Source organism: Streptomyces sp. SID12501 (genome assembly GCF_010550245.1).
Lineage (GTDB): Bacteria > Actinomycetota > Actinomycetes > Streptomycetales > Streptomycetaceae > Streptomyces.
Window position 1 is genome coordinate 113,146 of sequence record NZ_JAAGLU010000003.1, and the last position, 57,671, is coordinate 170,816.

At 70.3% G+C, this 57,671-nt stretch carries 46 protein-coding genes and 1 pseudogene (1 of these 47 running past the window's edge); 22 read left to right on the forward strand and 25 right to left on the reverse strand.

The genetic code is table 11. The annotated features are described in order from the left end of the window. Positions 1-75 precede the first annotated feature (75 nt). A complete protein-coding gene (locus tag G3I71_RS04020) occupies positions 76-681 on the reverse strand; it encodes a TetR/AcrR family transcriptional regulator (protein ID WP_164312514.1) in 606 nt (201 codons plus the stop codon). Between the two features lie 116 nt (positions 682-797). Between G3I71_RS04020 and G3I71_RS04025 the strand changes: the two genes are divergently transcribed. The 7 genes from G3I71_RS04025 (at position 798) to G3I71_RS52585 (ending at position 5,330) form a co-directional block, all read left to right on the forward strand. Further along, positions 798-1,859, forward strand: coding sequence for a zinc-binding dehydrogenase (locus tag G3I71_RS04025; RefSeq protein ID WP_164312515.1), 1,062 nt, complete (start codon positions 798-800; stop codon positions 1,857-1,859). Between the two features lie 61 nt (positions 1,860-1,920). Next, positions 1,921-2,439, forward strand: coding sequence for a nuclear transport factor 2 family protein (locus tag G3I71_RS04030; protein WP_164312516.1), 519 nt, complete (start codon positions 1,921-1,923; stop codon positions 2,437-2,439). Continuing rightward, positions 2,436-3,323: an NAD(P)-dependent oxidoreductase gene (locus G3I71_RS52580; protein ID WP_164312517.1), complete on the forward strand. Its 888-nt coding sequence runs from the start codon at positions 2,436-2,438 to the stop codon at positions 3,321-3,323. The genes G3I71_RS04030 and G3I71_RS52580 overlap by 4 nt, the downstream gene beginning before the upstream one ends. A 444-nt stretch (positions 3,324-3,767) precedes the next feature. Further along, positions 3,768-4,625, forward strand: coding sequence for an SDR family NAD(P)-dependent oxidoreductase (locus G3I71_RS04040; RefSeq protein WP_164312518.1), 858 nt, complete (start codon positions 3,768-3,770; stop codon positions 4,623-4,625). Beyond that, entirely contained in the window at positions 4,622-5,047 is a 426-nt protein-coding gene (locus tag G3I71_RS04045) for a nuclear transport factor 2 family protein (RefSeq protein ID WP_164312519.1), read from the forward strand. Before G3I71_RS04040 ends, G3I71_RS04045 begins: the two co-directional genes overlap by 4 nt. Then, on the forward strand, positions 5,044-5,205 hold the full coding sequence (locus G3I71_RS04050; protein ID WP_164312520.1) for a hypothetical protein: 162 nt from the start codon (positions 5,044-5,046) through the stop codon (positions 5,203-5,205). Before G3I71_RS04045 ends, G3I71_RS04050 begins: the two co-directional genes overlap by 4 nt. Next, positions 5,202-5,330: a hypothetical protein gene (locus G3I71_RS52585; protein WP_343242840.1), complete on the forward strand. Its 129-nt coding sequence runs from the start codon at positions 5,202-5,204 to the stop codon at positions 5,328-5,330. Before G3I71_RS04050 ends, G3I71_RS52585 begins: the two co-directional genes overlap by 4 nt. 458 nt (positions 5,331-5,788) lie before the next feature. On the opposite strand, the gene G3I71_RS04060 is transcribed toward G3I71_RS52585, so the two are convergent. Next, positions 5,789-7,240: a cell wall metabolism sensor histidine kinase WalK gene (locus G3I71_RS04060; protein ID WP_164312521.1), complete on the reverse strand. Its 1,452-nt coding sequence runs from the start codon at positions 7,238-7,240 to the stop codon at positions 5,789-5,791. After that, positions 7,237-7,965: a response regulator transcription factor gene (locus G3I71_RS04065; protein WP_164312522.1), complete on the reverse strand. Its 729-nt coding sequence runs from the start codon at positions 7,963-7,965 to the stop codon at positions 7,237-7,239. Before G3I71_RS04065 ends, G3I71_RS04060 begins: the two co-directional genes overlap by 4 nt. A gap of 135 nt (positions 7,966-8,100) precedes the next feature. Here G3I71_RS04065 and G3I71_RS04070 point away from each other — a divergent pair, with 135 nt between their 5' ends. Both G3I71_RS04070 and G3I71_RS04075 read left to right on the forward strand, forming a co-directional pair. Continuing rightward, positions 8,101-9,258, forward strand: a complete 1,158-nt coding sequence (locus tag G3I71_RS04070) for a DUF3500 domain-containing protein (protein ID WP_164312523.1) — start codon at positions 8,101-8,103, stop codon at positions 9,256-9,258. 44 nt (positions 9,259-9,302) lie between these two features. Next, positions 9,303-10,589, forward strand: a complete 1,287-nt coding sequence (locus G3I71_RS04075) for a HupE/UreJ family protein (protein ID WP_164312524.1) — start codon at positions 9,303-9,305, stop codon at positions 10,587-10,589. Between the two features lie 194 nt (positions 10,590-10,783). Here G3I71_RS04075 and G3I71_RS04080 read toward each other — a convergent pair whose 3' ends face one another. The 4 genes and pseudogenes from G3I71_RS04080 to G3I71_RS04095 all read right to left on the reverse strand — a co-directional run bounded on the left by G3I71_RS04080 (position 10,784) and on the right by G3I71_RS04095 (position 16,488). Then, positions 10,784-12,217: a glycoside hydrolase family 43 protein gene (locus tag G3I71_RS04080; RefSeq protein ID WP_164312693.1), complete on the reverse strand. Its 1,434-nt coding sequence runs from the start codon at positions 12,215-12,217 to the stop codon at positions 10,784-10,786. Between the two features lie 125 nt (positions 12,218-12,342). After that, positions 12,343-12,480: a hypothetical protein gene (locus G3I71_RS04085; protein ID WP_164312413.1), complete on the reverse strand. Its 138-nt coding sequence runs from the start codon at positions 12,478-12,480 to the stop codon at positions 12,343-12,345. Positions 12,481-12,682: 202 nt separating this feature from the next. Beyond that, positions 12,683-12,947: pseudogene (locus G3I71_RS04090) on the reverse strand (alpha/beta hydrolase); the annotation flags it as partial. A 91-nt stretch (positions 12,948-13,038) separates the two neighbouring features. After that, on the reverse strand, positions 13,039-16,488 hold the full coding sequence (locus G3I71_RS04095; protein ID WP_239148877.1) for a S8 family serine peptidase: 3,450 nt from the start codon (positions 16,486-16,488) through the stop codon (positions 13,039-13,041). Positions 16,489-17,177: 689 nt separating this feature from the next. On the opposite strand from G3I71_RS04095, the gene G3I71_RS04100 reads away from it, so the two are divergent. Both G3I71_RS04100 and G3I71_RS04105 read left to right on the forward strand, forming a co-directional pair. After that, positions 17,178-20,912 (forward strand): hypothetical protein, encoded by a 3,735-nt coding sequence (locus G3I71_RS04100; protein ID WP_164312525.1) that lies wholly within the window; start codon positions 17,178-17,180, stop codon positions 20,910-20,912. A 105-nt stretch (positions 20,913-21,017) separates the two neighbouring features. Further along, on the forward strand, positions 21,018-22,454 hold the full coding sequence (locus G3I71_RS04105; RefSeq protein ID WP_164312526.1) for a polysaccharide deacetylase family protein: 1,437 nt from the start codon (positions 21,018-21,020) through the stop codon (positions 22,452-22,454). Positions 22,455-22,674: 220 nt separating this feature from the next. Here the strand turns inward: G3I71_RS04105 and G3I71_RS04110 are convergent, their stop codons facing one another. Beyond that, the gene (locus G3I71_RS04110; protein WP_239148879.1) at positions 22,675-23,028 is read right to left on the reverse strand and encodes a hypothetical protein; all 354 of its coding nucleotides are present in this window, start codon (positions 23,026-23,028) and stop codon (positions 22,675-22,677) included. Between the two features lie 93 nt (positions 23,029-23,121). On the opposite strand from G3I71_RS04110, the gene G3I71_RS04115 reads away from it, so the two are divergent. Both G3I71_RS04115 and G3I71_RS04120 read left to right on the forward strand, forming a co-directional pair. Then, on the forward strand, positions 23,122-23,445 hold the full coding sequence (locus G3I71_RS04115; RefSeq protein WP_164312527.1) for an esterase family protein: 324 nt from the start codon (positions 23,122-23,124) through the stop codon (positions 23,443-23,445). Between the two features lie 42 nt (positions 23,446-23,487). Continuing rightward, positions 23,488-23,982: an Ig-like domain repeat protein gene (locus G3I71_RS04120; RefSeq protein WP_203729276.1), complete on the forward strand. Its 495-nt coding sequence runs from the start codon at positions 23,488-23,490 to the stop codon at positions 23,980-23,982. Positions 23,983-24,045: 63 nt separating this feature from the next. Here G3I71_RS04120 and G3I71_RS04125 read toward each other — a convergent pair whose 3' ends face one another. Together G3I71_RS04125 and G3I71_RS04130 are read right to left on the reverse strand one after the other, a co-directional pair. Further along, a complete protein-coding gene (locus G3I71_RS04125; protein ID WP_343242841.1) occupies positions 24,046-25,479 on the reverse strand; it encodes a hypothetical protein in 1,434 nt (477 codons plus the stop codon). 422 nt (positions 25,480-25,901) lie between these two features. Next, positions 25,902-27,071 (reverse strand): CdaR family transcriptional regulator, encoded by a 1,170-nt coding sequence (locus tag G3I71_RS04130; RefSeq protein ID WP_164312528.1) that lies wholly within the window; start codon positions 27,069-27,071, stop codon positions 25,902-25,904. Positions 27,072-27,186: 115 nt separating this feature from the next. On the opposite strand from G3I71_RS04130, the gene G3I71_RS04135 reads away from it, so the two are divergent. Both G3I71_RS04135 and G3I71_RS04140 read left to right on the forward strand, forming a co-directional pair. Then, positions 27,187-30,717 carry an indolepyruvate ferredoxin oxidoreductase family protein gene (locus tag G3I71_RS04135; RefSeq protein ID WP_164312529.1) on the forward strand — a complete coding sequence of 1,177 codons (3,531 nt, stop codon included), beginning with the start codon at positions 27,187-27,189 and terminating at the stop codon, positions 30,715-30,717. A 30-nt stretch (positions 30,718-30,747) separates the two neighbouring features. Then, positions 30,748-31,605, forward strand: coding sequence for an NAD(P)-dependent oxidoreductase (locus tag G3I71_RS04140; RefSeq protein ID WP_164312530.1), 858 nt, complete (start codon positions 30,748-30,750; stop codon positions 31,603-31,605). Positions 31,606-31,609: 4 nt separating this feature from the next. Here G3I71_RS04140 and leuD read toward each other — a convergent pair whose 3' ends face one another. The 6 genes from leuD to G3I71_RS04170 form a co-directional block, all read right to left on the reverse strand. Further along, a complete protein-coding gene (gene leuD, locus G3I71_RS04145; RefSeq protein ID WP_164312531.1) occupies positions 31,610-32,215 on the reverse strand; it encodes a 3-isopropylmalate dehydratase small subunit in 606 nt (201 codons plus the stop codon). Positions 32,216-32,220: 5 nt separating this feature from the next. Continuing rightward, positions 32,221-33,654, reverse strand: a complete 1,434-nt coding sequence (gene leuC / locus G3I71_RS04150; RefSeq protein ID WP_164312532.1) for a 3-isopropylmalate dehydratase large subunit — start codon at positions 33,652-33,654, stop codon at positions 32,221-32,223. Between the two features lie 3 nt (positions 33,655-33,657). After that, positions 33,658-34,095, reverse strand: a complete 438-nt coding sequence (locus G3I71_RS04155) for an SRPBCC family protein (protein ID WP_164312533.1) — start codon at positions 34,093-34,095, stop codon at positions 33,658-33,660. Then, positions 34,070-35,221 carry a 3-isopropylmalate dehydrogenase gene (gene leuB / locus G3I71_RS04160; RefSeq protein WP_164312534.1) on the reverse strand — a complete coding sequence of 384 codons (1,152 nt, stop codon included), beginning with the start codon at positions 35,219-35,221 and terminating at the stop codon, positions 34,070-34,072. Before leuB ends, G3I71_RS04155 begins: the two co-directional genes overlap by 26 nt. Positions 35,222-35,295: 74 nt before the next feature. Beyond that, positions 35,296-36,477, reverse strand: a complete 1,182-nt coding sequence (locus tag G3I71_RS04165; RefSeq protein WP_164312535.1) for a homogentisate 1,2-dioxygenase — start codon at positions 36,475-36,477, stop codon at positions 35,296-35,298. Between the two features lie 73 nt (positions 36,478-36,550). Beyond that, positions 36,551-37,861 (reverse strand): alpha/beta hydrolase, encoded by a 1,311-nt coding sequence (locus tag G3I71_RS04170; protein WP_164312536.1) that lies wholly within the window; start codon positions 37,859-37,861, stop codon positions 36,551-36,553. A 176-nt stretch (positions 37,862-38,037) separates the two neighbouring features. Here G3I71_RS04170 and G3I71_RS04175 point away from each other — a divergent pair, with 176 nt between their 5' ends. The 5 genes from G3I71_RS04175 (at position 38,038) to G3I71_RS04195 (ending at position 45,898) form a co-directional block, all read left to right on the forward strand. Further along, positions 38,038-38,826: a GntR family transcriptional regulator gene (locus tag G3I71_RS04175; RefSeq protein ID WP_164312537.1), complete on the forward strand. Its 789-nt coding sequence runs from the start codon at positions 38,038-38,040 to the stop codon at positions 38,824-38,826. A gap of 139 nt (positions 38,827-38,965) precedes the next feature. Continuing rightward, positions 38,966-40,996 (forward strand): acetoacetate--CoA ligase, encoded by a 2,031-nt coding sequence (locus G3I71_RS04180; RefSeq protein ID WP_239148880.1) that lies wholly within the window; start codon positions 38,966-38,968, stop codon positions 40,994-40,996. Positions 40,997-41,734: 738 nt separating this feature from the next. Further along, on the forward strand, positions 41,735-42,388 hold the full coding sequence (locus tag G3I71_RS04185) for a TetR/AcrR family transcriptional regulator (protein ID WP_164312538.1): 654 nt from the start codon (positions 41,735-41,737) through the stop codon (positions 42,386-42,388). 148 nt (positions 42,389-42,536) lie between these two features. Beyond that, positions 42,537-43,868, forward strand: a complete 1,332-nt coding sequence (locus tag G3I71_RS04190; protein ID WP_164312539.1) for a hypothetical protein — start codon at positions 42,537-42,539, stop codon at positions 43,866-43,868. A gap of 677 nt (positions 43,869-44,545) precedes the next feature. Further along, positions 44,546-45,898, forward strand: coding sequence for a hypothetical protein (locus G3I71_RS04195; protein WP_203729278.1), 1,353 nt, complete (start codon positions 44,546-44,548; stop codon positions 45,896-45,898). A gap of 533 nt (positions 45,899-46,431) precedes the next feature. Here G3I71_RS04195 and G3I71_RS04200 read toward each other — a convergent pair. Genes G3I71_RS04200 through G3I71_RS04220 form a run of 5 tightly spaced genes read right to left on the reverse strand, consistent with a single transcriptional unit; the run spans position 46,432 to position 50,881 of the window. Beyond that, complete coding sequence (locus G3I71_RS04200) at positions 46,432-47,217, reverse strand: GntR family transcriptional regulator (protein ID WP_164312540.1); 786 nt, start codon at positions 47,215-47,217, stop codon at positions 46,432-46,434. A gap of 37 nt (positions 47,218-47,254) precedes the next feature. After that, positions 47,255-47,686, reverse strand: a complete 432-nt coding sequence (locus tag G3I71_RS04205) for an acetyl-coenzyme A synthetase N-terminal domain-containing protein (protein ID WP_203729359.1) — start codon at positions 47,684-47,686, stop codon at positions 47,255-47,257. Between the two features lie 23 nt (positions 47,687-47,709). Further along, a complete protein-coding gene (locus tag G3I71_RS04210) occupies positions 47,710-48,336 on the reverse strand; it encodes a VOC family protein (RefSeq protein WP_164312542.1) in 627 nt (208 codons plus the stop codon). 2 nt (positions 48,337-48,338) lie between these two features. Further along, positions 48,339-50,024, reverse strand: a complete 1,686-nt coding sequence (locus G3I71_RS04215) for an FAD-dependent monooxygenase (protein WP_164312543.1) — start codon at positions 50,022-50,024, stop codon at positions 48,339-48,341. Further along, positions 50,021-50,881 carry a fumarylacetoacetate hydrolase family protein gene (locus G3I71_RS04220; RefSeq protein ID WP_164312544.1) on the reverse strand — a complete coding sequence of 287 codons (861 nt, stop codon included), beginning with the start codon at positions 50,879-50,881 and terminating at the stop codon, positions 50,021-50,023. The genes G3I71_RS04215 and G3I71_RS04220 overlap by 4 nt, the downstream gene beginning before the upstream one ends. Positions 50,882-51,345: 464 nt before the next feature. On the opposite strand from G3I71_RS04220, the gene G3I71_RS04225 reads away from it, so the two are divergent. Together G3I71_RS04225 and G3I71_RS04230 are read left to right on the forward strand one after the other, a co-directional pair. Next, on the forward strand, positions 51,346-51,804 hold the full coding sequence (locus tag G3I71_RS04225) for an MFS transporter (protein WP_164312545.1): 459 nt from the start codon (positions 51,346-51,348) through the stop codon (positions 51,802-51,804). A gap of 215 nt (positions 51,805-52,019) precedes the next feature. After that, on the forward strand, positions 52,020-53,660 hold the full coding sequence (locus G3I71_RS04230) for a subtype B tannase (RefSeq protein WP_239148881.1): 1,641 nt from the start codon (positions 52,020-52,022) through the stop codon (positions 53,658-53,660). Between the two features lie 74 nt (positions 53,661-53,734). Here the strand turns inward: G3I71_RS04230 and G3I71_RS04235 are convergent, their stop codons facing one another. From G3I71_RS04235 to G3I71_RS04250, 4 genes are all read right to left on the reverse strand, one after another. Then, on the reverse strand, positions 53,735-55,162 hold the full coding sequence (locus G3I71_RS04235; protein ID WP_164312546.1) for a GntP family transporter: 1,428 nt from the start codon (positions 55,160-55,162) through the stop codon (positions 53,735-53,737). Continuing rightward, entirely contained in the window at positions 55,159-56,100 is a 942-nt protein-coding gene (locus tag G3I71_RS04240; protein WP_164312547.1) for an NAD(P)-dependent oxidoreductase, read from the reverse strand. The genes G3I71_RS04235 and G3I71_RS04240 overlap by 4 nt, the downstream gene beginning before the upstream one ends. A gap of 237 nt (positions 56,101-56,337) precedes the next feature. After that, entirely contained in the window at positions 56,338-57,201 is an 864-nt protein-coding gene (locus G3I71_RS04245) for a class II fructose-bisphosphate aldolase (RefSeq protein WP_164312548.1), read from the reverse strand. Then, positions 57,201-57,671, reverse strand: partial view of a four-carbon acid sugar kinase family protein gene (locus G3I71_RS04250; protein ID WP_203729282.1) — the 3' end only. 978 nt of this gene lie beyond the right edge of the window; the window shows 471 of its 1,449 coding nt (coding positions 979-1,449); the start codon falls outside the window, past its right edge; it ends in the stop codon at positions 57,201-57,203. Before G3I71_RS04250 ends, G3I71_RS04245 begins: the two co-directional genes overlap by 1 nt.

The following is a 57,671-nucleotide window of genomic DNA, read 5'->3' on the forward strand; positions in this document are numbered from 1 at the left end:
TGATCGCCGCAGCCCAGAGGGGCCTTGCGGCGTCAGCACGGTCGCCACACCACAGGATCTCAACGGCATGTGCGGTCACAGGTCGGCGGTCGCGTCGCTGCCGGGGGGCCGTAGGAGTCGGAGGATCATCTCGACAGTGCGCTCGATGGGGCGGTTTCGCGCTGTGGCGGTGAACAGGAGGGTGCGGGTCAGTACGGCGCCGAGGAGCATGTCGAAGACATCGTCCGGGTCCACGGCGGGGTCCACGCTCCCGGGCGGCGCGGCTCGCAGGATGTCCTGGAACTGGGGCCGCGCCGACACGCGCAGCAGCATCTCCGGCGGGCGGGGGCGGCTCGATGTCTGGGTGTGCGCGAAGAGACCGGCCGCGGCCGCGCGTGCCGCGGGAGCGCTGAAGGCCGCCAGGTAGGCGCGGATGAACCGGCGGAGATCGCGGCGGAGATCGCCCGTCGGCCGGACGCTCAGCGGGCTGAGCCCGGGGAAAGTGGCTTCCTCGATCAGCTCGATCCGGGACGGCCAGCGGCGGTAGATGGCGGAGGCGTGCACGCCTGAGTGTTCCGCCACCGCTTGGATGGTCGTCGCGTCGAAGCCGCGCTGGACGAGGAGTTCGCGCGTTGCCGCGAGGGCCCGTTCGTTGATGCTCGTGTCGCGTGGACGGCCCGGGGCGCGGCGCGGTTCTGCCATGCCGGTGATTGTAGTGACGGGCCGGTCTTCGCTGAATTATAGGAGACGGTCTTCTGTAATTGTCCTCGTGTGGCTACAGTCCCAAGGAGGGGGGACGGACTGCGGAGGAGACGCTGATGCGTGCTGCTGTGCTGCGGGGCGGAACGGTCGAGGCACGGATCATCGACGATCCGGTTCCCGGACCGGGCCAGCTCCTCGTCCGCTCGCTCGCGTGCGGGATCTGCGCATCGGACCTGCACTTCATGGACCATCCGGAGGCGGGCGCCGACGACGACAGCGGGATGTCCACGTACGACCAGGACGTCGACATCGTGATGGGCCACGAGTACTGCGCCGAGGTCGTCGACCACGGCCCTGGCACCGAGCGACGCATCCCCGTCGGCACTCGTGTGAGTTCCCTGCCGGTGCTGTCCACACCGGCCGGGCGCCGGATCATCGGGCAGAACCCGGACTCGCCCGGCGGGTTCGGCGAGTACTTTCTGCTCACCGAGGCCACGACCCGGGTCGTGGCCTCCGACCTCCCCAGCGAGGTCGTCTGCGTCGCCGACGCGATCTCGGTGGGCTGGTCGACCGCCTCGCGCGCCCAGGTCACGGCCAAGGAAGTGCCGCTGGTCATCGGCTGCGGCGCGGTCGCCCTGTCGGTGATCGCGCGGCTGAGGCGCCTGGGCGTCGGCCCGATCCTGGCGGCCGACTTCGTGGCCTCGCGACGCAGGTCCGCGCTGGCCATGGGGGCCGACGTGGTCATCGATCCCGCCGAGGTCTCGCCGTACCTGGCCTGGCGTGACGTGGTGTACGGGCCCGCCGACTCGACGAAGGACATGATGACGGCGATGGCCGGCCGCCTGCCGGGCTGCGTCGTCTTCGAGTGCGTCGGTGTCCCCGGCGTCCTCGACTCGATCATCAAGGGGTGCGAACGCGGCACCCGGATCTTCTCCGCGGGCGGTCCGCCAGAGGGTGACCACCTGCACACCCTGACCGCCAAGCGGAAGGGCATCAACATCCAGTTCGGCGGCGGCCCGTTGCCGGCCCACTGGGACGAGGCGTTCGAGGCGGTCTGCTCGGGCGGCCTCGACGTCATGCCGATGCTCGGCCGGACCGTCGGCCTCGACGAGGTGCCCTCCGCGCTCCACGCCGCACGCGACGCCAACGGGCCGCCCCGCATCGTCGTCGTGCCCTGAGCCGAGTTCAGAACAGCGCAGTACGTCCCAACGACCGTACGTTCGGAAAGGGCCATGACGGATGAGGGAGACCGACGAACTCCGGACCGCGGTCGAGATGCTGGCGGCGAAGGTGCGCGTCCTTGAGGACCAGATCGAGATCATGCAGCTCGTCGCCCAGTACGGACCCGCCGTGGACAGTGGCTCGGGTGAGGCCACGGCGGCGCTCTGGACCGACGACGGTACGTTCGACGCTGCACCCCACCTGCGAATGCGGGGCCGGAACGACATCACCGGCATGGTCCACGGCGACGGCCACCAGAGTCTGATCCGCAACGGCTGCGGCCACGTCCTGACCGTGCCGCACATCGTGGTCGACGGCGACCGCGCGACCGGTCGCAGCCATGCGCTCAACATCCGCTGGGACGCGGACGCCGACCGGTTCTGGGTGGCCAGGGTCTCCGCGAACACCTGGCGCTGGGCGCGCACCCCGCAGGGCTGGCGCATCACCGAGCGGATCAACGCCAACCTCGACGGCACCGCCGAACACCGCGGCCTGCTGGCCCCGCCCGCCACTGACGGCCATCTGGAGGACAAGTGAAGATCGGATTCATCGGGCCGGGCCGCATGGGCCGACCGATGCTCGACCGCCTGGTGGCCGCAGGTCACGACGTCACGGTCCACGTACGGCGCCGGGAGGTCCCCGCGACTGCGCAGGTCCGCGGGCTGACCTGGGCCGACACGGTCGCCGCGACGGTGGGCGGCGCGGACGTGGTGTTTGTCGTCGTGCTGACGGACGAGCAGGTGCGGTCGGTGTGCCTCGGTCCGGACGGCGCGATCGCGGCCATGAAACCGGGGGCGACGCTCGTACAGCACACCACCTCCGATCCCGAGACCGCGCAGCTGCTTGTCGGGGTGGGTGCGGACCGTGGGATCAGGGTGCTGGACGCCGCGCTCTCGGGCGGCCCGCACGACATCGCGGCGGGCAGGCTCACGCTGTGGGTCGGCGGAGACGAATCCGTGTTGGAGGAGATGCGTCCCCTGCTGGAAACGTATGCGTCGCCGGTCATGTTCGTGGGCCCGGCCGGCAACGGTCAGCGGGTCAAGCTCGTCAACAACGCTCTGTTCGTGGCACAGGTGGGCCTCGCGATCGACGCGGTGCGTCTCGCGGGCTCGCTGGGGATCGAGGAGAGGACGATCCTGGCCGCCGTCCAGCACGGCAGCGGCACCAGCCGCGCCTTCGGCGTGGTCGCCGGGGGTGGGTCGGTCGACTCGCTCGCGGAACGTCTTGGGGACTTGATGCGCAAGGACATCGCCGTGGTGTGCGAGGTCGCGCGCAGCGCGGGGGCGGACCTCGGGATCATCGGAACGGTCCTGTCGTCGGACGCGGTCGAGAAGAAGGTGCTCCGTCCGGCCGGGCGCTCGACGGAACGTCATGACCGTGCGGGGCCGCCAGGCGCCGCGGATCCGGTTCCAGAGACGTAACCCGTTGTGAGGAGCGCGAGATGGCTGAAACTCTGACAGCCGAGTACGGGGCGTGGGGCATCGTTGCCGGCGGGTCCGACGGCGTCGGACCCGCGTTCGCCCACCGGATGGCCTCCCGGGGCATGAACATAGAGGGCCGCCGCCAGACCGTGCACGGTGGTGTGGTGGACGGGGCTTGCAGAAAACCTTGTTGAAAATCCAGGGCGTGGATCTTCGACAAGGAGCACGAGCCGGACCCTCTGACACAGCGCGGGTTGCGCCGTTCGGGGCGCGGCCAAACCTGCGGACGCCATTGAAGTGACGTTAATACGCGGCTACGCTCATCTCGCTCCACGACTCAGCATTAGACCAGTCGGTCGAAAAGTATCTGCACCTATTGGCGGGAGATTCCATGCACGGGCACGATGTCCGCTTAGGCGGGCCCACAGCTGTGCAGGCTGCATCATGAGCGCCGAGGGCACCGCGTTCGCCGACCGCTACGGCCCATGGGCGATCATCGCCGGGGCATCGGACGGGGTGGGCTCCGCCTTCGCCCACGCCATGGCCGAGCGCGGCCTCAACGTCGTCCTCCTCGCCCGTCGCCAGGCGCTGCTCGACGAGGTGGCCGAGGCCATCCGCCACAAGACGGGGGTAGAGACCCGGACGGCGGCAGTCGACCTGTCGCTCCCCGATGCCATGGCGAAGATCGCGTCGGCCACCGACGGCCTCGACGTGGGCATGGTGATCTACTGCGCGGGCGCCGACCCACTCTACGAGCCGTTCCTCGACCACCCCGTCGACATTCCCGTGGCCATGATCCAGCGCAACTGCGTCGTGCCGATGCGGATGTTCCACCACTTCGCGCAGCCGATGGTCGAGCGGGGCCGGGGCGGGCTCATGCTGCTCTCTTCCGGGGCCGGGTTGCGCGGCGGCGCCAACATGGTGGGCTACGCCGCCACCAAGGCGTTCGACATCGTGATGGCGGAGAGCCTCTGGGCGGAGCTCGAAAGCCGGGGCGTCGACGTGCTGTCACTCGTACTCGGTGGCACCGACACACCGTCGCTGCGCCGGGTACTGGCCCGTCACGGGCAGATCGCCGGTGAAGACGACCCCGTGCCGATCCCCGGTATCGCCACGCCTGAGCAGGTGGTGCAGGAGGGTCTGGCCAACCTGACCAACGGGCCGACGTGGCTCGTGAGTGAGGAACAGCGCGAACACGCCCGGCAGCTCGGCACGATGACTCGCAGCGAGGCTGTCAGGGCGATGCAGGAACGCGCTGCGGCGTTGATGGCCACCGCGCACAACCCTGAGGCGTCGTCGTGAACTCCTCACTGACCCAGGATGTGAGCGACGTGCTCGTCCGCTACGCCACCGGCATCGACCGACGCGACTGGGCCCTGTTCCGGACCTGTTTCACCGAGGACTGCGACGCCGACTACGGCGACATCGGCCGGTGGCACGGTGCCGACGCCATCACCGCGTGGATGGACGAGGCGCACCAGCGGTGGGGCGCCACCATGCACCGCATCACGAACCAGGCGGTCAGTGGCGAGGGCGATCGCGCCACCTCCCGCTCGTACGTCGACGCACTGTTGATAAGCCCGGACGGCCGCACGGGGACCCGGGCCGTCGGCTACTACGACGACAATCTGGTGCGCACCGACGAAAGCTGGAAGATAGCCTGGCGTCAATTCGTGTTGGTGTCCTTCCGTCGGGAGCCCGGCCTTACGGATGGCGCGCCGTGACCGCGGCCGAGAGGGCGGGCGCCAACGCTCCCTCGGCCGACGGGATGCTGCGGGCCGGCGTCGCGGGAATGCTCATCCCGCCGCTTCCCCCGCTGGCATTCACGCTGCCACCGGAGCTGTCGACGGCCTGGGCGTCCGAGGTAACCACCACGGGTTGAGGCGTCACTCCTGCATCGCCCTGCAGAAGGCCGCCGTCCAGGACCGCGGCATCCCTCTGCTCTCCCAGCGCTCGGCCTACGAGGACCTGGTGGTGGGCACCCTCCGGGTCCAGCTCCCCAAGTGACCGTCCCCGACCGCCCCTTGTACGCGATCTACGGCCCCGGTGCCGTGCCGCGAAGGATCGTCATCCTGCTCGAATTCACCACTCGGTGATTCAGGGAGAATCCGATCCCCGCGATCGGGACGTGAAAGGGCGCGGCCTGGCGGGCCCCCGGTGTGCTGAGGACAGGAAGCGGTGGTGATTCGTGCCCCACCCGGTCGGGGTGCGCGCGGTACCGGTCGCGGCAGTGACGGGCCACGGCTCGATGCCGTCGATGCCAGTGTGACCCGTGGAGTCCGGGCCCGGGCGCGCTAGCCGGCCTGCCGGGGAACGGGCAGGATCCAGGAGCCGTCGACTTCTGCCACGGTGAGGGGAACCAAACTGCTCGTACCGTTTCTCCGGTCCCCTTCTCCAGGGCGTGGGCGGCCATCGCGGCCAGGAAGGCGTGTGCCGGCACGGCGGTCCCTTGCCGCTTGGGCTCCTCATGTACCGCGCGGCTTCGCGCCCGGCGTTTCCGGCCCCCGGACCCGGGCCCTGTCCAGGGTGAACCCCACCTCCGCTCCCCCTCCCGGCCGGGTCCGCGCGAAGACGGTTCCCCCGTGGGCCTCGGCGACATCGCGGACGATGGCCAGGCCGAGCCCGGAACCGGGCAGAGATCGAGCGGTGTCGGCCCGGTAGAACCGGTCGAAGACGCGCTCGGCGTCGGCGGCGTCGATGCCCGGCCCGTGGTCGCGCACGGTGATCCGGCCCTGCCGGACGTGCACCTCGATGGGGTCATCGCCGTCGGGGTCGAACTTGACGGCGTTCTCCAACAGGTTGCCCACCGCCCGTTCGAGCCCTTGGCGGCGGCCCATGACGACGGAGTCGTCGACGTCGAGCAGGACGAAACACCCGGTGCGGCGATGTACGCGCTGTGCCGCGCGCCGGGCGAGCGCGGACAGCTCCACCGGCTCCTCGGGCTCCTCACGGTCCCGGGCCATGGCCAACTCGACGAGTTCGTCGACCAGTTGGCCGAGTTCGGCGGTCTCACCCTCGACGTCGTCCAGGAGCCGGTCACGGGCGTACGGGGAGAGCTCGGTGACCCGGCGCAGCACACTGGCGTTCGTGCGCAGGCTGGTCAGCGGGGTGCGCAGTTCGTGCGCGGCGTCCTGCACCAGCCGCTCCTGGGCCTCGCGTGCGGCTGCCAGCCGGTCGAGCATCCGACCGAACGACGCCGAGAGCCGCCCGACCTCGTCGCGTCCGTCGGCCAGGATCGCGCCGTCGGCCCGGCCGTCGACGCTGATCTTCTCGGCGACCCGGGCCAGGAGTTCCAGGCGCCGGGTGATGCGCCGGGCGAGCGCCCAGCCCACGCCCGCCGCCACGAGCATGACCGCGAGACTGGCACCGGCGATCTCCCGGGCCAAGCCGCCCAGCACACGATGGGTCTGGTCGATGTGTACAGCCGCCTGCAAGGCCCCGCGATCGCCCCCGAGCGCGGTGCTCAGCAGGCGGAACGTGCGAACGCCGACCTTCACCTCGGTGATGTCCGTCTGTCCGGTGGTGCCGGAGACGGCGAGGGTTCGCATGGTGTCGGACACGGGCAACCGCACGGTCGGGCCGCTCAGGTGGGTGGCCGTGCCGTCCTGGCCCACTGCACGCGTGATCACGGTCCGCACGCCCTCGTCACCAGGTCCTGGCTGGTCGGTGCCGGGGTACAGGTCCAGGGTCGGCGCAGGCGTCCCGGAGCCGGGCAGCGCCCGGTCCTGATCGCCGGCCGCGGCCACCGTGGCCGACCGGAGCGTATTGTCGATCTCCGCCATGATTCGGTCGGAGGCGGCGCAGTAGCTGAGTCGCCCGACAACCGTGGCGACCACGGCACCGACGACCGCGAAGGCGAGCGCGAACCGCAGACACAGACTCGGCTCGAAGCGCACCCGCAGACTCCTGAGCCTCATGGCCGCCGCACCGCGTAACCCACGCCACGCACGGTGTGGATGAGCTGAGGCGCACCGGCGTCTCCCAGCTTGCGCCGCAGATAACCGATGTACCCGGCCAGGTTCTTGGCGTCCACAGTGAGAGCGCTGCCCCATATCTCCCCGTAGACGGTGGCATGGTCGAGCACGATGCCCTCGTTGCGCACGAGCAGCTCCAGCAGGTCGAACTCGGTCTTGGACAGCCTCAGTTCGGCCTCGCCCCACAACGCCTGCCGCCCGGCGGGATCGATCCGCAGCGAGGCGATCCGCAGCTCGGCCCCGGGCTTTTCGGACGCCGCGGCGTCCATGGCGTCCGTGGCGTCCATGGCGTCCGGTGCCTGCCCGGCACGGCGCAGCAGGGCCCGCAGCCTCGCCAGCAGTTCGGGCACCGCGAACGGCTTGGGTAAATAGTCGTCGGCGCCCGCGTCCAGGCCGACGATCCGGTCCGGGGTCCCGGCCCGCGCGGTGAGCATCAGCACCGGAGTGCGGTCGCCGTCGGCGCGCAGCACCCGGCACACCCCGACGCCGTCGACGTGAGGCATCATCACGTCCACGACGAGCACGCTGAAGGAGTCCCGGCGCGCCCGAATCAGCGCCTCCACCCCGTCGACGGCGGTGACGACGTCGTACCCCTCCAACTCCAGGGCGCGTTCCAGGGATTCACGGATCGCACGGTCGTCGTCGGCTATGAGGACACGGTTACGCATGCGCTCATGATGACGCACGGACCGTCGACGAAATCGTTGTCGATTCTCATCCGACTCCCGAAAACCTCCCGCCAAGGTCTGAGGAAAGCCGTGCACGATGGGGAACTCCCGATCATCCGCCCCACAGGAGTCTCCATGCGCCGCACCATGACAGCTCTGGCCATATGCGTCAGCCTGGGCGTCACCGGTTGTTCCGCCACCGAAACCACGTCCTCGTCCTCCACCGCGGCCCTGACCACGGGCCGGAACGTGTCGAGCATCAAGGGCCCCGGAGGCGCGAACACCGCCCAGGTCGTGGCCGCCGCCAACGCGTTCCTCACGACGCTGTCCGACGAGCAGAAGGACACGGCTCTGTACGACTTCGGCGACGAGGTCAAGAAGAGCGGCTGGACCAACTTCCCGGACGGCGTCATCCAGCGCAACGGCCTCATGATGGGTGATCTCACCGACGAGCAGCAGACCGCGGCGATGAAGGTCATGGAGGCCGCACTCAGCAAGAAGGGCTACGAGGAGCTCGTCGAGATCCGCGAGGCGGACGACTACCTGGCCGCGGCCGAGGACTCCGGCGGCACCGCCTCCCCCAGGCCCACGCCCACCGGCATTCCCAGCGGCGGCCCCAGCGGCGGTCCCGGCGGCGGCACCGGGGGCGGTGCCGTCAACTTCGGCTCGCAGTACTACTACATCTCCTTCTTCGGACAGCCCAGCAAGAACGGGCAGTTCATGGTCCAGTTCGGCGGCCACCACGCCGCGTACAACATCACCTACGCCGGGAAGAACGTGAGCATCTCGCCCACCCTGACCGGTGTCGAGCCGATGCAGTTCAACTGGGAGGAGAAGTTCTACCAGCCACTGGAGGACAAGAGGACCTCGACCATGGCGGCCGTCCAGTCGCTGACCGCGAGCCAGCTGACCGCCGCCGAGATCGACGGCAGCTTCGACGACCTCCTGCTCGGCCCCGGCAACGACGGCCCCTTCCCCGCCGAGCCCGAGGGCGTCCTCGTCAGCAGCCTGAGCAAGAAGCAGCGGGCCAAGGTCACCGCGATGCTCGCTGCCTGGGTCGACGACCTGGACGAGAAGTCCGCCGCGCGGCTCCTCGCCAAGTACGTCTCCGAGTACAACAAGACGTACATCGGCTGGAGCGGCGGGACGACCATCAACGACGTCAACACGTATGTGCGCCTCGACGGCCCGTCCGCCTGGATCGAGTTCTCCAACCAGTCCGCGGACGAGGAGCCCGGCGTCCACCAGCACACGATCTTCCGCGACGAGACCGCCGACTACGGCTGGAACTGACGGAAGCAACGGGTGAGGAGGAACGCGAGAAGACCGGAAGGACCATGACCAAACCGACGTACCGTCTGCTGACCGCGTTCCTCCTCGCGGCCCTCCTGCTGGCCGGCGTTCTCGCGTCGCCGGCCGAGGCACACCCGATGGCCACCTCGGCGGTCCTGCTGGACATCGGCGACGAACGGGTGGACGGGGAGGTACAGCTGCCGCTGGACCGGCTGTCCATCGCGGTGAGCCGCGACCTGACCCGGGATGGCGTCCTGGGCGCCGACCGGGCGTTCCTGAAGAGCTACACGGCCCAGCACATCAGTGCCGTCGGCAAGGACGGCGAACCCTGGACGGTGGAACTCGGCACGGGAACGGTCAGGTCGATCGACGCGTCGCCCCACCTCGTCTACCCCCTGGAGATCCGTCCGCCCGACGGCGAGGTCACCGCCTTCGATCTGCGCTACGACGTCATCGTCGAGGAACTGCTCACGCACAAGGTCATCGTCACCGTCGGGTACGACTTCGACCGGGGCATCCTGAAGACGGACGACGCCGAGACCCTGGGCGTCTTCGACCACGCGACGAAGACCCTGTCGGTCCCCGCGGATGAGGGCTCCTGGCTGCGGGGCTTCGCCGCGACGGCCGGGGTCGGCATCGAGCACGTCGGCGAGGGCGCCGACCACCTCCTCTTCCTCCTCATGCTGCTGATCCCGGCCCCGCTGGTGGCGACAGGCGGCCGATGGCAGGTGGCGCCGTCACGCCGGCGGGCGATCACCCGGATCCTGCATGTGGTGACGGCGTTCGCGGTGGGTCACTCACTCACCCTGGCCCTGGCGGCGACGGGCATGATCGATCTCCCGACGCGGCCGGTGGAGACGCTGATCGCCCTGTCGATCGCGGTGTCGGCGATCCACGCGATCCGCCCCCTGGCAGCACGCGGCGAAGTCCTGATCGCCACCGGCTTCGGACTGATCCACGGCCTGGCCTTCGCCTCCCTGATCACGGACCTGGGCCTGGACCGAGGCTCCCTGCTGACGACACTGCTGGGCTTCAACCTGGGCATCGAACTGACCCAACTCCTGGTCGTGGCCCTGCTGATGCCGTCCCTGCTGGTTCTGGCCCGCACGCGCTTCTACCCTGCCTTCCGCGTCGCCCTGGCGGTCATCGGCCTGGTCTTCTCGGTGTCCTGGATGCTCGAACGCGCGGCTCTGACCTCCACCGACCCCTTCGAGAGCGTCCAGACCTGGCTGGTGGGGCACCCGCTGTGGGTGGCGGTGACGGTCGCGGGACTGGCTGCCGCCGCCCATGGAGTCGGGGCGCGGGCGCGTGAGGCGGCGGCCGAGCACTGACCGACCGACCGGGGTGCGGCCCACCGCACCCCGGTTCGGGAACGTGGTCCCTCGATTCATTTCGCAAGGAGGATCGTGCTCGGACGTCAGGGTTACCGGGATGGCTCGCCGGTCGGGATGCCGGCACCTTCCCCGCTGGAGGCGGGCGGCAGGCGGGAGGACACCCCCGTGAGGGTGCCGGCATCCCTGTCGGGTCAGCTCGTCACACGGAACGTGGCGTCGCTGCGCGCCGTCGCCGTGGAGATGGGGTCGAGCCTGAGTTCATACGCGTAGTGGCGGATGTACCGGTCGGGGTAGTTGTACGACTGGAACGACGACCATGTCGTGTCGGCGAGTCCGGCGACCTGGCGGAAGGTGGCGTCCTGGGCGAAGCCGGCGGTGCCGTCGTTGTAGGCCAGCTGGAAATCGAATGCGGAATGCCGCAGGAAGTACCCGGGGAAGTTCACCGACTCGAAGGAGACGGTGCCGGAGCCCACCAGGCCGGTTCTCATCCGGAACTGGGAGTCCTGGCTGGTACTGACGTTCTGGTCGATGCGCACGTCGAAGTTGGTGTGCCGCACGTACCGGTCCTGGAAGTTGTACGACTGGAGCCGGTTGGCGGTCGTGTTGGGCCAGCGTGCGAGCACGCGGCTCTCCTCGGCGGCCGTCATGTTCAGGATCCAGCCGTGGCGCTTCTTGTTGACGCCCATGTCGTAGCTTCCCGATGCCGGGACCTGGTAGGTGCTGGGATCGGACGGGTTCGTCGTCACGACCGGCATGTAACCGCCGTTCGAGGCGTACTGGTCGACGTAGACGGCCCACTTGTTGCTGCCGTTGAACTTCATCCACATCGGGCCCTCGACCATTGCGCCGGTGAGGCCGACGCCGGAGAGGTCGCCGAGGGTGGTCCACGTCCCCAGGATCGAGTTGCTGCCTTCGAGCGTGATCTGACCGTCGCCGGAGGCCCGCACGTAGCGGTAGTCGCCGACGCCGGACGGCACGTCGATGATCTGGGTGTCGATGATGCCCTGGGTACCGGGGCGGTCGATGTAGAGCTGGGGGGTGGTGATGGTCTGGAAGTCCGAGGTGCGGGCGTAGTAGATGCGGTGCTTCAGTACGCCGTTGAGCGTCGCGTTCGTCGCCCAGTACAGGACGTAGTCGTTGGTGGCCGGGTTCCAGATCGCCTCCGGCGCCCAGGCGTTGCGCCCGTCGGGAATCGCGCCGGCGACGTTGAGCAGCCGCGGCTGCGACCAGGTGGCGAGGTCCGTCGACTCCCACACCACGAGGTTGCGGCTGCCGTTGGAAATGGAGTCGCCCCACGACTGCCCGCAGCCGATGCACAGGTCGGTCGCGATGATCCAGTACTTACTGCCGTCGGGGGATCTCACCAGTGCGGGGTCGCGCACCCCCTTCGTGCCGACCGTGGAGCGCAGGACCATCCCTCCGCCGTTGAGGTCGTTCCAGTGCAGGCCGTCCGTGCTGTGCGAGAGGTACATCTGCTGATTGGTCGACCCCTCCCCGGTGAAGTGCACCATCAGGTAGCCCGGGTCGGCGGCAGCGGCCCGCTCGGGTGTGGTCAAGGCTTGGGACGTGAAGAGCAGGCAGGCGGCGACCAATATCGCCGCCAGCCGGGAGAGAAGCCTGGCCATGTACATCTCCTGTCTTACTGCGGGGTGCCGTGATCGGGTGAAGGCGGGGTCGAGGGTGAAGCCGGTCTCTGTGCCTGCGGGACAGGACCTGCTGTCGCGTGACGCGGAACGTCGCGTCGGGCCGGTCAACGGCCGAGGAGCCGGAGTTTTCGCCTGAGCGTGGCGGCGACCGGTGACGCCGCGGCGGCGGGCTGCGTGACGGGTGGAGAAGACAGGGCCGGCAGGGGAGCCACGAGAGTGAACCCGTAACGGGTGCGGTACACCGCTGTCTCCTTTGACGGCCATCAAGTTCGAAACTTCGAACATCGTGCGCACCTTCGACCGGAAGATAAGTTTCGGCCAGGAGCACGTCAATGGAACCGGCCAGTTTGCTGCCAAGTAAATTTGTGGGTGCCAAAGCACCGCGACCTGGAAAAGGCCCCGTCGGCCGGACTCAGAAAGTATGCGGACTACCCTCGGGCCCACCTCTGGGTGGCGTTGCCGGGCGTCGGCCTCGCCGCTGCCGCACGGCACTTGTGCCGTCGGACAGCTGATTCGCCAGGTACTCGTCCAGGCAGGTGTTCCCGCTCACCGTGATGGCGTGGTTCCCGCCGCCCTGCACTACCACCATGCTGGAGTGCTTGAGCAGGTGGTGGACGGTGCCGCCGCCCTCGTACAGGGTGACCGCGTCGTTCGTCGCCTGGAACAGCAGCACAGGCGGCAGCTTGGTGTTGGCGACGTTCACCGGCTTGTGGCGATGTCCTTCTGGGTGCCGTCGAGGACGGCGCCGGCGGGCGCCGGGCCCGGCGCCCTCGCCAGGTCCGGCACCCGCCGGCACTCGGTCACCCGACGGTTCGGTAGGCGTTCAGGTGGGTCTGGGTCACCGTGTTGCCCTGCCGGTCGACGAGGGTGGCCCTGAGGCTGACCTTGCCGGGCTTGGCCGGGTGGGTGAGCGTCACGTACCGCTTGCCGTTCGCGCCGGTGTGCACGGGGACGTTCTTCCAGGTGTGGCCGCCGTCGTACGACACCCTGACCGTCAGGGACTTCACGGCGCCCTTGGCGGCCGCCGGGCCCTGGATCCCGACCGGGACGGTGAGGCGGGTGCCCGCCTTCGCCGCGCCGCTGAGGCTGAGCCGGGGCGTGAAGCGGACCACGGACAGCGGCAGCCGGGCGAGCTGCGTGCCGGGCACGTAGTCGGTCGTGAAGGTCCACACCGCCGAGACGCTGTTGCCGTAGGTGAAGTCCTTGGCCGGGGTGCGGGTGGCGTCGATGCTGAGCCGGTAGGTGGCCCGGTGCTTGAGCAGCCCGTTCTGCGTGCTCAGGTAGCACGGGTCGTAGCGGAGGTCGGTGATCGTCGTGTGCCCGGAGGTCAGGCGCATGCGGACGTTCGCGTCGGAGACGTTGTCGTGGCCCGTGGCGTCGGCGAACATCGGGAGGCACAGCGTGTAGTACGTGCCCGAGTGTGCCGCGCCCGCCTCGCCGTAGCGGGTGCCGTTTCCGGTGATGGGGCCGAAGACGCCGGTGTTGAACGTCTCCCGGTAGCTGCGGCCGGGTTCGAAGCGGCGTGAGCGCGGCATGTCGAACATGTCCATGAGCGAGTGGGCGTCGGTGCCGACGTTCGCCACCAGTGACCAGCGCAGGCCGTTCTCGGTGGACATGTACTGCACGATCGAGGCGGACGGTACCGGGCGGTCGTCGGCGGTGCTGCCCCCGACCACCAGGTTCGGCCAGCCTGGCGTGATCGTGGTGGCCGTCGTCTGGACGAAGCTGCCCGGGGCGTTGGAGCCGACCGGGGTGACGAGCCTGGCGAGCCCCCGGGTGGTGTACGTGCGGGTCAGGCCGGTGAAGAAGGAGCCCTTCCGGGTGGCGACCAGGTTGTACACCGGCCCGGTGTCACCGTGCTGCCAGAGCCCACCGATCTGGGCGATGAAGTCCTTCGCCCCGGCCGCGGGCCCGATCTGGCCGAGGTAGACGTGGTCGTAGAGGTCGATGGCCTGCAGGCTGTTGTAGTAGTCGTGGGCGGTCTTGGCGCCGCGGGCCCCGAAGGAGAGTTGGCCGTCGGCCAGGTTGGCGCGCTTGTCGGGGGCGGTGATGTGGACGGGCTTCGCGGCACGGGCGTCGAGGGTCACCGTGGTGTCCTTGTCGACGACCAGGCCCGGCGCGACGAGCTGGGTCGCCTCTTCGGAGGTGTCCGTCTCCCGCTGGAACAAAGCGTCGACCAGGTAGCGGCCCCTGGGCACGCGGAGGGTGACCGTGGTCTTCGCGCCCTGGCTGTCGCCCCCGCCGGAGCTGTCGTAGGGGGCCCACTGCCGGTCGCTGTCCAGGGCGACGAGATTCGAGAGGTCGGGGACGGTCGGCTTCCCGTTCCGGCCGACGGCCTTGAGGGTCAGGTTGTACGACTCGGCCTCGCGGGTCACCCCGAAGGTGGTGCGGACACTCTGGCCGGTGGCCGTCGTCGCCACGACGGTGCCGCCGAACAGGCCGTCCGTGCTGCCGGCCCGGGTGTCGGTGGTGAGGATGTCCGTCGCGGTGCCGCCCGCGGGGACGGTCAGCCGGGTGGCGGAGAGGGTGAACATGCCGGCCGGGGCCGCCTTGCCGCCGGGGCCGGTCGCGGTCGCCGCCAGGTCGAGGGTGACGGGCTGGTCACCGGTGTTGCGGTAGGTGAGGGTCCGCTGCTCGGGCTTGTCGTCGGTGTGCGGCCAGCTCTGCGTCCCGAGGGAGAACGAGGGGGTGTCGACGACGACCGCCTGCTGGACGGCGCGGGCCACGTCGACGCGGCCCGTGCCCTGCTCGTACGGCGAGGACGTGCCGTTCAGCGGCACGGCGGAGGCCATCAGCGCGGCCTTGATCCGCTGCCCCGACCAGTCCGGGTGCTCCTCGGCGAGGATGGCCGCGGAACCGGAGACGTGCGGGGTCGCCATGGACGTACCCGACAGGCTGACGTAGCCGGCGGTGGCGACCGGGTCGCCCTCGACGCCGTGGGCGGCCTTGGCGGAGACGATGTCCACGCCGGGGGCGGAGATGTCCGGCTTGAGGTCGCCGTCCGCGTCCGGGCCACGGCTGGAGAAGTCGGCGAGGCGGTCCTTGGAGTCGACTGCCGCGACGCTGAGCGCGGCGGCGGCCGAGGCGGGCGAGTCGGTGGTCCCGGCGGCGGGGCCCTCGTTGCCCGCGGCGATGACGAACAGCGCTCCGGTGGAGGCCGACAGGTCGTTCACCGCCTTCTCCATAGGGTCGACGCCCTGTGTGTCGGTCGCGCCGAGGCTCATGTTGATCACCTTGGCGCCCTGCGCGGTGGCCCACTGCATCGCGGCGATGAGCGTCGAGTCCGACGTGGTGCCGTCCTCGGAGAACACCTGGCCGATCAGCAGTTTCGCCCCGGGTGCGACGCCCTTGTACCGGCCGCCGCTGTCGGCCCCCGAGCCGGCGATGGTGGCGGCGACATGGGTGCCGTGTCCGTCCGTGTCGTCGACGGAGCCCGACCCGGCGAAGTTCTTCGACCCCACGACGGCGCCCTCGAGGTCGGGGTGGGTGGCGTCGATGCCGGTGTCCAGCACGGCGACCTTGACGCCCTTGCCGTCGTACCCGGCCTTCCACGCCGTGGGCGCGCCGATCCGCGCCGTGCCCTGTGTCGGGTCCGGTGACTGGTCCTGTGCCTGCGGTGCCTGGACCTTGGCGTCGAGCCAGACCCGGTCGACACCGTGTTCGGCGGTGACGGCGTCTCCGGTCCCGGTGGGCCGGGTCAGCGCCTTCCACACCTCGGTGGCATCCGGTTTGCCGGTGGTGAGCGCCTGGCCGTGCACGGCGGGCAGCTGGCGCTCGACCTCGGCGTCCGCCGAGCGCAGCGCCGCCTTGGCGTCGTCCGTCGCGGTGCCCTTGTAGGAGACGATCAGCGGCAGGGTCGTGCGGTGGGTGTCGTCGTAGCCGTCCGCGATCAGCTGGGTGACGTCGAACAGCCGCCGGTCCAGGCGCCCGCTCGCCAGCAGGGACGCCGCGTCCAGGGGGACGACGTAGGTGTGACGGGCGTACCGCCGTACCGACATCGGGATGTCCGTACGGCCCTTGCCGTGGGCGACACCGACGACGTGGCCCGCTCGGTCGACGCCGACGGTGTCGCCGGTGATCAGCGTGACGCGGGTGGTGGCCCCGGCCAGGCGGCTCGGCGGCTGTTCGGCCGGGCTCGGCGTCGCGAGGGCGGTGAGGGCGGTGGCGGTGAGCCCGCCCACCGCCAGCAGCGCGGCCGCGCCGTAGGCCACCGGCCTGCCGCGCCGGTGCAGTCTGTGCTTGTTACGCAAAGGAAGATCCTCTTCCCCAGATCGATGGTGGGAGGTGGTCTGGGGGGAGTCTTCGGGGCGGAAGGGTTGTCCAGCAGGCCCCTTTCATCGGCTGTGGACAATTCCGAGACAGCAGATCGGTGCGGATTGCGACGTTTTGCGGGAAACGTGCCCACCTGCCGGTGGACGGCCCGGCGCACCCATCGCTCGTCGAGCGCGCCACCCCCACGCGGCGGCCGGAAAACGGCCGGGCCTCCCTGGCCGTCGAGCAGAGCGGTTCCGGATGCGAGAACACCTTCCAGCCGTCAGCCTCTGCAGCGCGTCGCACCTGCACCAGCCGGTCTTTCGGAGTGCCGCTTGCGATTGCCGTCCCGACTTGGCTGGGAAGCCTCCCGCCACCTACGAGAGTCCGGTCCTGGACGCTTTACCTGCCTTTAAACGGCTCGAAGGTATGCTCCAGGTCCTCGCCTTCCGACAAGTCGGCAGGAATCCGGCCTGATCCGCCGCGCACGCCCGCGTGACGCATCCCACCCCGACAGTCCGTCCTTCAATGGCACAGGACATCGCGGGTGGGGCCGACGAGCCGCCGCACCGACACCGTGACGCAGCAGCGGGTCGGCGTGGACCACAGCAGGTTTCGGCGGAAATGTAACGTGACCGCCCTCCCCTTGTGTTCGAACGTTGAAATGACTGTTGAAAGGTGCGCCCCGGTGGGACGACGCGAGAAGCCGGTGGACCCCGAGGCCGGTCCGGTCCAGCGGCTCGCGCACGATCTGCGTGTCCTGCGGGAGAAGGCGGGCAGTCCCACCTACCGGGAGATGGCCCGGCGGACCCACTACTCGTCGAGCGCGCTGTCCCACGCGGCGGGCGGGGAACAGCTGGCCTCGCTGGCCGTCGTAGTGGCGTACGCGACGGCGCTGGACGCCGACCCGGAGGAGTGGGAGGAGCGCTGGCGGGAGTCGAAGGGGGCCGTCGAGGCAGAGGCGGTGCGGGAGGTTGCCGCGGCGGACGAGGACACTTTGCCGCCCTACCGGGGGCTCGCCCGCTTCGAGCCCGGTGACAGCGACCTCTTCTTCGGCCGGGACCGGCTCCTCGGTGAGCTGCTGGAGCTGGTGCGGGAGCACCGCTTCGCGGCCGTGACCGGACCGTCCGGCAGCGGCAAGTCCTCTCTGCTGCGGGCCGGGCTGATCCCCGCGCTGCGAGGCGCCTCGGGCGACGGCCGTCCGGCGGTGATCCGGGTGCTGACGCCGGGCGAGCGGCCCGCGCACACCCATGCGGGGGCGCTGACCCCGCAGGACGGCGAGCAGGACACCTGGGTGATCGTCGACCAGTTCGAGGAGCTGTTCACCCTGTGCCAGGACCGCGCGGAGCGGGACCGCTTCCTCGGCCTGCTGCTCGCGGCCCGCAGGCCGGAGAGCCGGCTGCGGGTGGTCGTCGCCGTGCGCGGGGACTTCTACGGCCACTGCGCCGCCCACCGCGAGCTGGCCGAGGCGGTCGGCCGGGCGGGCCTGCTGGTCGGTCCGATGGGCCCGGACGAGCTGCGCGAGGTGATCACCAAACCGGCTGCGGCGGCCGGCCTGCTGGTGGAACGCGCGCTGACCGCTCGCATCATCGACGAGGTCGGCGACGAGCCGGGCGCACTACCGTTGCTGTCGCACGCCCTGCTGGAGACCTGGCGCCGGCGGCACGGCCGTACGCTGACCGCGGCCACGTACGAGGCGGCCGGCGGGGTGCACGGCGCGATCGCCGTCACCGCCGAGCATGCCTACGTCGGCCTGTCCGAGGACCGGGCCCGGGCGGTCCGCCGCGTCCTGCTGCGTCTGGTGGTGCCCGGCGAGGGCACCGCCGACACCCGCCGCCCGGCCGAGCGGAGCGAGCTGGACTCCGGCCCGGGCGCGGCCGGTGTGGTGGAACACCTCGCCGCGAACCGTCTCATCACCCTGGACGGCGCCACCGTGGAGCTCGCCCACGAGGCGCTCATCACGGGCTGGCCGCGGCTCGCCGCCTGGATCGAGGAGGACCGCGAACGGCTGCTCGCGCAGCGCCGGCTCGACGAGGGCGCCCGGCTCTGGGAGGAAGTGGACGGCGATCCGGGCGCCCTGTACCAGGGGACGAGGCTCGCCCGGGCCGAGGAGTTGTTCGGCGCCGACGAGCGGCCGGAGGACGATCTGACCGCGCGGGAGCGGGCCTTCCTCACCGCCTCCCGGTCCGCCCGCGACGCGGCGGCCAGAAAGGGGCGTGCCCTCGCCGCCGTGCTGTGCGCACTCCTCGTCCTCGCCCTGGCGGCCGGGCTGGTGGCCTGGCAACAGAACCGGACGAGCGATCAGGAGGCCGCCAAGGCCGCCGCCCGCCGGATCGCGGCGTCCGCGGCCGGTCTGCGCGCCGCCGACCCGCGTACATCCGGGCTGCTCGGCGTCGCCGCCTGGCGGGTCGCTCCCCTCACCGAGTCCCGGTCGGCACTGCTCGGAGCCCTGTTCCAGCCGGAGCGGGACGCCTTCACGGACACGCAGGACGGCCAGGACGTCCGGCGCTTCCTCACGGGCGGCGGCCGGACGCTGGTCAGCGTGGCCGGCCGCCGGGTGAGCCTGCGGGACGTGACCACGGGCCGCCGGACCGCCTCGTACACGCTGCCGGACGGCACGGACGTGATCGCCGTCAGCCAGGACGCGAGGACCTTCCATCTCAGCGGGCCGGACGGCGAGCGGCTGTGGCACCCGGCATCCGGCACGTCCTCGGCGGGTACATCCTCCGGCACGCTCGGCAGCGACGCGGCCGTGCTGGGCTTCACGGCCACCGCGGACGGCTACCTCGTCAGCCCGGACGACACGGGCTCCGTACAGCTGCGCCGCACGGCCGACGACAAGGTCCTCTTCACCACGAGCCTGCCGGACGCCCCCACGACGGCCGCCCTCGACGCCCACGGCCGCGTACTCGCCCTGTGCCCCGTCGGTGGAGCGCCCCAGCTGTGGGACACGGTCCGCCACACTCGGCTGTCCGGCGCCTGGGACAAGGACCAGACCATTTGCGGTACCGGGACCGGCGCCGACGGCGGCGACCGCGTCCTGAGCCTCAGCCGGGACGGCACGCGACTGGCCGCCGTCTCCGGCACAGCCCTGTACGCCTGGGACGTCCACAGCGGCCGCCGGCTCGTCGACACCGTCAGCCCCGGAGACGGCGGCTTCACCCAGGCCACCTTCACCCCCGACGGACGGTTCCTGGCCACGGCGGACAGCGAAGGCCTCGCGGTGTGGCGCCTGACCGACGGCGGCCTGCGGATCTTCCGGGCCGCGCTGACCGGCACACAGGCCCGGGAGCTGACCTGGGACCCGGGCAAGGACCGGGTGCTGCGCTTCCTCGACGGCACCACCGTCCGTTCGTACGACGTCACCTCCCGCCTCGCTCCCCGCTGGCAGAGCACACCGGCCGACGCGACCGTCCTCAGCCCGGACGGCGCCACCCTCGCCACCGCGTCCAGGTCCGGTGCTGCCTACCGCTTCGAACTGCGCTCCACCGGCACCGGCCGCGTCCTGGCCCACAGCACGCTCTCCGCCCTGCCCACGAACACCGGCAACGCACCGCTGCTCGTCTTCAGCCCGGACGGCCGGGCCCTCGTCACCAGTGACCTCGTGCGATCACACGGCTCCGAGCGGCAGCGGTTCACCGTGTGGGACGTGCCAGGGCACAAGGTCCGCACCTCCGCGGAGCTCGCGGTCACGGGCGGCGGCCCGCTGGCACCCGTCGTCCTCGGGCCCGACGGCCGGACACTGCTGCTCCCTGGCTTCGCCGGGAACGACGCCACCACGGAGGTCTGGGATCTAGGCACCGGCAACCCCCACCGGACGGCGACCCTGCCGGGGCTCACCGGGGACGTCGTGGCCGCGCGCCCCGACGGACACCTGCTCGTCGGATCCGACGGCCAGAGCGCGCGGCTGCCGTCCGGCCGGGTCACCGGCCGGGAACTCGCCGACGGCAGGACGGTCACCGCCTTGGCGTTCAGCCCCGACGGCAGCCGACTGGCGGTCGGTGACGAGTCCGGCCGGGTCACCCTGTGGGACGGCGACGCCGAGCACCGGACCGGCGTCCTGACTGCGTTCGCCGGTGCGGACGGCCAGGAGGCGGTGACCGCGCTCGCCTTCTCGTCCGACGGCCGCACCCTCGCGGTCGGCGGCGACGACAGCACCCTCCAGCTCTGGGACACCTCCTCCCAGCAGCTCCTGGGCACCGACCTGCCCACGTCCGGCGACGAGATCCGGTCGGTCGCGTTCGGCGGGGACGGCAACACGCTCTACGCCGCCTCCCCGCACACCCCGCTCCTGACCTACTCCCTCGCCCCGGGGCGGGCCGCCGAGGCCGTCTGCGCGCGCACGGGAGGCGGACTGACCAGGGCGCAGTGGCGAACCTACGTCCCCGACGCCCCGTACCGGGAGATCTGCGGCGGGACGTGATTGTCCAGAGGTGACGGCGGGGGTCGCTGGACAACCACCGGGCCCGTGAGGATCGGGGCGTGGCCGTCCGGCCCCTGGAAATCCCGTCGTTTAAGGCTCTCGTTCATGCGCACAGACACCTTCCTCCCCTCGCTCCTCCTGCTCGGCTCCCTCGCCCTGACGACGGCGTGCTCGTCCGGCGCGTCCGGCACCGAAACCGCGCCCGCCGGCCCCGGCGCGTCGTTCTCGGCGGCCGCCACCCGCGGTGTCGACCCGTCGAAGATCAAGGGCCTGGACATCGTCACCGACAGCAGCGAGCACAGCTCCTGCCCATACGCCGCCTCCTACCCGGCCGTCCCCGGCGCCGAGACGATGACGGCCGCGATGAAGAAGTACGTCGAGGCCCGCCTGACGGACTTCCGGTCGGGATCGTGCGCGGGCGACTCGGCGGCGGACAAGGCTCACGAGCTGAACATCAGCTACGAGTTCCTGGTCGCCTCCGGCGACGCCCTGGGCGTCCGCCTGACGACCCGCGACGCCACGTCGGCCGGCGACGGTCTGATGACGACGACGTACTGGTTCGACGGAAAGGACCGGGCGTACCGGACCGCCCTCGGGCTCGTCTCCGACGGCTCCCGGGACGCCTTCGTCGCCGCGCTGAAGAAGCAGCTCAGGGGACGGGAGGGCGTCGACCCCGCCTCGCTCGACGAGGCGTTCGCCGACCCGGCGAACCGCACCTCCGTCCTGGACGACATGGCCTTCACCGCCGACGGCGGACTGCGGGTGACCTTCGACCGGGGCGAGGTCGGCGTCCCCGCGGCCGGACGCAACACCGTGACCCTCTCCAAGGCGACGATCACCCCGTGGCTGTCCGGCTTCGGCAAGCGCGCCCAGCGGCAGACCGTGCACCCGGGCGGCGGACTGGACCTCGGCGCCACCCACACCCCGGCCCCCGCCGTCCCCACGCAGACGGCCTCGGGTACGGACACGACGGACTGCCGGAAGGTGAAGTGCGTCGCCCTCACCTTCGACGACGGGCCGGCCGTCCCCGAGACCGCGACGCTGTTGACGTACCTCGCGAAGTACCGGGCGCGCGTCACCTTCTTCACCGTCGGCCAGAACGTCGCCGCCCACCCCGAGCTCGTCCGCGCCGAGGCGCGTGCCGGGCACGAGATCGGCAACCACTCCTGGAACCACCCCGACCTCACCCGGCTCACCCCCGCGCAGATCAGCTCCCAGCTGACCCGTACCAGCGCGGCCATCAAGGCCGCCACCGGAAAGGCGCCCACCCTCTTCCGCCCGCCGTACGGCGCGGTCAACGCCACGGTGAAGGCGGCGACCACCCTCTCCCCCGTGCTGTGGGACGTGGACACCGAGGACTGGAAGTACCCCGACGCCGCCAAGGTGGCCCGGACCGTCATCACCAAGACCGGACGCAACGACGTCGTCCTGATGCACGACATCCACCCCACTTCGGTCGCCGCCGTCCCCGAGATCCTGCGGACGCTGACCGCCAGCGGCTACCACTTCGTGACGGTCAGCCACCTGCGGGCCACCATGTGACCGGCCTTCGCGTCCTGGGAACCCCCGGCCCGCGCCACCGGCCTGACGGCGTGGCCGATGGTCCGGCCGACGCGTGGACGACGCCCTCATCTGTCGGACGCCCGCAGTCGACGGCGTCCCGATCCTCGCTCCGAGCCCCAGCCCGCTCGCGCCACAACGACGGCACCCCGCGCAGGCGCCGAGGGCGTGCGCGGGGCCGGGCCGGCCGATGGCGGTCAGCTCACGCCTTGCCCTTGCTGACCACCCACTTGTCGTGGCCCCGGTTGCGGACCGTCTCGTAGCCGGAGCGGAAGGAGCCGAGCCAGTTCAGGGTCAGGTTCGCCTCCGCCGTGGATCGCACGGGGGTGTAGCTGCTCGCCTCGTCCGCCGGTCCTCCCGTGGTGTTCTCGGCGACGTACGGGAAGGGGTACGCGGGTCGGGTCGCGGTGGTCTTCCCGCTGCTGTCGACCGATGTGGTGAGCAGGCTGTCAGGTGCCTCGCCCTGGGCCCCGCCACCGACCGGGAACCGGGCGACTTCCCCCTCCAGTCGCCCAACCAGCCGGGCGAGGCATGGGCCCGTCGCGACGATGACCAAGAACGCCAGGACAGGTGTCTGGTTCTACACCGACTGCGCCTCCACCAGCGACCACCACTTTTCCGTCTACACCCCGCCCGGCTACGATCCGACGTGCTCGACGCCCTACCCGGTGTTCGTCCTCAGCCACGCGGCGGCGAGAACGAGATCGCCTGGTCCACCCGCGGCCGGCTGGAGCAGATCGTCGACAACCTGATCGCCGCCGGGCGGCTGCAGCCGGCCGTCGTCGTCATGCCCAACGGCTCCGGCCTCGCCACGGGCAGCTACACCACGGAGATCACCGACACCGTGCTGCCCTACGTCGAGCAGCACTACAACATCGGCACCGACACCGCCGACCGTGCCTTCGCCGGCACCAGCGCGTACGGAACCCAGGCGAACAACTTCCTCTTCAAGGACACCGACGCCTTCGGCTAGTACGGCGTCTGGTCCCCGGCCTCCGGTGCTCCCGCCGTCACGGTGACCGGCTCGGGCAACACGCCCGTCGATGACGCCTACAAGAACGCCGACCTCAAGAAGCTGCTCGGCATCCACCTCGCCATCGGCCAGGAGGATCTCGGTGGCAACGCGCCGATGATGACCGCCACCATCGAACGCGAGGGCCTCATCAACGCCGGCGTGCCCTTCACCTACTACTCCGTCGGCGGCGGCCACACCTGGGCCTTCTGGCAGCAGACCCTGTACGACTTCCTCACCCGGGTCGGCTTCCGCGCCACGTCCACCACGGTGACCACCAGCTCAGCGAAGCTGACGGCCACCGTCACCCCCGCGACCACCGAACCCGCCACACCCGCCGGCACCGTCCAGTTCAAGGCCGACGGCGTTGACCTCGGCAAGCCCGTCAGGGTCAGCGGCGGCAAGGCCGTCCTCACCGGGCGCTCCACCGCCTGGACCGGCAGGACCGTCACCGCCGTCTACAGCGGCGACCGCCTCTACAACAGCAGCACCGGCTGAGACCCGCAGGTGGGCCGGTCCGCACCTGCGGGCCGGCTCGCCTCGCTCACGGAATCGCCCGGCTCACTTCTTCTTCTGCTCGAAGAGCCAGTCCCGGATTCCCTCGATCGTGTAGGCGGCCCGCCAGGTGCAGACGTGGTTGTCGACGGAGTTCTCCGTCAGGCCGGGCCACACCACCGTGCCCTTCTTCAGCGCCACGAAGTTGACCGGGGTCTTCTTGGCCCGCATCTGGGCGGCGTGCGGAGCGAACTCACCCGGTGTCAGCTGCCCGTCCCAGACGGCGCGGCTGATCTTCGCGCCTTCCTTCTCGAGGGTGTCCATGATGCCGGTCATGCCGGGGTAGGCCTGCTCGTCGCCCTGCGACACCACGGCCCAGATCTTCTGCTTGGCCAGCGGCTTGACCTGGGAGAGGTCGTCCCACTGGCCGGCCACGAGGAAGGAGGCGGCGAAGAGGCCGGGATAGGTGAAGTCGAGCGCGATCGACGTGATCGTGCCACCGGACTGACCGGTGGTGTACAGGCGCTTCCTGTCGATGCTGTACTTGCCGGCCAGCGAGTCGATGAGCCCCTTGATGGTCTTCAGGGCCGGTGCGTTGCCGTCGCTGCCCTCGTCGTCTTCGCCGGTGAACTGCGGTGCGAGGACGAAGCACTCGTGCTTGGCCTGCTCCGACGGGCTGGCCCAGATGACGGCACCGAGCCCCTGGGTCAGCGTGATGAGCGGATTCGTACTCGCCGTGCCCCCGTCGTGCATGAACAGCACCAGGGGATACGACTTGGACTTGTCGTAGTTCTTCGGCACGAACAGGTTGTACTGCAGGGACCTGCCGGTGTCGGCGTCCGTGTACTTCAGCTGCTGGAAGTCATCGACGATCAGGTTGTCGACCTTGCTCGTCGTGATCGCCGTGCTGTTCGCGGCGTACGCGTCACCGCCGGTGGTGGTCACCGTGCCGACCTGGGTCACCTCGGCCGACGCCGTCTTCAGCGTGGGACTCTTCATGCCTCCGCCTCCGCCCGGGCCACCGGACGGAGAGCCCGACGGCGAGACGGTCGCGGACGACGACGGCGAAGCCGAGGCCGAGGCGGACGCGGAGGGCTGCTGCGAGGAGGACGACGAACCCGAGAAGCCGTCCTCGTACAGGCGGGCCGCCTCGTCCAGGGGCGAGAGCTCGATGATGACGTAGCGACCGTTGGTCCCGTGCCCCGCTGTCGCCGCGGCGGTGTTGGCGTAGACGTTGGTCACGGTCCTGTCGGTGACCTTGAACGTGGCCGGCGACAGCTTCGACGCGTCGATCTCCGTGTCGTACTCGAGGGCCACGGCGGTGAGCTTCTGCCCGTCCCCGAACACCTCGGTGATGGCCGTGCCCGCGACGATGTGACCAGAACTTGCGGCCAGTTGCACCCCGGCGACGCTGGTACGCGCCGCCCCGGAGGAACACCCGGCCACGGCGGGAACAGCGGTTGCGCCGACGATTCCGGCGAGCAGACTCCGGCGTTTCACTGATCTCTCTCCCTTGATAAACGACTCGATATGCCGACTCGCACAAGGAGTTCGGCTCGAAACCCCCACCTGCACACGCCACCGCGCCGATCGTCAGCCGTCGCCGACCGCACAGACCGGAACGTCCGCCCCGACGGTCACATCTCTTTCGCAGTGATTGAGACCCTAGGTCCGCTCCGGAAGAATCGTCAACAATATCGTCGACTACCTAGGAACGTCACAGCAGACACAGAGCGACCCACAGAAGCGCGGGCAAGTCGGCCGAACGCGCTACCGGGATTCAACGCGGCTCCGGTACGTCTTCAGGTTGCATCCGGAGGCCGGTCAGCGGATCGCGCCGGCGAAGGCGTTCGGGTGTGCTCGGTGTTCAACGACTGCGTGCGCGCCCGAGTCGACTTGATGCACATAGGTCCGAACAGGCCCTAACGCCGACCGTCGTCAACCAAGCGTGTCCTGGACGGCGCGCCAATGGCCGCCAGGGACTTGCGGAGACCGTGGAAGGTCCGGGGATGCCACCCGGTGAGTTTCCCCCACCGGTCGAGTCGGTAGCTCAGCGAGTTCGGGTGGAGATGCAGCTGCTCCGCGGCACGTGCGACCTGCATGTCGGCCCCGGCGAACGCGACCACGGCGTCGGCCAGGTGTCGGTGGTCGGTGGCCACCTGCCGTACGGGATCGAGGATCGCCGCCAGTCGGGCCGAGTCCTGGTGCATGCAGGCATCGGCCCAGACCTCTTCGAACCGGGCCATGGTGCGGTCCGCCCCGGGGAGACCGGCGCGAACGGCCGTCATGGCGAGGCGTGCGTCGCCGAGGGACGTGGCCGCACCGTGCAAGGCGTGGCGGACCAGTCCCACACCGCCGTGGCCGCGGTCCAGCGTCTGTGCCCCCAGGTGTTCCAGAGCCACGGGATCGACGCCCTGACACACCACCAGGCTCTCCTCGGCGAACTGACCGACGGCGAACAGGGCACCCATGGCCTCCAGTCGCCGGAGAAAACCGGCGGGCAGCACGGCGGTCGGGGCTCCCTCCCGCGTCCATGCCAGGGCAACGAAGTCACCCTCCGCGTCGAGGCCCAGTGTCCGCGCGTGTGCGCGGGCCTCGGTCTCCACGCTGCCGGCGAGCAGCAGCTCGATCAGCCTCTGGGATGCCGTGATCCGTCGTGTGTGCAGGGCCTGGCTCGCCTCTGCGTGGGCGGATGCCATCGTCGCGGCGAGCGCGGGGAGCGACGCGAACAGAAGGCTCGCCGCCTGCGGCAGCACGTCCTCGGTGTCCGCGTCGGCCGCCTGGGTGAGCGCTTCCCAGAGGGTCTCGTTGCCCAGGTGAAAGGCGCCGATGAGCACCTCGATGTCGATTCCCTGACGCGCTCGCCGGCCTGCCAGCACCGCGGCCGCGCCGAGTGCCTCTCCCGAGATCACCCGCCCCTCTGCGAGCGCGTCGAGCTGGTTGCGGTGCTGGAGCGCTACGGCCTGCGCGTGCTCGGCCGCGTCCACGAGGGCGTAGTCGGGCAGCTCGTGGCGGATCCGTGCCAGGGACCGGTCGGAGAGGGCTTCGGCGTCGACCTTCGTGCACAGGAGCGCGAGCCTGGCGTCCTTCATCTCCGCAACCCTTCCGTTCGTCTTCGTGGATTCCACGAAAAGGCTAGCGGCTATTGCCCGGTATCCCGGGATCACGTCAACTGATTTTCGTTGTGGCCACGGGGATACTCGATCCATGTCGACTCTCACCCATGGACATGCCTCCGACCCCGCATCTCCCCGGCAGGGGCCTCCCCGGCCCACCCGCCGGGAGGTGACGCTGACGGACCGGTACGAGAAGCGCGACGGTGTCGCGTATATGTCGGGTCTGCAGGCGCTGGTCCGGCTGCCCCTGGAGCAGCGCCGCGTCGATCGGGCGAACGGGCTCGACACCCGGACCCTGGTCTCGGGCTACGAGGGTTCTCCCCTGGCCGGGTACGACCTGGAGCTGCACCGCAGGGCCGCGCTGCTGGACGAACACGGTGTGGTGTTCCGCCCGGGTGTCAACGAGGAGTTGGGGGCGACCGCGGTGCTGGGCTCCCAGCTGGTCTCGGTGGTCGGCGAGGCGACCTGTGACGGTGTGGTCGGCATCTGGTACGGCAAGGCTCCCGGTCTCGACCGGGCGACCGACGCCTTCCGGCACGGCAATCTCGGCGGTGCCGCGCCGACGGGCGGGGTCCTGGCGCTGGTCGGTGACGATTCCGTCGCCAAGTCGTCCACGGTGCCGAGCAGTTCGGAGATGGCGATGGCCGAGATCGGCATGACCGTGCTGAGTCCCTGTGATGCCCAGGACATCCTCGAACTGGGCCTCCACGGCGTCGCGCTCTCCCGGTTCTGCGGACTGTGGACAGGACTGAAGCTCGCGACCAACGTGGTCGACGGCGGGATGACCGTCGATCTGCACGCGCTCCACGTCGAGCCGGTGGTTCCGGACAACATCGTGGGCGGGCGGCCCTACGTCCACGAAGTGTCCGCCGACTTCCTCCAGCCCACCCTCGCGGGTCTGGAGCGGTCCCTGATGGACACGAGGCCGGAGCTGGCCCGGAGGTATGCCCGTGCCAACGGCCTGAACCGGATCGTCGGCGACCCCGCCGCGGCCATCGGCTTCGTGGCGCACGGCGCGACGTACCTGGACACGCTCCGGGCCCTGCGCCGTCTCGGGATCGATGTGCACCGGCCCGGTTCGGGTGTCCGCGTCCTCAAGCTCGGCATGATCTCTCCGCTCGAACCCCACGTCGTCCAGGAGTTCGCGGACGGCCTCGACGAGATCGTCGTGGTGGAGGAGAAGCGGGCCTTCGTGGAGCTGGCACTCAAGGACCTGCTCTACGGGCGTCCTGGCGCACCGGCCGTGTTCGGCAAGCGCGGCCCGGACGGCGGGCACCTGCTGCGCGCTGACGCGGACCTGCCGCCGGAGGTCATCGCCGAGGCGGTCGCCGCCCGGCTGGAGACGCGTCTGAAGGGGTTTTTCGCGCCGAGGAGTTCTCAGCCGGACGCGCGTGCGCGGCGCATGTTGCCGTTGCTGGCTCGCCAGCCGTACTTCTGCTCCGGCTGCCCGCACAACCGCTCGACACGGGTCCCCGACGGGTCCCTCGTCGGTGGTGGTATCGGCTGCTCGGGCCTGATCGTCCGTATGGACGAGGACCGGACGGGCGACGTGATCGGCCTGTGCCAGATGGGCGGTGAGGGGGTCGCGTGGGTCGGCCTCGCTCCGTTCGTCCAGGAGGACCACATCTTCCAGAACCTCGGTGACGGCACCTACCACCACTCCGGAAGCCTCGCGGTGCGGGCCGCCGTCGCGGCCGGCGTGAACATCACGTACAAGCTGCTCTACAACAGCGCTGTCGCGATGACCGGAGGACAGCAGCCCGTCGGGGGCCTGTCCGTCCTGGACATGGTGCGAGAACTCCTCATCGAGGGGGTCGGGCGGGTCGTCATCACCACCGAAGCACCGGAGGGCTACCGCCGCGTACGGCTGCCCGCCGGTGTGGAGGTGCGGCATCGCGACCGGTTGATCGAGACGCAGGAGGAGTTGTCCCGCGTCGAGGGCGTGTCCGTGCTGATCCACGACCAGGAATGTGCCACCGAGCTGCGGCGCAAGCGGAAGCGACAGCAGGTGGCCGATCCGGCCACCCGCGTCTTCGTCAACGAGCGGGTGTGCGAAGGGTGCGGCGACTGCGGGGCCAAGTCCAACTGCCTCTCGGTCCAGCCGGTGGAGACGGAGTTCGGACGCAAGACGCAGATCCACCAGTCGTCGTGCAACAAGGACTACTCCTGCGTCGACGGCGACTGCCCCTCGTTCGTCGTGGTCCAGCCGGGCGAGGGCGGCGGACGCCGGAGCCCGGAGCCGCTGGCCGCCGACGTCTTTCCCGCGCCGCACGTCCAGGCACCCGTGGAGGGCTTCGGGCTGCGTATGACCGGTATCGGCGGCACCGGTGTCGTCACGACCGCACAGGTACTCGCCACGGCAGCGGTCATCGACGGCCACCACGTCCGTGGGCTCGACCAGTTGGGCATGGCGCAGAAGGGCGGCGCCGTGGTCTCCGACCTGCTCCTGTCGGAGAGCGGCGAACGGGGACCCAACAAGGTCGGGGCCGGTGAGTGCTCCCTGTACCTGGGCTGTGACCTGTTGGTCGCAGCGGCGGACAACAACCTCGCCATCACCTCCCCCGACCGCACGATCGCCGTCGTCTCCACCAGCGAGGTGCCGACGGGCGCCATGGTCACCCATGTGGAGGTGACGTTCCCGACCGCCGACCGGACCCTCGATGTCATCGCCCGCCGGACCCGCGACCTGGTGTGCGTCGACGCCCGGGAGATCTGTGGCCGGCTGTTCGGGGACGACCAGTACGCCAACACCTTCCTGGTGGGGGCGGCCACACAGGCCGGCGCCCTGCCGATCGCTCCGGAGAGCATCGAGAAAGCCCTGGCCCTGAACGGCACCGCGGTCGAGCGCAACATCCAGGCGTTCCGCCGCGGCCGCCAGGCGGTCGCCGACCCCGAGGCCCTGAACCGCGCCGTGGCAGCCCCCGAGGCGACATCATCCTCGCCGAGCGCGGCGGCCGCAGCGATCGCCGGCCGGATCGGCGCCGGAACGGACACGGCGTTGGGCGCCCTAGTGGCCCGCCGGGTGCACGAGCTCATCGGGTACCAGAACGAGTCCTACGCGCGGGACTACGCCCAGGTGGTCCGGAAGGTGCGCGCCCGTGAGGAACTGGTCCTCGGCGCGGCCGGGGAGATCACCGAGGGAGTGGCAACCTTCCTCTTCAAGCTGATGGCCTACAAGGACGAGTACGAGGTGGCCAGGCTGAGCCTCGCCCCGGAACTCGGTGAGGTGATCACGGACCGGTTCGGGGCCGGCGCCACCTGGGCGTACAAGTTCCATCCGCCGGTGCTCAAGGCGTGGGGGATGAAGAACAAGATGACCCTGGGCCGGTGGGCGAAACCCGCGCTCGTGACCTTGCGCCGCATGCGCGCCCTGCGCGGTACGAAGCTGGACCCCTTCGGTATGGCCAGGGTGCGGCGCGTCGAGCGTGCGCTGATCGCCGAATACGTGGCCGGTGTCGACCACGCGCTCGCGCGACTGACACCGGCGACCCGCGACGTGGTCCTGGAGCTGGTGAACCTCCCCGACCTGGTGCGCGGATACGAGGAGATCAAACTCGCCAACGTGGAGCTCTACCGCAGCCGCCTGACAACCCTCATGGCGTCCCTCGACGCCCAACCGTGAGCCATGTCCCGTACGAGAGAAAGAACCACCATGTCCACTGACATCGCACCGGGTGCCCTCAAAGGGCGAACCCTGCTCATCTCGGGCGGCAGCCGCGGCATCGGGCAGGCGATCGCGGTCGCCGCGGCCCGCCTGGGTGCCAACGTCACGGTTCTGGCCAAGACCGACCGCCCGCACCCGACCCTGCCGGGGACGGTCCACACCGCCGTCGAGGCGATAGAGGAGGCCGGCGGGCGCGGCCTCGCCGTCGTGGGTGACGTCCGGGACGAGGAATCGGTGGCCGAAGCGGTACGGCGAACGGTCGAGGTCTTCGGCGCGATCGACATCTGCGTGAACAACGCCAGTGCCCTGGCGCTCCAGAGCAGCGAGGATCTGCCGGTCAAGAAGTTCGACCTCATGCAGCAGATCCAGCTGCGCGGCACGTTCCTGCTCACCCGCGCCGCCCTTCCGTACCTGCGCCGGTCCGGCTCGGCCCACATCCTCAGCCTGGCACCGCCGCTCAACCTCTCCCCGAAGTGGCTCGGCGCGCACCCGGCCTACACGACCGCCAAATACGGCATGACCCTCCTGACGCTGGGCTGGGCGGCCGAATACGCGCAGGCCGGAGTCCGTGCCAACACCCTGTGGCCGGAGTCGACCATCGCGACCTCCGCGGTGCGCAACCTCCTGGGCGGTGAGGCGGCCATGCGCAAGGCGCGGGACCCGCAGATCATGGCCGACGCCGCGGTACGCGTCCTGACGGCCTCGCCCGCCCCGACCGGCAGGACGTTCCTCGACGTCGAGGTGCTGCGCGAGGCCGGTACGGCGGATCTCTCCGGGTACGGGGCCCCGGACGGGATCGAGTACGACATCTTCGTCGACGAGCCGACGAGCCGACGGGTTGACTGAACGACTACCTGGGTCCGACCGGAAGGGCGGTCGGCAGCCAGGCCGACCGCCGGGCCTCGTAGGCGTCGATGTCGGCGCGGTGGCGCTCGGTCAGACCGATGTCGTCGAGCCCGTTGAGGAGGCGCCAGCGGGTGTAGTCCTCCATCTGGAACGGCAGCGCCCTGTCCCCGTACCGGACCTCCCGCTCCGTGAGGTCGACGGTCACCGGCAGGGTGGGGTCGGCCTCGGTGGCTTCCCACAGCGCCTCGACCTCACGCTGGGGCAGGACGACGGCGAGCAGACCGGCCTTGGTGCAGTTGGTGCGGAAGATGTCCCCGAACCGGGCGCTGACGACCACGCGGAAGCCGCCGTCGAGCAGCGCCCACACGGCGTGCTCCCGGGAGGATCCGATGCCGAAGTCGGGCCCGGCGACGAGGATCGAGGCGGTGGCGTACCGCGGCTGGTTGAGTACGAAGTCCGGGTCGCTCCTGCGCCAGTCGACGAACAGCCCGTCCTCGAACCCGGTGCGGGTGATCCGCTTGAGGTACTCGGCCGGGATGATCTGGTCGGTGTCGACGTCGGAGTGGCGCAGCGGGGCCGCGGTGCCGGTGTGTGTGGTGAATGCTTCCATCGGGCTCACGCTCCGGGAGGGGTCGGGGTGCCGGCCAGGTCGGCCGGGGCGGCCGGGGCGGCCAGCCGTCCGGTCAGCGCCGTGGCGGCGGCGACCGCAGGGGACACCAGGTGGGTGCGTCCGCCCTTGCCCTGGCGGCCCCTGAAGTTGCGGTTGGTGGTGGAGGCCGCCCGCTCACCGGGCGCCAGCCGGTCGGCGTTCATGGCCAGGCACATGGAACATCCGGCACCCCGCCACTCGGCTCCCGCCTCGATGAACACCCGGTCGAGCCCCTCGGCCTCGGCCTGGAGCCCGACCTGCACGGATCCGGGAACGACCAGCATGCGCGTGTCCGGGTCGATCCTCCGTCCCCGCAACAGCTCGGCGGCCACCCGCAGATCCTCGATCCGCCCGTTGGTACACGACCCGAGGAAGACCGTGTCCACCTCGATGTCGCGCAGCGGGGTTCCGGCCGTCAGGCCCATGTACGCCAGCGCCGACTCGGCGGCCCGCCGCTCGCTCTCGTCGGCGAGGTCGGCCGGGTCCGGCACCGTTGCGGAGATCGGCAGGGCCTGACCGGGGTTGGTGCCCCAGGTGACGTACGGCGTCACGGACGAGGCGTCGATGTGCACCTCGCGGTCGAAGACGGCTCCCTCGTCGGTGCGCAGGGTCTTCCAGTACGCGAGGGCGGCGTCCCAGTCGGCGCCCCGCGGCGCGTGCGGTCGGCCCTTCACGTAGTCGAACGTGGTCCGGTCGGGGGCGATCATTCCGGCGCGGGCGCCGGCTTCGATCGACATGTTGCACACCGTCATCCGGGCTTCCATGGACAGTGCCTCGATCGCGGCGCCGCGGTATTCGATGATGTGCTCACGCCCTCCCGCGGTGCCGATCCGCGCGATGACGGCGAGGATCAGGTCCTTCGCCGAGGCGCCCGGCGGCAGTTCGCCGTCGACGGTCACCGCCATCTGCTTCGGCCGGTACTGCGGCAACGTCTGCGTGGCCAGCACGTGCTCGACCTCGCTGGTGCCGATGCCGAACGCGAGCGCCCCGAACGCGCCGTGCGTCGAGGTGTGGCTGTCGCCGCACACGATCGCCATGCCCGGCAGGGTGAGGCCCAGCTGTGGCCCGATGACATGCACGATGCCCTGGTCGCGGTCACCGAGCGGGGCCTCGCGGATGCCGAACGCGGCCGTGTTGCGCCGCAGCGCCTCCACCTGGGCCCGGCCCACGGGGTCGGCGATCGGTGCGAGGAGGTCCGTCGTCGGCACGTTGTGGTCCTCGGTCGCCATCGTCAGGTCCGGCCGGCGGACCGTGCGCCCCGCGGCGCGCAGACCGTCGAAGGCCTGCGCACTGGTCCCTTCGTGCACGAGGTGGAGATCGATGTAGAGCAGGTCGGGTTCACCGTCCGCGCTGCGCACGACATGGGCGTCGTAGACCTTCTCGGCGAGGGTCTTCGGCATGAGTCAGTCCCTTCTCCCGGCACGCACCGCCTGCTCCAGGCGGTGCGTGCGGTCCAGGGCACGTCCCGCGAGGGCCATCAGCGGTTCGGCGAGGTCGATACCGTTGTCGGAGGTTGCGGTCACGACCCACTCGACGGAGGTACGCCCGGCCGCCGACCCCGGCCGCAACCGGATCGTGCCGCTCAGGTTCTCGACCGGGACGGCGCTGCCACTCACGATGGTGTAAGCGATCACGTGGTCATGGTCGTCCAGAGCGTCGAGCCGCTCGCACACCACATGGCCGTCGGGGTAGGTGATGGTGCGGACGGCCCCGGAACCGTCGCCTTCGAGGGTGCAACCGATCTCGGGGATCCAACGGCCCAGGCCGCCGAAGTTTCCGACCAGGGACCATACGTCATCGATCTCGGCGCGGATCTCACGGGCCATTCGCAGAAGCTCCATTGGTTCTGCCTCCTTCGCTGTTCGTCGTCGTGCCCGGCGCACTGTCCGCGCGCAGGTTGGCCGCGATCGCCCGCACCATGTCGGCCGTGCCGAGGTCTCCCCCGATGTCGCGCGTGCGTGCTCCCGCGCCGAGTGCCGTCTCGACGGCCTTCTCCAGCTCGGACGCCAACGTGGGTGATGCCAGCGAGTACCGCAGTGCCAGCGCGAGGCTGAGCACCGTTCCGACGGGATTGGCGATGCCCTGGCCGGCGATGTCCGGGGCGGTGCCGGAGACCGACTCGTACAGGCCGGGCGCCGAGCCGTCGGCGGGCGGCCCGGCCAGCGTCGCGGATGCCAGCATGCCGATGGAGCCGACGACCATCGCGGCGCTGTCCGAGAGGATGTCACCGAAGGTGTTCTCCGTCAGGATCACGTCGAACTGGCCCGGGCGGCGGACCAGTTGCATCGCGCAGTTGTCCACGTACATGTGGGTGAGTTCCACGTCGGGGTACTGCCTGCCGAGGGAGGTCACCACGTCGCGCCACAGGCTGCCCGTCGCCAGGACGTTCGCCTTGTCGACGGAGCACAGGCGACTCCTGCGGCTCCGGGCTAGTTCGAACGCCACGAGGGCGATCCGTTCTATCTCGTCGCTGGTGTACACCAGGCTGTCGACCGCCCGCCGCCGGTCTCCGATGGTCTCGATGCCCTGCGGGCGACCGAAGTAGAGACCTCCGAGGAGTTCCCTGACGATGACCATGTCCACGTCGCGAACGACCTCCCGCTTGAGCGGCGAGAACTCCTCCAGTGCCGGATACGTGGCGACCGGTCTGAGGTTGGCGTAGCCGCCGAGGCCCTTGCGGAGCTTGAGCACACACGGCTCCGGCCGGTCCGCCCTGGGCAGTCGCGCGTACTCCTCGGTGCTCTCCGCGCCGAACAGGACCGCGCTGCTGGCAGCCGCGAGGGCCAGCGTCTCATCGCTGATCGTGGCTCCCTCGGCGGCGAAGGCCCGGTAGCCCGCGGGTCGTTCGCGGATCTCGATCCGCGGGTCCGTCCGCTCCGCCAGCCACGCGAAGATCGGCTCCATCGCGCCGAAGATCTCGGGCCCGATTCCGTCTCCGGGAAGCAGCAGCAGCGTTGGAGCGCTCATCCTCGTCCTCGTCCTCGTCCTCTGGTTTCCGTGTTCACACGCTCGGTACCGCGCCGTCCGGGTGTCCGGGCCGGTCAGGCACCACGCCACGAGCTGAGATAGGAGCCGTTCTCGCAGGCGAGCGCCGCCTCGCCCACCTCCAGGGGCTGGAAGGTGTCGATCATGACGGCCCACATGTCGCGCATCTCGATGACGCCCGGCTGGTAGGCCGCGACGGCCCTCTCCAGTTCCCCTGCGCGAGGGCCGTGCGTGAAGCCGCCGGGGTGCCAGGTGATCGCGCCGGCGTTGATGCCGTGACCGGATCGGGCTCCGCCCGCCGCTTCGGTCCAGAAGAGCAGTTCGTCGGAGTCCACGTTGGTGTGAGCACCCGGGACGGGCACGGCATCGGGGTGGTATTCGGTCGCGTGCGGCACCGCGGCGCACACGACGAAGCCCGGAGCCTCGAACGCCTGGAAGTTGGTCGGCGGCTGGTGGAGACGGTTGGTGTACGGCTGGAACTCCGCCATGTCGAAGGCGTAGGGGTAGAGACACCCGTCCCATCCGACGACGTCGAACGGGTGGTTGGCGTACGTGTATCGGGTGCCGCCGTGCCGGTGGCGGACGTACACGTCCACGTCGCCGCCCTCGTCCACGACGAAGGGCTCCGCGGGCGCCCGCAGGTCGCGTTCGTTGTAGGGCGAGTGCTCCAGGAACTGGCCCTGGTCCGAGAGATAGCGGCGCGGGGTACGAACGCTTCCCCGCGCCTCACTGATCAGCAGACGCAGGGGTTCCTCACCGACGGGCACCACCCGGTGGATGACAGCCCTGGGCATCACCACGAAGTCGAGTGCGCCGACCTCGAGAACGCCGAACACGGTCTCCACCCGCGCCTGCCCCGACTCCACGAAGTACAGCTCGTCACCCGAGACGTTGCGGTACAGCGGGCTGGGACGGTCGGCGACGACGTAGCTGACCCGCAGGTCGGAGTTGGCCGCCAGCAGGCGGCGGCTGAGGACCGCGTCGCCGCCCTGGTCGAGCTTGTGGGTGTACAGGAGCCGGGGCACGAGCGGGTTGTTCGGCCGGGACTCCTGGTCGGGCAGCTCCCACGTGTCGATGGACACCACGTCGGTCGGCGCGTTGTTGTGGTACAGGATCGCGAAGTCGGAGGAGAAACCCTCCTTGCCGATCTCTTCTTCGCGGTACAGGCGGCCTTCTGGGCTGCGGAACTGCACGTGGCGCTTGGGGGGAAGCGCTCCTACGGCACGGTAGAACGGCACTGTTTACCTCATTTCCGGGGCCTGGGCACAGGGACGACGCGGTCACAGGGACGACGCGGTCACAGAGCCACGGTCAGATGCGCTCGGCGAGCCATCGCGTGACGATCTGTCCGGCCTTTTCCCGCGGGTCGTAGTCGACGGGGGCGCCGGGCAGCAGGAACAGGTAGTGGTGTGCGTGGTCGAGCGTGGTGAGCGTCTTGTCGGTCACCGGAACGCGCGAGAAGATCTCCCGCTGGTCCTCCGGGTAGGCGTCGGAGTCACCCAGGGGCAGCACCACGAGGGTGGGAACCCGGATGTGCTCCGCCGCGTGGGCCCACTCGGCCCTGGCCGACAGTCCGCTCCAGGTCGACAGCCAGGCACGGGCGGTGACCAGCCGGCCCAGCGACTGCGGGCCGTAGCCGCCGCTGAGCGGGTGCCCCGCGGACGCGATGCTGCCGGGCAGCCGGTGGTTGGGGTGGATGCTCGGATCGGTGTGCGCCGGGTTGGCGACCGTCCCGTACACGGTCATGTACGGGGTCATCAGGGCGCGGCGCGCGGTCGGCGAGCCGAGCCGTTCGATGTCGGCGGCCTGCCTCGCCTCCTGGTAGTCGGTGAGCAGCGTCCGGGCCAGTACGTCGATGCGGTGCACCCGGGCGCGCTGTGCGGCGCGGTAGCCGGCCAGCCAGTCGGGGTCGTACTTGCTGGGCTCCGGGAAGGGCCGGTAGCCGTTGTCGGGGTTGAACATGTCGAGTTCGGGGTCGATCGCCACCGGATGGGACTCGTCGACGACCGCGGGGTCGATCATGTTGAGCAGGCTGACGCCTTCCCCGGAGTGCGGGGCGAGCGCCACGAAGAGGTCGGCCGGCGGCATGTCCTCGGTGGCGAACCGGGTCGGGGCGCCGTGCGGGCCGTGGGTGACCCGTTCCTCGGGCGGCAGGGATGCCTGCCATTGGTAGTAGGAGAGCAGGGACGTCCCCCCGCTGCTCCCTATCAGGATGATCCGTTCGAAACCGGCGTCCCTGAGCATCCGGATGCCCGCCGCGGTGTCCAGCAGCGCTTCCTCGTGCACCAGGTCGGTGTCGTTGTGCAGTCCGCGGCTGGTCTGCCCCCACACGGCGTGTCCGGCCTCAAGGAGGTAGGGGGTCAGGTACTGGCGGCTCTGGTTCTCCCTGGGGTGCATGAAGACGGCGACCGACCCGGGTCGCGGCCCGGGAGGCAGATGCAGCAGGCCGAACGACAGGGCGCCGTCCGTCGCCGTGACATCGCGGTACTCCCGGCGGGTCCCGGCCGGCAGTTGCTCGATCCGGTAGGCGTTGACGCTGCCGCGTACCCGGCGCTCCGAGGTGACGAACAACTCCGGCGGAAGCGGCGGCTGGGGCAGTAGGTGGCTCTTTCCGGCACTCACAGCGTCCTCCACAAGTGACGATCAGATTTCAGGTTCACATGTGAATATGGGTCTGTCAATGAACTGGACAGCTCACAACTCGGCAGGCACCGGTCACCGTGCTCGCACCTGCCACTACTCTGGTCTCGTATACACATGTCAATATGCGCAACACGTGCGTGGAAGGACGGGCTGTCGTGAGCAGTCGACCCGAGCAGGTTCCCGACGACGGCGACGTCCTCGATCCGGACGTGGCGATGCAGGTGCAGATCTACCGCCACCTGCGCTCCGAGATCCTGGACGGCCTCTGGGTCGGGCGCACCGACTTCCCCACGGAACGAGACCTCGCGACACGCTTCGGCGTCAGCGTGATCACCTCTCGGGCCGCTCTGGAACGCCTTGCCTCGGAAGGCATGCTGATCCGCAGGCGCGGTGTGCGGACCCGCGCCGTCCACACGGTCACCGAACCGGGCCCGCAGCCGCCGCCCCTGACCTCGGTGTCCACCGGGCGTGGGCGGGCCGGGCGGATGAAGATCAGGCTCCTCGAAGCCGGCGTCGGGATCGCTCCCGCCGCCGCGTGCCGCACCTTCGGGTTGTCGCCCGGGAGCCACCTCTGGCAGTGCGTGCGACTGCGGACACTCGACGGCCGCCCCGACATCGTCACCCAGAACGTGCAGCCGACCGAGGTCGGCCTGCGACACACCCGGCGGATGCTCGAGAACAAACCGATGGCCCAGATCTTCCAGGCCGAAGAGGTGGAGATCGCGACGATGCACCGCCGCTTCACCGTGGGACTTCCCCCTCCCCTGGTCGCCCGTCACCTGCGGATCTCGATCGACCAGACGGTCCTGGTCACCTTCCTGATCGCCTACGCCCGGTCGGGCGAGGTGGTGGAGTGGCTCCGGGCCTACTCGCACCCGGACCGGATCGAACCCGAGGAGGTCCTCGACCTGACGACCGACTCCTGGCAGATCTCCCTGGAGTGACTCGGCCGACGACGCGACCGATAACACATATTCGTATGTGTTCATTGACTCCGTGATTCCTCACGCCTAGCGTCTGACCGAGGCGAGCCGGCCATCGCTTCGCAACTCCCCGAGTGCCGTCGCAAGGTGAGGTAACCCCATGGACATGGACATCGACGCGGATGTGCTCTGGACCCCTCCGGTCCCCGGCAGCGGCGGGGGCGAACTCGACCGGTTCCTGGCGTGGCTCGATGGGTCCCGCCGACTGTCGTTCGACTCCTACGGCGCGTTGTGGAAGTGGTCGACCCAGGAGATCGAGCAGTTCTGGCGGGCGATCTGGGACTACTACGACGTCGGCTCGAACGCCGGTGAGGTCGTCCTCGAACAGCGGGTCATGCCGGGAGCCGTCTGGTTCCCGGGTGCGACGGTGAACTACGCACAGGAGATGCTCACCCGGGCGCCCCGCGAGCATCCGGCACTGGTGTCGGTCTCCGAGGACGGGGCCGTCGAAGAGACCTCCACCGCGGAGCTGACCGGGCAGGTCGGCGCACTCGCCCGCACCCTGCGGGAGATCGGCGTCGGTCCCGGTGACCGCGTCGCCGCCTACCTGCCGAACGTTGCCGAGGCGGTCGTGGCCCTGCTGGCCACCGCCTCGCTGGGCGCCATCTGGACGTCGTGCGCGCCCGACTTCGGCGCGGAGGGGGTGATCGGCCGGTTCCAGCAGGTCGAACCCAAGGTGCTGATCGCGGTGGAGGGTTACCACTTCGGCGGGCGCTACCACGATCGCGGTGCTGTGCTGCGCCGGATCGAAGCAGCGATCCCTTCCCTGCGCCGTACGATCGTCGTCCGGCCACGCGCGCAGGAGCACCCCCCGCAGCCGACACCGGAGCGGATGCCGTGGGCGGACGCGATCGCCCAACCGGCCGAGCCGCGGTTCGAAGAGGTCCCGTTCTCACATCCCCTGTGGATCCTCTTCTCGTCCGGCACGACCGGACGGCCGAAGGGGATCGTGCACAGCCACGGCGGCATCGTCCTGGAGCATCTCAAGACGCTCAATCTCGGCGCGGGAGTGGGGGCGGGCGATCGCTACTACTTCTACTCCTCCACCAACTGGATGGTGTGGAACCTGCTGGTCGGGGCGCTGCTCGCCGGGGCGACGGCGGTTCTGTACGACGGGAGCCCCGTACACCCCGATCCGGCGCAGAGCTGGCGCGTCGCCGCGGCGGCGCGGGCGACGGTGTTCGGTTCCGGGGCGGCGTACCTGACCGGCTGCGAACGCGCCGGCGTCAAACCCGTGGCCGCCGGCGATCTCAGCGCGCTCACCACGGTCGTCTCGACAGGTTCGCCGCTGCCGCCCAGCACCTGGTCGTGGATCCACGACGAACTCGGCCCGGCGGTCCGGCTCGACTCCTGTTCCGGTGGCACCGACGTGTGCAGCGCCTTCGTCGGCGGATCACCGTGGTTGCCCGTGATCCGTGGCGAGTTGTCCGCCCCGGCGCTCGGGGCGAAGATCGAGGCGTTCGACGAGGGCGGAGAGCCGGTGGTGGGCGCCCTCGGTGAACTCGTCATCACCGAACCGATGCCGTCGATGCCCGTCGGCTTCTGGAACGATCCGGACGGCGCCCGGTACCGGGACGCGTACTTCTCGGCCTATCCGGGCGTCTGGCGCCACGGGGACTGGATCGAGTTCACCGAGCGCGGTGGCATCGTCATGCAGGGGCGATCCGACGCCACGCTGAACCGCGGTGGGGTACGCATGGGTTCGGCCGACCTCTACAGCGTGGTCGACCTGATCCCGGGCGTCGCCGACAGCCTGGTGATCGGTCTCGAGCTGCCGGACGGCGGGTACTACATGCCGCTGTTCGTCGTCACCGCGGACCACGCCGACCAGGCCCACCGCTCCGGACTCGAAGCGGAGATACGTGACCGGATCTCCGCCGAGCTCTCCCGCAGGCATCTGCCCGACGAGATCGTCTTCGCCCCGGCAGTCCCCCGCACGCTCACCGGCAAGAGGCTCGAAGTACCCGTCAAACAGCTCCTGCTCGGCAGGATCGACGACCGGGGTGTCGCCCGGGAGTCCGTCGTCAACGCCGACTCGCTCGGCTGGTATGCCGAGTTCGGTAGGCGCCGTATCGGCAGCCGCGGTGGTTCCGGGTCGTCGGCATCGCCATCCGCTGCTGCCCGAGGCTGACGGCGGCGAACACCGCGGCACGAGGTGCGGGACCCGCAGGGCGCGGAGGTCTGCGCCGGCACACGGTCAGTTCACGGCGCAGACCTCCGCGCCCTGGGTGCAGAGGTCTGACAGATCGCCTCGTGTGAGGTACGCATCGACTCGTCATGGGGGAAGCCGACCGGGAGACGCCGGGCGATCCGCTCCGGGCTCCAGGAGGTTGTCCAGCGCCGGCCCTGTCTGCGTCCGCGCCTTCGTCCGATCCAGCGCGTCTGCGGGCCCGGGATCTCGCCGCCGTCCGGGGCGGTGACCGCGTCGGCAAGCCAGTCCTGCACGTACTGCTGGACGGCTCCAGGCTGATCGGCGACATGCCGCCACCCTCACGAACCACCGTGACCTCAACGGCTGCGACCCACCACACGCGACCGCGGCGTCTTCACCGGGCAGCCTTTCAGCGATCTTCCGCCAGAAACGCTGCCGTTCCTCCCGGCGGTTGACCGGGGGCCGCCCCGGTGACCGCAACAGCGGACGGATCGGCCGCCCGCCGCCGCACACTGCTTCGGTTTCGCCACCACTCACACCTCCACGTCGAAGGTGTTGCGGCCACCGCCGAGTGAATCGACTGGTACTGCCACCGCCCCGTCCACGGTGAGCAGGCCACTCACGTGAGGCGCATCACCTTGACCCAGAAATGTGCACTAGTGTAAAAATATAAATGGCCCCCTCACGGATGTCCGAGGGTCCATACGAGGAGATGCCATGGACGGCCACACCCGCCGCCGCCTGGAAGCACGGCGGCGCATCCTGGAAGCCGCCGACGAGTTGTTCGAGGAGAACGGCGGCGTCGACGGCGGGTACGAAGCCACGACGATCGACATGATCGTCGAGCGCGCTCGCGTGTCCCGCCGCACCTACTTCAACCACTTCGACACCAAGGCCGACGCACTGCTGCTCGACCTCAGGTCCGCCGTCGCCGACCACTGCGCGGCGTTGCGGGAGCGCCCACCCTACGAGCCCGTCTTCGACGCGATCTGCGGCTCGTTCCTGCAGATCGCGGAGCGTTTCGTCGAGGACCCCATGAACCGCCGGCGCTCGCTGCGCTACGCCCGGCTGACGGAGTACCGCGGCCACCTCGCCTCGGCCTTCGTGACCTGGGAGGCCGCCATCACCGAGGTGGCGGCCGAGCGGGTCACGTCAGAACGTGAGGACACGGCCTCCGTCCGGCAGCGGGCACGGCTCGATGCCGGCCTGGCGCTGTTCCTCCTCCGCCTGGCCTGGGAGGACTGGCTGGCCAGCGAACTCTCCCTCAAGCTCGATGAACACGTACCCGCTCTCGTCGCCGAGGCCCGGAACTCACTCGAAGCGGCCCGACGCCCGTCGCCGTACGCGGACACCGAGCAAGAAGGGCGATGAAGGCACGCCCGGTCCGCCTCCTCTCCGAGGTGGACCAGAGGGCACTTGACGACGTGCGCGACCAGCCCACACCGGCTCCCGCCCATGAGGCGCGGGGCGGCCGGCAGCCCACCTCTTACCACCCCGCAAGAGAACACTTGGAGAAGTCATGAGCGAATGGCATGTGGTGACCACGGCGGCAGAACTGCTGGAGGCACTGGCCAAGGAATCCGAAGCGATCGAGGTCCAGGGCACCCTGTCCGCTCTGCCGCCGATCACACTGCCGGCCGGCGTCCGGCTGCGCGGCGGGACGCTGGAGTTCGCGGCCAAGGGCGTGCGCCTGACCCGCGACAACACCCTGGAAGACGTCACGATCCGCTGCGCGGAGACGGAGGTCGCCGTCGGCAACAGCACCCTGGTGGCCGACTTCGGCACCCTCACCCTGCGCGGGGTGCGCACCACGGGGCAGGTTCTGCTGCTCGCCCGGGACCAGGTCAGGGCAGGGCATGTGCGGGTCGAGGGGCTGACCGTCGACGCCGCGGACACCCGTGCCCGCGCGGACCGGCCCGAGGGCGGGCCCGGCGGCAACTACGTCGAGGTGATCCAGGGCGCCTTCACCCTGTGGAACATGCACACCGACCCGACGGTCCACATCACCGCCGAACTCCTCGACATCGCCACCGGCACCGCGGAGCGGCCGGTCGCCGGCGTGGGGGTTTTCGTCTCCGGTCACGGCCGCTACGGCCTCGACGGCGGCAGTCTGGCCATCTCCACCCTGCGCACCGGGGAGATCCACGCCGACGGCGGGATCACTCCGGGCAACGCCTCCCTGCTCGGCGGCGGCGTCTTCGTCATCACCGGCGCCGAGGTCACCGAGGTCGTCAACGCCGGCCCGGTCACCACCCACGGCCCGAACGACATGGTGCTCGACAACTGGTCCCAGGTCACCACCTGGCGCACCACCGCCCCGATCACCTCCTACGGGCCCAGCGGGATCGGCTTCGTCAACTTCGGCACCATCGACCGGCTGGAGATCGGCGCCCCCATCGTCACCCACGGCGCGGGCGCACGCGGCTTCAACCTCTACGCCGGCTCCATCCGCCACGCCTCCTTCGCCGACATCACCACCCACGGCGACGGAGCGGTCGGCATCCAGGTCTCCATGCCGCTGCCCGTCCTGGACGTCCACGGCGACCTGACCACCTTCGGCGGCGAGGCCCTGAGCCTGGTCAAGGGCGTACAGGTCCCGCTCAAGGCGATCGCACTCAGCGTCAAGCCCGGCGGCGACATCGGACGGTTCGCCTGCACCGGGCGGATCGTCTCGCACGGCGACGACATGGCCACCGTCAGCATCGAGGGCACGGTCGGGCACTTCGAGGCCGCGGACGGCATCGCCGCCGAGGGCGCGAACTCCGACGCCGTCCACGTCCACGGTGACGTGCCCGGGCTGGAGGCCGTCACCCTGACCGTGACCGACGGCAGGGACCGGGTCGCCGTCTGACCCCGCCGCCTGCCGCGACCGCCTGGCAGAAGCACCAAGCGTCCCCTCACCGCGAGCAACAGGAGCCCTGCCATGCCTCATCACGGACACGAACTCGCCTTCGGCGCCGCGCACAGTGGTCAGCGACGGCCTGTAATCCCCTTCGCGGAGCCGGGGGAGTAATGGGCAACGGGCGGCCGCGGCACGCGCCGGGCGAGGGGGTGACCGTACCGAAGCATGCGTTCGACGTCGTTTCGTGCGAGCCGGAACACGGACGCGCGGGGCGGAGCATCTCGACGGACGGTCGCTGCCGTACGGCTACTTCAGCGCGGGGGCAGCGTCGTGGAGTCCGTACCCCGCAAGCCGGCCGGCTTCCTGTGCCGGTGCGCCTGGCACAGCCTGATGTCCTCCACCCGCCTGGTGAACGTCCACCCCGGCGACGGCATGAAGGCCGCACTCTACCGGTCGTCATGCTCCGTACGGAGGCCTCCGTCACAGCCGGCAGCCCCGCCATTTCCGGTCAGGAGCGGCCTGGCTGTCGATCCGGTCGGCCTGCCGCATCGCCCCCGGTGGCGAGCGCCTACACCCATCGCCACTGGGACATGCGTCCCGCAACTGGACGGTCTCCGCCTCGGCTTCGAGACCGAGTCCGCCCGGACAACCTCCTCCATCCCCCACTCTGAAGGGAACCCTCGGACATGCAGAGGCACACGGTCACGACGGCGGCCGAACTGAATGCCGCCGTCACCTCCGGCAGCAAGGACATCGAGATCACGGGTGAGATCAGGGGTCTTCCCATGCTCACTCTTCCCGAGGGCGTCAGCCTGCGCGGAGGCGTCCTCGGGTTCAACGCCAAGGGTGTCCGCCTCACCCGCGACAACCTGCTCGAGGACATCCGGATCGAGACCCAGGAACACGAGGCGGCCATCCTCAACGACACCTCCGTCGCCGGCCTCGGAGAGCTCCACCTGCGCAATGTCGTGACCGTCGGTCAGGTCCTGCTCCTGGCCCGCGACGCGGTGCGGGGCGGCCATGTGCGGGTCGACGGTCTCACGGTGGCGGCGGCCGACCTCCGCGGGAGGTTCGAGCGGCCGCACGGCTGGGCCCCCGGCTTCATCGAGGTGCAGCAGGGTGGATTCACTCTCTGGAACATGCACACAGATCCGGACGTCACGATCACCGCGGAGCTGCTCGACATCGCGGCCGGCTCCGCCGACCATCCGATCCGCGGAACCGGTGTCCTCGTCGGCGGCCACGGCGTGTACAACGGCAGCGGGGGAAAGCTGGCCGTCACCACCTTGCGGACCGGCGAGGTCCACGCCGACAGCGGCATCGTGCCCCAGACCTTCGACCTCATCTCCGGCGGTGTCTTCGTCGTCTCCGGTGCCGAGATCCGGCAGGTGACCAACGCGGGCACGGTGGTCACCTACGGCGCGAACCAGCCCGTGTTCGACAACTGGGGAGACGTCGGCACGTGGACCGTCGAGCAGCCCATCACCTCCCACGGACCCAGCGGCGTCGGATTCGTCCAGTTCGGCTCCCTCGACCTGCTCGACGTGCGCGCGCCGATCACGACGATGGGCCCCGGCGGCCGCGGCTTCAACCTCTACGACGGCACCCTCCAGCACGCCGTCTTCGACAGCATCACCACGCACGGAGACGGCGGTGTCGGCATCGTCGTCTCCAAGCCGCTTCCGCTGCTGGAGATCCGCGGCGATCTCACGACACTCGGCGGCGAGGGCTACAGCCTCTACTACGGGGTTCAAGTACCGCTCAAGGCCGCTGCCCTCGACGTGAAGCAGAGCGGGAGCATCGGAACGTTCCGCTCCGACGGCGGGATCGTCACGAAGGGAGACGACGTCATCACCGTAGTCATCGAGGGTGAGATCGGGGAGTTCTCGGCGAAGCACGGAATCGCCGCCGAAGGAGCACACTCCGACGCCGTACACGTGCGGGGCACCGTGCCCGGCCTCGACACCGCGGAGATCTCGGCACGGGACGGTCGGAAGCTGGTCCGCCTGGACACCTCTCATCCCATGGTCCACGGGTGAAGACGGACATACGGCCGAGCGACCGAGGAAGAGGATCAGCTCTGGCCGAATCCCGGAAGTTCCGTCATCGCAGGTTGGCCGCCGCCCGCTCGCTGTCCTCGCCGACGGCGGTCGGGCGGACACCGGGAGCGGCTTGCCCCAGAACGCGGCGATCTCCCGCCGGATCCGCTTCAGCTCGCTGCACTCAGAGATGGATTCCTGACCAGCAGGAACACCTGGCCATGCCTGCCGTGACCACCGCGCGTCACCGACATCATCGCTGGTACGCCCGACTGCTCGAAGAGCCGTGCGCCCCGAGGATTTCCGGACACCCGGAGCCCCCGTCCATGAACATCTCCGCCTGGCCGCCAGACCGAGCTGTCGCCGGGTCGGCCATGCGGAGGCCGAGCGCAGCGAACGCGACGACCGGCTGACGACCGCCGAACGGGATGAGTTGAAACAACTCCCCGTAGTAGATGTGGAGTTGAGGCTGGCACGGAAGATCCTCAAGACCGCATCGGAGACGAGGCTTGGCCCGCGTGAGCGCGACCATGTCACATCGGCTCGGCTGCCGACCAGTTCCCGGTGGTGAGATCCATGGTCTCTTCGGGGGTGTCGTAGTCCGGGTGGAGATAGATCCTGACCCACTCCAGGACCCTGTCGTCGGGGTCGTGCACGGTGATGGTGGCGACCAGCATCTGGTCGGCGATGGTCAGGCCGAGCGCCTCTGTCACCACGGCGGGTGCGTGGGCGATACCCATACGGCGCCGCATGCGGGCGACTGTGTGGCCCTGGCCGACGAGGAGCTTGGGCATGGGCTCGTGGTCGAGTTGCTCCCCGGTGTGGCGCTCACCGATGACCGGTTGCTGGACGTTGTGGGCGACGCTGTGCCGCGACCCGTCGTAGCTGCGCAGTCGCACGCACTGCCACAGGTCGCCGCCCGGCTGCAGGCCGAACACGGTCAGTGCCTCGGCCGGCGCGGTGCCCGTCTCGGCGAGCAGCACCTGGTAGGTGTACGGCCGGTACGGCCCGGTGGCCTCCAGCGTGCTGGGCCCGGGGCGGGCCTCGGCCCTCTCGGGCCGGTGCACCACCTGCGGACGGCGACCGCGCTGGCGTCGGATCCAGCCTTCGCCGGCCAGCCGGTCCAGGGCCGTCCGGCTGGTGATGACGCTGATCCCGAGGCGCTCGGCGAGCTCGCGTTCGCCGGGGAAGTCCGTGCGATCCAGCCACAGACCGTCCGCGATCTCGCGGCGCAGGTGCAGGTACACCTGGTGGTGCAGCGGGACGGCGGGGTCGAAGGTGATCGACTGGGTCGGCGGTGGTTGGCGATCAGTGCTCACGTTGCCTCACTCGACCCTGCCGGAACGATCCATAATCCTAGGAGATTATCAAGCTGGGCAGGTCTGCCTCAGATCCAGGTCCTCGCTGTGGCAGGCCGGCCCGGGTGCGCGCCACCTGGTCGCGCAGTGCGTCGAAGCTGACCTCGAAGGGGCCGCGCGTGTGGGACCGGGCGTGGATCGCGGTGGCCGGGCCGGTCGTGCGGAGCATGTGTTCGGCGTAGTTGAGCGTCGATCCCGTGAACCATCGGCAGTCGGGCATCGGGTCATCCGTGCGTACGGTCTCCCACCGCTGGGAGACCCGCACGTCGAAGTACTCGGCGATCGACTGCCAGAACAGCGACGGCTCCCGGACCGACCACGCGCGCAGGCTCTCGTAGTCGTGCGCCTCGACCCGGCCGTGTGTGGCGAGCCAGCCCGCGAACCTGCCGAGCGCCGACTTCTCCCATGCGTCCGCCGGCGGCTTCCACATCACGACCGGATCGTGTCGCCCCCTCAACGAGAGCTCCCCCGCCGCTCTTTGCGCACGGCTTCGACGAACTCGTGCAGCAGCTCGGCGTGTTGCGGGTGCGGTGTGAGGATCTGCTCCTCCGGTTCACCCGAGTCCACGCGGGCACACAGTTCCTCCGGGTCGATGAGCGCTCCGGCCGGGTTGGCGTCGAACGCCCCCGTCGCCAGCCACGCGTTGGTCTGTGCGGTGGACGCGAACGCCTCGACGGTCAGCTCGATCATGTTCCCGTCGGGATCGAGGTAGTACATCGAGGTGGCGACGCCGTGGTTCATGCAGCGCAACGGCAGGATGCCCTGCGCTTTCAGAGCCCTGTACTGGTCGGTCAGTTCCTTGAGTGAGGCGACCGTGAACGCGGTGTGGTCCAGGCCGGTCGCGTTCGGCGGCGGCGCCACCGCGTCCTGCACGGGGATGACGGCGAGGCGGTCCTGCGAGTCGTCCCAGGTGAGAAACTTGATCATGGGGTGGTCCAGGACCACCTGCAGGCCGAGCACCTTGCCGTACCAGTCGATCAGGGCCTTCGGCTGCGTGGTGCGGAGCACGGTGTGGGCGTACTCGCGGGGCCGGAATCCCTGCTGGGGTTCGGGCACGTGGGCTGTCGTCGTGGTCGTCATCGTCATGCCTTCGTGTCGGGGCTGTCGGGGCGGGTTCGCCGGCCCGTGCACACATCCAGGACGTCATCGGGTGACACGTCGGTGTCCTCGCCGCGCCATGCGACGTGCAGGTCGGGCCGGAGCAACAGCAGCGAGGCGCCGTAGAGTTGCCGGAGGTCACCGCGTCCGTCGAGACGGAGCACGTCGAGCGGGACGCCGCGCTGCCGGGCGGCGCCGAGGAACCGGTCCGTCGTGAGTGTCGGGGTGTCGAGGGCGAGCAGGGTCAGGCCGGTGCCGGCCTGGTCGTGCACGGAGGCGCCCGGTTTGATCCAGGCGTTCGGCAGGCGGCTGCCGGGCGCTGCCGAGGGCTGGTACACCGGGCTGTCGGGGTCCGGGAGCGGGCCGGTCTCGTGGCTGCAGACCGGTGAGAGCGCGTAGCGGTAGCCCAGTTCGGTCCCGTGCTGCTCGTGGCTGCGGCGCTGGTAGGTGTTGAAGGCGGCGGCGAGCAGTCGGCGCCGCTCGCGGCCGACCGGTGTGTCGTGTCCGACGACCGGGTCGTAGAGCCTGCGCCAGGTCTCCACGCCCGTGGCCGCGTACTCGGCGGCCCGGCAGTTGCGCACTCCGACCGGGTGCCGTTCGGCGTGGTAGCTGTCCAGCAGGGTGGGACCGCCCCAGCCACGCAGGACGGCGGTGAGCTTCCAGGCGAGGTTGTCGGCGTCGCCGATCCCGGTGTTCAGGCCGAACCCGCCGGTCGGGATGTACTGGTGCGCCGAGTCGCCGGCCAGGAGGACCCGGCCGTCGCGGTACTGGTCGGCGACCAGCAGGTGCGGGGTCCACGCGCCGGCGTGGAGTACCTCGGGGTCGAGGTCGAGGCCGAGCGCGGCGCGCACTTCCTCCGCCGGGTCGAGCCGCGACACATCGGCGTCCGCGGTGATGTGTACATGCAGTGACCAGCGCTTCAGGTCGTCCTGGGCGATCAGCACCCCCTGCCGGGCCCCGGCGAGGTAGTAGTGCCGGAACGGCTCCAGGCCGGCCTTGTCCAGCAGCTCCGGGCACCGGAAGAAGATCTGGTAGTTGCGGGCGACGCGGGCGCGCCCCGAGTACTCGATGCCCAGCGTCTTACGGACCAGGCTGCCGCCGCCGTCGCACCCGACGAGGTAGCGCGCGATGACGGTGCTCTTCTCGCCGTTCGCGCTGCGGATCTCGGCGTGCACGCCGTCCGCGTCCTGGCTGAAGCCGGTCAGCTCGTGACCGAAGCACACCCGCACGGTGGGCAGCGCCCGGGCCTCCTGGCCCAGCAGTGCCTCCAGGGTGTACTGGGAGATGCGCTGGTACGACTCCCGGGCTTCGGTGCCGTCCGCGCACGTCGCGACGCGCTCCCGGGTCTCGGCGATGGACGGGTACGACAGCACCGCGTACGGCGGCTCGGCCAGCGACGGGCCCGTGTAGACGTCGGGCCGGGCGTCGAGCGGCCACCCAGCGGCGCGGATCTTCTCCGCCAGGCCGAGCCGTCCGAAGATCTCCATCGACCTCGGGTTGCACAGGTCCATCTTCGGCAGGGTGCCCACCGAGCGGCTGCGTTCGACCAGCAGGCAGCGGATCCCGCGCTGCCCGAGGGAGATCGCCAGCGTGAGGCCGACCGGTCCGGCCCCCACGATGAGGACCTCGGGGGAATCGGCTGCGCCGGTGCGCGTGTCCTGGCCGGTCATGGCCGCCTCTCGTTCGTCACGGGGTTGCTGAGGACGCCGACGTCGGGAATCTCGATCTCCACGCGGTCGCCGGCCCGCAGCCAGTTCTGGGAAAGCGCTCCGATGCCAGCCGGGGAACCGGTGAGGATCGTGTCGCCCGGCCGCAGCTCGAATACCTGTGAGACGTACGCGACCAGTTCGGCGAAACCGAAGATCAGATCAGCCATGTCGAGCTGCTGCCGCACCTGCCCGTTGACCCGGGTGCGGAGGGTCAGCCGTGACGGGTCGGGGATCTCGTCGGCCGTCACCAGCCATGGGCCGAACGCCCCCGAGGAGGGAAAGTTCTTCCCGGCCGTGGTCTGACTGGAGTGGGTCTGGAAGTCGCGGACGCTGCCGTCGTTGTAGCAGGCGTACCCGGCCACGTGGTCCATGGCCTTCTCGGCGGGGACGTAGCGGCACGGCCGCCCCATCACGAGGGCGATCTCGCCCTCGTAGTCGAGCTGGTCCGAGACCTCGGGAACCAGGAGCGCCTGCCCGTGGCCGACGTGACTGAGCGGACTGCGCGTGAACAGACGCGGATACGCCGGATAGTCGCCCGGCACCCGCCGCATCAGCTCGGCCGTCTCCTCGAAATGGCTCTTCGTGTTCAGGCCGATGCCGATGACGTGCGTGGGGTTGGTGACCGGCGGCAGCCAGGTCACGTCGTCGAACGACCAGTCGCTCGGCGCGTTCCGGAACGGCTCAAGGGCGGCTGCCCCGTGCCCGATCACCGTCTTCAGGTCGGAAGCGCTCACTCGCTCCGACACGTCGATCAGACCCGTCGGGGCCACGATCCCGAAACGGTCCTGTCCGCCCACTCGAAAGCTGGCGAGTCGCATAGCGCGGACTCCTCACTGGGAAGGCGTCGCGTCGCGGCTGCCGGGCCGCGCCGCGAACTGGCAAACTGAGCGAAACATATAGGTTTATGAGAAGTCAATGGGCACGGCACGCACCGCCCTGTCACCGGACTCTTGAGCCGGACGCCATGGCGACGAAGAGGCCAGGTCAGCAGTGGTCCTGGAGACTCCGGCCGCCGAAGGTGAGGGCCCCCGGCCGTACGCGCCTCACCTTGAATCGATCAAGGTCGGCCGCCCGGCGGAGCTCGCACGCGTCTTGACGACCGCGAAAACGCGCACCTGTGTTCACGCCTACCTCGGCACTCCGAAGCCGAGAGCCGCGGTCGCTCCCACCGCCGCCCCATCGGCTTCCGCCCGCTCCCGCCGCCCGTCGGCACTCTCCCCCGCCGACTCGTTTCGTCCTGTCTCCCGGCATGCCGCGTGCCACTCATCGAACAGGAGTTCCCATGCCCGCTGCGCCCTCGTCCCCCGGAAAACCGCTGGTGACCACCACGGACAGCGTTTCGACGACCTCACCCTCCCGCACCCGCGTCGTCGTCGGCGGGGGCGTGGGGAACGCCCTCGAGTGGTACGACTGGTCCGCCTACGCGGCGTTCGCTCCCCTTCTCGCCCAGCAGTTCTTCAACCCGGCCGACGCGACCTCGGCCATGCTCGCGACCCTCGCGGTGTTCGCCGTCGGATTCGTCATGCGCCCTGTGGGCGGGCTGTTCTTCGGGTGGCCGGCCGACCGGAGCGGCCGGCAGCGCAGCATGGTGCCGGCCATGTCCCTGACCGCGCTCGGCAGCCTCGTCATCGCCGTCGCACCGAAAGAGGAGGCCAGGCTCATCGCGGCCCTGGCAGACGGCGAACCGGCCCGGACCCGCATCACGTCGTTCCTGCAGGCACGCACCGCGGGGAGGGAGTGAATTCCTGACCTGGCCGCCAGGCCGCACTCCGGAAGTTCTCCTGTGTACCGGGCGGGACGTCGCTGTGAGCCGCCCATGAGGTCATATGGGTCGCCCATGAAACGAGCGGGATCGTTGGCATCATCGTCAACAGTTCTCTATGTTCGCAGGAGCGGATCACTCAGTCCGCGACCATCTGTGAGCACCGGTGGGACACTTCCGGAGAGGGCATCAAGTTGAAGCACAAGGCAATCAAGCGCAGGTCGGTCGTTCTGGGGATCGGTGCGACCGCCGGTGTCGCGGCGGTCGGCGGCATCGCCGTCAGCGCGCAGGCGTCCAGCGAGACCGCCTCCGACTCGTCGTCCTCCTCGGACGGCCTGGTCTTCGACCCGGACGGCTACACCGAGATCACGACGACCCTGACGGACACCGACGGCACCGCCCACGACGTGACCTACCACTTCTGGAAGGCCATCACGTACGTCTCCAAGCCGGTCAACGAGAAGTACCAGAGTCTGATCGTCAGCGTGCCCGTCGAGATCGACGGCAAGGCCGTGGACGCCTCGAACGCGCCCATCGTCCTGTCCAACGTCATCGCCGGTTACGTCGAGTCCTCCGTGGCGGAGGCCACCGGAATCGGCGGCGCCGCGGGGTCCGGAGGACCCCCTGGCGGCGGCAGCCCTTCCGCCTCGGCGTCTCCGTCGGCATCCGCCACCGCAACAGCCGCCCCCGCCCCGCCCGGCGGAGGCGGCGGCGGTGCCAAAGCCATGCCGCAGATGGCGCTGCTGGCCGGCTACGTCGTCGTCGAGCCCGGCGCCCGAGGCCGCACGACGACGAACTCCGCCGGCGAGTACTACGGCACCGCCCCGGCGGCGATCGTCGACCTCAAGGCGGCCGTGCGGTATCTGCGCGCCAACAAGGGCCGCATCCCCGGCAACACCGACCGGATCGTCTCCGCCGGAGTGAGCGCGGGCGGCGCCCTGTCCTCGCTGCTCGGCGCCTCCGGCGACAGCCCGCTCTACGACAGGCTCCTCAAGGAGATCGGCGCTGCCGACGCCTCCGACGCGATCTTCGCGACCGGCGCCTGGTGCCCGATCACCGACCTGGAGCACGCCGACGGCGCCTACGAGTGGAACTGGGGCACGAACGTCACCCAGTCCACCGGCAAGGTCGTCGACCAGAAGGTGTCCAAGGATCTCCAGTCGCAGTTCGCCGAGTACCAGGCGAAGTTGAGGCTGCGCGGCCTGAAGGGCTCGGGCTTCGGCACGCTCACCGCCCGCAACTACGACGAGTACCTGGTCAAGGAGTACCTGGAGCCCTCGGCCACCACGTACCTCACCGACCTGTCGGACTCCGAGCGCGAGACCTACCTGGCCAAGAACACCTTCATCACCTGGAAGAACGGCAAGGCGACCTTCACCTGGGACGACTTCCTCACCCACGTCGGCACCCGCAAGAAGACCACCCCGGCCTTCGACCCCTTCGACCTGTCGGCAGGCGAGAACAACGAGTTCGGCACGGGCACCACCAAGGCCCGCCACTACACCGCGTACGGCGCCAAGAACGACACAACGGGCCTGACCACCAAGCGCGTCGCGAGCGACATCCCCGCGAAGCTCGACCTGATGAACCCGATGCACCACCTCCTGGAGAAGGCCAACCCGAAGCGGACCAAGCACTGGTGGATCCGCCTCGGCACCAACGACACCGACACCTCGCACGTCATCTCCGCCAACCTGGCGGCGGCCGCGGCAGGCCTCGGCGACGACGTCAACCACCTCTACTACTGGGACCAGGGCCACGGCGCCAACACCGATCTGCCCGACTTCGTGGCCTGGATCGCCAAGGTCACCGGCTACAAGGGCGCGAAGAAGTAGCCCCGGCGCACATCGCCGCCCGCCCGGGCCGGTCAGGACTCGGGCGGGCGGCTCCGTGTGTTCGGCAGGCCGGGTCAGACCAGCGGCCACAGCGCCGCGGTGAGGGCGAAGCCGGCGCATCCCATGACGGTCGTCAGGACCGTCCAGGTGCGCAGACCCGCGGCCACGTCGAGACCGGCGAGCTTGGTGAACATCCAGAACCCGGCGTCGTTGATGTGGGACAGCGCCAGGGCTCCCGCGCCCATCGCCAGGGCGACCAGCGACAGCTGACCCGTCGACAGGTCGGCCCGGTGCAGCAGCGGGGTGAGGATGCCGGCGGTCGTGATGAGGGCCACGGTCGCCGAGCCCTGGGCCGCGCGCAGAGCGAGGGCGGTCAGGAAGCCCAGCACCAGTACGGGCAGCCCGGTGCGGTCCAGGACGTCGGCGATCGCGTCGCCGATGCCGCTGGCGACCAGGACCTTGCCGAAGACACCGCCCGCCCCCGCCACGAGGATGACCATCGCGACGGGCGGCAGCGCGGACCCCATCACCTCGGCGATACGCGCGCGGTCCCAGCCGCGCCGGGCACCCAGGAACCAGCCGCACAGGGCGACGTCGATGAGCAGGGCCACCATCGGGGCACCGAGGACGGTCAGTACGGCGCGCAGGGTGGAGCCCTCCGCGAGCGCGTTCTGGCCGATGGTGCCGAGGAGGATCAGCAGGATCGGGGTGACGATCAGCGCCAGGACCATGCCGAAGGACGGCGGGCGGACGTCGGTCTCCGAGGGCGCGGGCTTGGTGAGTACGGCGGTGCCGTGGCCGTCCGCCACGGAAGCCGGCGCGCTGCCACCTCCGTCTCCGGCCTCCGGCTCGCCGTACACCTCCGCGTACACCACCGGGTCCATCGGGTACTCGCGGCGGGTCAGGCGACGGGACACGAAGTAGCCGAGCAGGGCGACGACCGCCGTGACGGGGATGCCCAGCAGCAGCATCAGGCCCTGGCTGGCGCCGATCGTCGCGGCCACCGCGACCGCGCCGGGGTGCGGCGGCAGGAAGGCGTGCACGGTGAGCATCGCGGCGCCCATCGGCAGTGCGTAGATCAGCAGCGGCTTGCGGGAGGCGCGGGCGACGCCGTAGGCGATCGGCATCAGGATGATCAGGCCGACCTCGAAGAAGACCGGGATGCCCAGGACGAATCCGGCGACGGTCAGGGCGAGCGGGGTGCGCCGGGACCCGAACTTCTCGATCAGGGAGTGCGCGAACGCGTGGGCGCCGCCGGAGAGTTCGATGATCCGGCCGATCATCGCGCCCAGCGCGATGATGGTGGCGATGTGGCCGAGGGTGGCACCCATGCCGTCCTCGATGGTCTTCACCAGGTCGGCGGCGGGCACGCCCGCGGCGAGCGCGACGCCGACGCTGACGACGACGAGGGCGACGAAGGGCTGCACCTTGGCTCTGAGGATGAGCAGAAGCAGGGTCACCACACCGGCGACCGCGATGGTGAGCAGGGCGGTGTGGCTCATCGTCCCTCTCCTTCCGGGGTTGTTTCTGCGGATATTCCCGACGGCTTGGGAGACAGGACGGTGACGACGGAGGAGTCGTCACGGGCGGCGAGCCCGGCGCGTTCGCCGAGCAGGTAGAGCTGTGCGGCAGCGGCGGCCAGCGGCACCGGGACGTGGGCGTCCTTGGCGATGCCGGTGACGATGCCCATGTCCTTGACGAAGATGTCGAGCCGCGACTTCACCTCGACCTCGGCGCCGTCCTCGTACGCCTGGACCATGCGCGGCCCGCGGTCGGCGAACATGAACGACCCGGCGGCCCCGTGCTTGAGGCTCTCCACGACCGTGCCCGGGTCCAGTCCGAGCCCGCGGGCGAGCGCGATCGCCTCGGCGGCAGCCGCGATGTGCACGCCGGCCAGCAGCTGGTTGACCGCCTTCATCGCCTGGCCGTCGCCGGGACGCGGGCCGACGACGGTGAGCGTCGAGGCGAGCAGGTCGAGGACCGGCCGGGCCGCCTTCAGCGCCGCGTCCTCGGCGCCGACGACGATCAGCAGATCGCCGTTTCCGGCCCGCACCGGACCGCCGCTGACCGGCGCGTCCACGGTCAGCACACCGCGCTCGGCCAGCGTCACAGCGGTGGTGCGCGCCGCCTCGGGGCCGACCGTGCTGGTGAGGATCACGACCGCGCCGGGGCGCAGGGCTTCGGCGGCGCCGTTCTCGCCGAACAGCGCGCCCTCGACCTGCGCCTGGTCGCGTACGGCGAGCACGACGACGTCGGCGTCACGGGCGGCCTCGGCCGGGGACGCGGCGTCGCGGGCGCCCTGGGCAGCCAGGGCAGATCGCCGATCGGCCGCGATGTCGTAGACGGAGACGGGCAGTTCGCCCGCCAGGCGGCGCGCCATGGGAAGTCCCATGGCGCCCAGGCCGATGACGGCCGTGTGGGGACGGGGGTGGGGAGACATCTTTGTCCTCCTGCGAAGAGAAAGGGGAGAGGAGCAAGTCGGCTGCCGGCGGTGGGGAAGGCGCCGCCAGAAGTGAAGGGGTGCGCTCAGCTGCGGCGTCTGCGAGGGGGATGGCGCAGGGGCCGGCGGCTGTCGGGGCGGCTCGCGAGGGTGGTGCGATGCGGCGGGCGGTCGTACGGCGGTCTCGTGCCGTACGACGCGGTGGTGCGGTTCGTCGTCAGCGGGGCCGGGGTAAGGTCACGCGTCTCCCCCTTCGGCACGGGGACTCAGGCGGCCGATGACCTCCAGGGCGGTGTCCCGGACCGCGTCGCGGCCCGCCGCCCAGACGGAGACGACGTCGGAGCCGGGCAGCGCGGCCGGGAGGGTCGCGTTGACGGCTTCCAGGTAGGCGCGGCGCAGTTCGGCGTTGACGTTGACCTTGGCGACGCCGCGCGCGAGGGCGCCGTGCAGCTCTTCGACGGGCAGGCCGTTGGCGCCGTGCAGGACGAGCGGGACCGGTACGGCCGCGTGGATCGCGGCCAGCCGCTCCAGGTCGAGGCGGACCGGGTCCCTGGGAAAGCCGTGGACGTTGCCGACGGCCACGGCGAGGGCGTCCACACCGGTGGCGTCCACGAACTCTTCCGCCTGCGCGGGGTCTGTCATCGTCGCAGTCTTGGCGACGGCGCCCGTGGAAACGTCCTCGTCGCCCGGCAGGGCGCCGAGCTCGGCTTCCACCCAGGCGCCGTGGTGACGAGCCCGCCGGACCGCCTCCTTCGTCAGCGCGATGTTCTCGGCGAACGGCAGGTGGGAGCCGTCGACCATGACGGAGGTGTAGCCCGCCTCCAGGCAGGCGGTGATCTCGTCCAGGTCCCGGCTGTGGTCGAGGTGCACGCCGAGGCGGGCGGTCGAGTGTTCGGCGGTGTCCAGCGCCAGCCGCATCAGGGCCTTGCGCCCGGCGTGCTTGAAGGAGCCGGAGCCCGCCTGGATCAGGACGGGCGTTCCGGCGGTCTCGGCTGCGGCCGTGATGCCCTGGACCGTCTCCAGGTTGTAGGCGACGAACCCGGGCAGGGCGTGGCCGGTAGCGGCGGCCTGCTTGAGGGCGTCGGTTCCGTGCAGCAGCATCAGGCGCTCCGGAGCAGGGCGAGGGCGTCGGCGAGGGCGTCGGGGCCGCCGACGTTCCCGGCGAAGACGATGTAGGGGATGCCGGCGGCGGGTCCGTCGACGGGCTCCCAGAGGGAGACGATGCCGGGCAGCAGGGTGCCCCGGGCCCAGGCACGGCGGATCTCCAGTCCGTGGGTGGCGGTGTCGCTGGAGGTGATCCCTCCCTTGGCGACGACGAAGGCGGGCCGCCGGGTGGCGTTGACCTGCCGTACGGCCTCCACGAGCGCGGCGGAGACCCGGCGGGAGATCGCCAGGTTGTCGTCCGCGTCGGCGCCGGTCACCAGGGTGCGCGAGGTGCGGATCACGGCGTCGGCCGTCTCCAGCGCGGCGGCGGCCGCGGCCGCGACCTCGGCGATGTGGGCGTCACGCCGCTCCTCGTCGAGCAGAAGGGCCACATCGAGTTCGTACTCGGCGATCCCGCCGCGCTCCCG

Bases quoted from the DNA above. Each gene is read 5' to 3' on its own strand.
- G3I71_RS04020 (WP_164312514.1), bottom strand. From the start codon at position 681: ATGGCAGAACCGCGCCGCGCCCCGGGCCGTCCACGCGACACGAGCATC.
- G3I71_RS04025 (WP_164312515.1), top strand. From the start codon at position 798: ATGCGTGCTGCTGTGCTGCGGGGCGGAACGGTCGAGGCACGGATCATC.
- G3I71_RS04030 (WP_164312516.1), top strand. From the start codon at position 1,921: ATGAGGGAGACCGACGAACTCCGGACCGCGGTCGAGATGCTGGCGGCG.
- G3I71_RS04040 (WP_164312518.1), top strand. From the start codon at position 3,768: ATGAGCGCCGAGGGCACCGCGTTCGCCGACCGCTACGGCCCATGGGCG.
- G3I71_RS04060 (WP_164312521.1), bottom strand. From the start codon at position 7,240: ATGAGGCTCAGGAGTCTGCGGGTGCGCTTCGAGCCGAGTCTGTGTCTG.
- G3I71_RS04065 (WP_164312522.1), bottom strand. From the start codon at position 7,965: ATGCGTAACCGTGTCCTCATAGCCGACGACGACCGTGCGATCCGTGAA.
- G3I71_RS04070 (WP_164312523.1), top strand. From the start codon at position 8,101: ATGCGCCGCACCATGACAGCTCTGGCCATATGCGTCAGCCTGGGCGTC.
- G3I71_RS04075 (WP_164312524.1), top strand. From the start codon at position 9,303: ATGACCAAACCGACGTACCGTCTGCTGACCGCGTTCCTCCTCGCGGCC.
- G3I71_RS04080 (WP_164312693.1), bottom strand. From the start codon at position 12,217: ATGGCCAGGCTTCTCTCCCGGCTGGCGGCGATATTGGTCGCCGCCTGC.
- G3I71_RS04105 (WP_164312526.1), top strand. From the start codon at position 21,018: ATGCGCACAGACACCTTCCTCCCCTCGCTCCTCCTGCTCGGCTCCCTC.
- G3I71_RS04130 (WP_164312528.1), bottom strand. From the start codon at position 27,071: ATGAAGGACGCCAGGCTCGCGCTCCTGTGCACGAAGGTCGACGCCGAA.
- G3I71_RS04135 (WP_164312529.1), top strand. From the start codon at position 27,187: ATGTCGACTCTCACCCATGGACATGCCTCCGACCCCGCATCTCCCCGG.
- G3I71_RS04140 (WP_164312530.1), top strand. From the start codon at position 30,748: ATGTCCACTGACATCGCACCGGGTGCCCTCAAAGGGCGAACCCTGCTC.
- leuD (WP_164312531.1), bottom strand. From the start codon at position 32,215: ATGGAAGCATTCACCACACACACCGGCACCGCGGCCCCGCTGCGCCAC.
- leuC (WP_164312532.1), bottom strand. From the start codon at position 33,654: ATGCCGAAGACCCTCGCCGAGAAGGTCTACGACGCCCATGTCGTGCGC.
- G3I71_RS04155 (WP_164312533.1), bottom strand. From the start codon at position 34,095: ATGGAGCTTCTGCGAATGGCCCGTGAGATCCGCGCCGAGATCGATGAC.
- leuB (WP_164312534.1), bottom strand. From the start codon at position 35,221: ATGAGCGCTCCAACGCTGCTGCTGCTTCCCGGAGACGGAATCGGGCCC.
- G3I71_RS04180 (WP_239148880.1), top strand. From the start codon at position 38,966: ATGGACATGGACATCGACGCGGATGTGCTCTGGACCCCTCCGGTCCCC.
- G3I71_RS04185 (WP_164312538.1), top strand. From the start codon at position 41,735: ATGGACGGCCACACCCGCCGCCGCCTGGAAGCACGGCGGCGCATCCTG.
- G3I71_RS04190 (WP_164312539.1), top strand. From the start codon at position 42,537: ATGAGCGAATGGCATGTGGTGACCACGGCGGCAGAACTGCTGGAGGCA.
- G3I71_RS04195 (WP_203729278.1), top strand. From the start codon at position 44,546: ATGCAGAGGCACACGGTCACGACGGCGGCCGAACTGAATGCCGCCGTC.
- G3I71_RS04205 (WP_203729359.1), bottom strand. From the start codon at position 47,686: ATGTGGAAGCCGCCGGCGGACGCATGGGAGAAGTCGGCGCTCGGCAGG.
- G3I71_RS04210 (WP_164312542.1), bottom strand. From the start codon at position 48,336: ATGACGACCACGACGACAGCCCACGTGCCCGAACCCCAGCAGGGATTC.
- G3I71_RS04215 (WP_164312543.1), bottom strand. From the start codon at position 50,024: ATGACCGGCCAGGACACGCGCACCGGCGCAGCCGATTCCCCCGAGGTC.
- G3I71_RS04220 (WP_164312544.1), bottom strand. From the start codon at position 50,881: ATGCGACTCGCCAGCTTTCGAGTGGGCGGACAGGACCGTTTCGGGATC.
- G3I71_RS04225 (WP_164312545.1), top strand. From the start codon at position 51,346: ATGCCCGCTGCGCCCTCGTCCCCCGGAAAACCGCTGGTGACCACCACG.
- G3I71_RS04235 (WP_164312546.1), bottom strand. From the start codon at position 55,162: ATGAGCCACACCGCCCTGCTCACCATCGCGGTCGCCGGTGTGGTGACC.
- G3I71_RS04240 (WP_164312547.1), bottom strand. From the start codon at position 56,100: ATGTCTCCCCACCCCCGTCCCCACACGGCCGTCATCGGCCTGGGCGCC.
- G3I71_RS04245 (WP_164312548.1), bottom strand. From the start codon at position 57,201: ATGCTGCTGCACGGAACCGACGCCCTCAAGCAGGCCGCCGCTACCGGC.